This window comes from Streptomyces sp. NPDC000880 (assembly GCF_053599675.1).
Map to the genome: position 1 here is coordinate 1 of NZ_JBSFMS010000028.1, position 43,125 is coordinate 43,125.

38 protein-coding genes are annotated in these 43,125 nt (G+C 70.3%); 21 read left to right on the forward strand and 17 right to left on the reverse strand.

All coding sequences use genetic code 11. The annotated features are described in order from the left end of the window. From ACWDO5_RS12300 to ACWDO5_RS12320, 5 genes are all read right to left on the reverse strand, one after another. Positions 1-1,058: ATP-binding protein (locus ACWDO5_RS12300; protein WP_450530239.1), on the reverse strand; the 1,058-nt coding region annotated here is incomplete at its 3' end. Between the two features lie 10 nt (positions 1,059-1,068). After that, positions 1,069-2,676 carry an acyl-CoA carboxylase subunit beta gene (locus tag ACWDO5_RS12305; RefSeq protein ID WP_450530240.1) on the reverse strand — a complete coding sequence of 536 codons (1,608 nt, stop codon included), beginning with the start codon at positions 2,674-2,676 and terminating at the stop codon, positions 1,069-1,071. Continuing rightward, positions 2,673-4,394: an acyclic terpene utilization AtuA family protein gene (locus ACWDO5_RS12310; protein WP_450530241.1), complete on the reverse strand. Its 1,722-nt coding sequence runs from the start codon at positions 4,392-4,394 to the stop codon at positions 2,673-2,675. The genes ACWDO5_RS12305 and ACWDO5_RS12310 overlap by 4 nt, the downstream gene beginning before the upstream one ends. After that, on the reverse strand, positions 4,391-5,221 hold the full coding sequence (locus ACWDO5_RS12315) for a TIGR03084 family metal-binding protein (RefSeq protein ID WP_450530242.1): 831 nt from the start codon (positions 5,219-5,221) through the stop codon (positions 4,391-4,393). The genes ACWDO5_RS12310 and ACWDO5_RS12315 overlap by 4 nt, the downstream gene beginning before the upstream one ends. 94 nt (positions 5,222-5,315) lie before the next feature. Then, positions 5,316-6,245: an EamA family transporter gene (locus ACWDO5_RS12320; protein WP_450530243.1), complete on the reverse strand. Its 930-nt coding sequence runs from the start codon at positions 6,243-6,245 to the stop codon at positions 5,316-5,318. 116 nt (positions 6,246-6,361) lie between these two features. Here ACWDO5_RS12320 and ACWDO5_RS12325 point away from each other — a divergent pair, with 116 nt between their 5' ends. Continuing rightward, on the forward strand, positions 6,362-7,219 hold the full coding sequence (locus ACWDO5_RS12325; RefSeq protein WP_450530244.1) for a LysR family transcriptional regulator: 858 nt from the start codon (positions 6,362-6,364) through the stop codon (positions 7,217-7,219). 107 nt (positions 7,220-7,326) lie between these two features. Here ACWDO5_RS12325 and ACWDO5_RS12330 read toward each other — a convergent pair whose 3' ends face one another. After that, the gene (locus ACWDO5_RS12330; RefSeq protein WP_450530245.1) at positions 7,327-8,613 is read right to left on the reverse strand and encodes a sensor histidine kinase; all 1,287 of its coding nucleotides are present in this window, start codon (positions 8,611-8,613) and stop codon (positions 7,327-7,329) included. A 160-nt stretch (positions 8,614-8,773) separates the two neighbouring features. On the opposite strand from ACWDO5_RS12330, the gene ACWDO5_RS12335 reads away from it, so the two are divergent. The 6 genes from ACWDO5_RS12335 to ACWDO5_RS12360 all read left to right on the forward strand — a co-directional run bounded on the left by ACWDO5_RS12335 (position 8,774) and on the right by ACWDO5_RS12360 (position 14,837). Beyond that, a complete protein-coding gene (locus ACWDO5_RS12335) occupies positions 8,774-9,382 on the forward strand; it encodes a hypothetical protein (protein ID WP_450530246.1) in 609 nt (202 codons plus the stop codon). Continuing rightward, on the forward strand, positions 9,382-10,080 hold the full coding sequence (locus ACWDO5_RS12340; RefSeq protein ID WP_450530247.1) for an ABC transporter ATP-binding protein: 699 nt from the start codon (positions 9,382-9,384) through the stop codon (positions 10,078-10,080). The genes ACWDO5_RS12335 and ACWDO5_RS12340 overlap by 1 nt, the downstream gene beginning before the upstream one ends. Next, positions 10,077-10,787 (forward strand): ABC transporter ATP-binding protein, encoded by a 711-nt coding sequence (locus tag ACWDO5_RS12345; RefSeq protein ID WP_450530248.1) that lies wholly within the window; start codon positions 10,077-10,079, stop codon positions 10,785-10,787. Before ACWDO5_RS12340 ends, ACWDO5_RS12345 begins: the two co-directional genes overlap by 4 nt. Then, the gene (locus ACWDO5_RS12350; RefSeq protein WP_450530249.1) at positions 10,784-13,441 is read left to right on the forward strand and encodes an FtsX-like permease family protein; all 2,658 of its coding nucleotides are present in this window, start codon (positions 10,784-10,786) and stop codon (positions 13,439-13,441) included. The genes ACWDO5_RS12345 and ACWDO5_RS12350 overlap by 4 nt, the downstream gene beginning before the upstream one ends. Positions 13,442-13,563: 122 nt before the next feature. After that, a complete protein-coding gene (locus ACWDO5_RS12355) occupies positions 13,564-14,301 on the forward strand; it encodes a response regulator transcription factor (RefSeq protein ID WP_450530250.1) in 738 nt (245 codons plus the stop codon). Positions 14,302-14,417: 116 nt separating this feature from the next. Further along, positions 14,418-14,837, forward strand: a complete 420-nt coding sequence (locus tag ACWDO5_RS12360) for a pyridoxamine 5'-phosphate oxidase family protein (RefSeq protein ID WP_450530251.1) — start codon at positions 14,418-14,420, stop codon at positions 14,835-14,837. On the opposite strand, the gene ACWDO5_RS12365 is transcribed toward ACWDO5_RS12360, so the two are convergent. Then, complete coding sequence (locus tag ACWDO5_RS12365; RefSeq protein ID WP_450530252.1) at positions 14,824-17,676, reverse strand: FAD-binding and (Fe-S)-binding domain-containing protein; 2,853 nt, start codon at positions 17,674-17,676, stop codon at positions 14,824-14,826. The genes ACWDO5_RS12360 and ACWDO5_RS12365 overlap by 14 nt on opposite strands. Positions 17,677-17,893: 217 nt before the next feature. Here ACWDO5_RS12365 and ACWDO5_RS12370 point away from each other — a divergent pair, with 217 nt between their 5' ends. Both ACWDO5_RS12370 and serC read left to right on the forward strand, forming a co-directional pair. Beyond that, positions 17,894-18,517 carry a GTP-binding protein gene (locus ACWDO5_RS12370; protein ID WP_450530253.1) on the forward strand — a complete coding sequence of 208 codons (624 nt, stop codon included), beginning with the start codon at positions 17,894-17,896 and terminating at the stop codon, positions 18,515-18,517. A gap of 81 nt (positions 18,518-18,598) precedes the next feature. After that, on the forward strand, positions 18,599-19,717 hold the full coding sequence (serC, locus tag ACWDO5_RS12375) for a phosphoserine transaminase (protein ID WP_450530254.1): 1,119 nt from the start codon (positions 18,599-18,601) through the stop codon (positions 19,715-19,717). Between the two features lie 334 nt (positions 19,718-20,051). Here serC and ACWDO5_RS12380 read toward each other — a convergent pair whose 3' ends face one another. After that, positions 20,052-21,014 carry a WD40 repeat domain-containing protein gene (locus ACWDO5_RS12380; protein ID WP_450530255.1) on the reverse strand — a complete coding sequence of 321 codons (963 nt, stop codon included), beginning with the start codon at positions 21,012-21,014 and terminating at the stop codon, positions 20,052-20,054. Between the two features lie 160 nt (positions 21,015-21,174). Here ACWDO5_RS12380 and ACWDO5_RS12385 point away from each other — a divergent pair, with 160 nt between their 5' ends. After that, the gene (locus tag ACWDO5_RS12385; RefSeq protein WP_450530256.1) at positions 21,175-21,894 is read left to right on the forward strand and encodes a GDSL-type esterase/lipase family protein; all 720 of its coding nucleotides are present in this window, start codon (positions 21,175-21,177) and stop codon (positions 21,892-21,894) included. Positions 21,895-22,170: 276 nt separating this feature from the next. Here the strand turns inward: ACWDO5_RS12385 and ACWDO5_RS12390 are convergent, their stop codons facing one another. Next, a complete protein-coding gene (locus ACWDO5_RS12390) occupies positions 22,171-22,638 on the reverse strand; it encodes a hypothetical protein (protein WP_450530257.1) in 468 nt (155 codons plus the stop codon). A gap of 525 nt (positions 22,639-23,163) precedes the next feature. Between ACWDO5_RS12390 and ACWDO5_RS12395 the strand changes: the two genes are divergently transcribed. Both ACWDO5_RS12395 and ACWDO5_RS12400 read left to right on the forward strand, forming a co-directional pair. Then, the gene (locus tag ACWDO5_RS12395; protein ID WP_450530258.1) at positions 23,164-24,447 is read left to right on the forward strand and encodes an ice-binding family protein; all 1,284 of its coding nucleotides are present in this window, start codon (positions 23,164-23,166) and stop codon (positions 24,445-24,447) included. A 161-nt stretch (positions 24,448-24,608) separates the two neighbouring features. Next, positions 24,609-25,598, forward strand: a complete 990-nt coding sequence (locus tag ACWDO5_RS12400) for an aldo/keto reductase (protein WP_450530259.1) — start codon at positions 24,609-24,611, stop codon at positions 25,596-25,598. Between the two features lie 175 nt (positions 25,599-25,773). On the opposite strand, the gene thpR is transcribed toward ACWDO5_RS12400, so the two are convergent. From thpR to ACWDO5_RS12415, 3 genes are all read right to left on the reverse strand, one after another. Next, a complete protein-coding gene (gene thpR / locus ACWDO5_RS12405) occupies positions 25,774-26,343 on the reverse strand; it encodes an RNA 2',3'-cyclic phosphodiesterase (RefSeq protein ID WP_450530260.1) in 570 nt (189 codons plus the stop codon). A gap of 209 nt (positions 26,344-26,552) precedes the next feature. Continuing rightward, the gene (locus ACWDO5_RS12410) at positions 26,553-27,869 is read right to left on the reverse strand and encodes an MFS transporter (RefSeq protein WP_450530261.1); all 1,317 of its coding nucleotides are present in this window, start codon (positions 27,867-27,869) and stop codon (positions 26,553-26,555) included. 28 nt (positions 27,870-27,897) lie between these two features. Next, positions 27,898-28,341, reverse strand: a complete 444-nt coding sequence (locus ACWDO5_RS12415; RefSeq protein ID WP_450530262.1) for a MarR family winged helix-turn-helix transcriptional regulator — start codon at positions 28,339-28,341, stop codon at positions 27,898-27,900. Between the two features lie 141 nt (positions 28,342-28,482). Here ACWDO5_RS12415 and ACWDO5_RS12420 point away from each other — a divergent pair, with 141 nt between their 5' ends. Then, positions 28,483-28,665 (forward strand): ribbon-helix-helix protein, CopG family, encoded by a 183-nt coding sequence (locus tag ACWDO5_RS12420; protein ID WP_450530263.1) that lies wholly within the window; start codon positions 28,483-28,485, stop codon positions 28,663-28,665. Between the two features lie 7 nt (positions 28,666-28,672). Here the strand turns inward: ACWDO5_RS12420 and ACWDO5_RS12425 are convergent, their stop codons facing one another. After that, positions 28,673-30,127, reverse strand: coding sequence for an NCS2 family permease (locus tag ACWDO5_RS12425; RefSeq protein ID WP_450530264.1), 1,455 nt, complete (start codon positions 30,125-30,127; stop codon positions 28,673-28,675). A 173-nt stretch (positions 30,128-30,300) separates the two neighbouring features. Between ACWDO5_RS12425 and ACWDO5_RS12430 the strand changes: the two genes are divergently transcribed. The 3 genes from ACWDO5_RS12430 (at position 30,301) to ACWDO5_RS12440 (ending at position 35,591) form a co-directional block, all read left to right on the forward strand. Further along, positions 30,301-30,594, forward strand: coding sequence for a DUF2530 domain-containing protein (locus ACWDO5_RS12430; protein WP_450530265.1), 294 nt, complete (start codon positions 30,301-30,303; stop codon positions 30,592-30,594). A gap of 106 nt (positions 30,595-30,700) precedes the next feature. Further along, positions 30,701-33,160: a cation-translocating P-type ATPase gene (locus ACWDO5_RS12435; protein WP_450530266.1), complete on the forward strand. Its 2,460-nt coding sequence runs from the start codon at positions 30,701-30,703 to the stop codon at positions 33,158-33,160. A 253-nt stretch (positions 33,161-33,413) separates the two neighbouring features. After that, entirely contained in the window at positions 33,414-35,591 is a 2,178-nt protein-coding gene (locus ACWDO5_RS12440) for a SpoIIE family protein phosphatase (RefSeq protein WP_450530267.1), read from the forward strand. A gap of 125 nt (positions 35,592-35,716) precedes the next feature. Here the strand turns inward: ACWDO5_RS12440 and ACWDO5_RS12445 are convergent, their stop codons facing one another. Both ACWDO5_RS12445 and ACWDO5_RS12450 read right to left on the reverse strand, forming a co-directional pair. After that, positions 35,717-36,673, reverse strand: coding sequence for an aldo/keto reductase (locus ACWDO5_RS12445; protein WP_450530289.1), 957 nt, complete (start codon positions 36,671-36,673; stop codon positions 35,717-35,719). Between the two features lie 117 nt (positions 36,674-36,790). Next, positions 36,791-37,480 carry an isochorismatase family protein gene (locus tag ACWDO5_RS12450; protein WP_450530268.1) on the reverse strand — a complete coding sequence of 230 codons (690 nt, stop codon included), beginning with the start codon at positions 37,478-37,480 and terminating at the stop codon, positions 36,791-36,793. 145 nt (positions 37,481-37,625) lie between these two features. Between ACWDO5_RS12450 and ACWDO5_RS12455 the strand changes: the two genes are divergently transcribed. Then, positions 37,626-38,489: a LysR family transcriptional regulator gene (locus ACWDO5_RS12455; RefSeq protein ID WP_450530269.1), complete on the forward strand. Its 864-nt coding sequence runs from the start codon at positions 37,626-37,628 to the stop codon at positions 38,487-38,489. Positions 38,490-38,517: 28 nt separating this feature from the next. Here the strand turns inward: ACWDO5_RS12455 and ACWDO5_RS12460 are convergent, their stop codons facing one another. Then, positions 38,518-39,060 carry an ATP-binding protein gene (locus ACWDO5_RS12460; protein WP_450530270.1) on the reverse strand — a complete coding sequence of 181 codons (543 nt, stop codon included), beginning with the start codon at positions 39,058-39,060 and terminating at the stop codon, positions 38,518-38,520. A 178-nt stretch (positions 39,061-39,238) separates the two neighbouring features. Here ACWDO5_RS12460 and ACWDO5_RS12465 point away from each other — a divergent pair, with 178 nt between their 5' ends. The 4 genes from ACWDO5_RS12465 (at position 39,239) to ACWDO5_RS12480 (ending at position 42,245) form a co-directional block, all read left to right on the forward strand. After that, complete coding sequence (locus ACWDO5_RS12465; RefSeq protein WP_450530290.1) at positions 39,239-40,153, forward strand: helix-turn-helix domain-containing protein; 915 nt, start codon at positions 39,239-39,241, stop codon at positions 40,151-40,153. Next, positions 40,116-40,244, forward strand: coding sequence for a DUF397 domain-containing protein (locus tag ACWDO5_RS12470; RefSeq protein ID WP_450530291.1), 129 nt, complete (start codon positions 40,116-40,118; stop codon positions 40,242-40,244). The genes ACWDO5_RS12465 and ACWDO5_RS12470 overlap by 38 nt, the downstream gene beginning before the upstream one ends. Before the next feature lie 274 nt (positions 40,245-40,518). Then, positions 40,519-41,511, forward strand: coding sequence for a hypothetical protein (locus ACWDO5_RS12475; RefSeq protein WP_450530271.1), 993 nt, complete (start codon positions 40,519-40,521; stop codon positions 41,509-41,511). Between the two features lie 77 nt (positions 41,512-41,588). Continuing rightward, a complete protein-coding gene (locus tag ACWDO5_RS12480) occupies positions 41,589-42,245 on the forward strand; it encodes a DUF433 domain-containing protein (RefSeq protein WP_450530272.1) in 657 nt (218 codons plus the stop codon). 151 nt (positions 42,246-42,396) lie between these two features. On the opposite strand, the gene ACWDO5_RS12485 is transcribed toward ACWDO5_RS12480, so the two are convergent. Further along, positions 42,397-42,933 (reverse strand): DUF7919 family protein, encoded by a 537-nt coding sequence (locus ACWDO5_RS12485; protein ID WP_450530273.1) that lies wholly within the window; start codon positions 42,931-42,933, stop codon positions 42,397-42,399. Between the last annotated feature and the right edge of the window lie 192 nt (positions 42,934-43,125).

The window sequence follows — 43,125 nt, forward strand, 5'->3', positions numbered from 1 at the left end:
CCAGGCCAACTCGGCCGCCATGGGCAACGCCGCACTCCAGGACGCGTACGAACCGGGCTCCACCGCCAAGGTGATGTCCATCGCCGCCGTGCTCGCCTCGCCTCCACCGCGTGCCCCCGCTCCACCGGCGGGCCCGGTGGCAGCGCATCGCCCTCCGCCACTTGCAGTTGCAGCGCCACCAGGTCGATGCCGAACACCGCCTCCGTGACCGGGTGTTCCACCTGGAGGCGGGTGTTCATCTCCAGGAAGTGGGCCCCGCCCTGCGGGGAGATCAGGAACTCCACCGTTCCCGCGCCCCGGTAGCCCACCGCCCGCGCCGCCGTCACCGCCGACTCGTGCAGCGTCGCGACCAGCGCGTCGGGCAGGCCCGGGGCCGGGGACTCCTCGATCACCTTCTGGTGGCGGCGCTGGAGCGAGCAGTCGCGGGTGCCCAGCGCCCACACCGTGCCGTACGCGTCCGCCAGCACCTGCACTTCCACATGGCGGCCACGCTCGATGTACGGCTCCAGGAACACCTCACCGTCGCCGAAAGCCGACGCCGCCTCCGACCGGGCCGCCTCCAACTCACCGGCCAGTGACGCCAGTTCGCGGACGACCCGCATGCCACGGCCACCGCCCCCCGCCACCGCCTTCACCAGCAGCGGCAGGTCCGCGTCCGTCACCGCCGACGGGTCCAGCGGCGCGCCGCCCATCAGTTGCTTTGCCCGCGTCTTGGACGCCATCGCCTCGATCGCCTCCGGCGGCGGGCCGACCCACACCAGCCCCGCGTCCGTCACCGCCCGCGCGAACTCCGCGTTCTCGGACAGGAAGCCGTACCCCGGATGCACCGCGTCCGCGCCCGCCGCGAGCGCCGCCTTCACGATCAGGTCGCCGCGCAGATACGTGTCCGCCGGCGCCGCCCCCGGCAGCCGTACCGCCGCGTCCGCCTCCCGGACGTGCAGCGCCGACGCGTCCGCGTCGGAGTACACCGCGACCGTCGAGATGCCCAGCTCACGGCAGGTACGGAAGACCCGGCACGCGATCTCGCCCCGGTTCGCGACAACGACAGAAGTGATCATCGTCAAGCCCTCACATCCGGAAGACGCCGAAGCCGCCGCGCGCGCCCTCGACCGGTGCCGTGTGGATCGCGGACAGGCACAGCCCCAGCACCGTCCGCGTATCGCGCGGGTCGATGACCCCGTCGTCGTACAGCCGCCCCGAGAGGAACGTCGGCAGGGATTCGGACTCGATCTGCTGCTCGACCATGGCGCGCAGCCCCGCGTCCGCCTCCGCTGCCTTGTCGTCGTATGGCTGCCCCCTCGCCGCCGCCGACGCCCGGGCGACGATCGAGAGCACGCCCGCCAGCTGCTGCGGGCCCATCACCGCCGACTTCGCGCTCGGCCACGCGAAGAGGAACCTCGGGTCGTACGCCCGACCGCACATCCCGTAGTGCCCCGCCCCGTACGACGCCCCCATCAGCACCGACAGATGCGGGACCCGCGAGTTCGACACCGCGTTGATCATCATCGCGCCGTGCTTGATGATGCCGCCCTGCTCGTACTCCTTGCCGACCATGTAGCCGGTGGTGTTGTGCAGGAAGACGAGCGGCACATCCCGCTGATTGGCGAGCTGGATGAACTGCGCCGCCTTCTGGGACTCCTCGCTGAACAGCACACCCTGCGCGTTGGCCAGCACCCCCACCGGGTAGCCGTGCAGCCGTGCCCACCCGGTCACCAGGCTCGCCCCGTACAGCGGCTTGAACTCGTCGAAGTCCGAGCCGTCGACGATCCGCGCGACGACCTCGCGCGGGTCGAAGGGGGTGCGCAGGTCCTCGGGCACGATCCCGAGGAGTTCCTCCTCGTCGTACTTGGGCGGCTCGCCGGGCAATGGATCGGCGTGCGCCTTGCGCCAGTTGAGGCGCGCGACCACCCGCCGCGCCTGCCGCAGCGCGTCCGCCTCGTCGAGAGCGAAGTAGTCGGCGAGGCCCGACGTACGCGCGTGCATCTCCGCGCCGCCGAGCGACTCGTCGTCGCTCTCCTCGCCCGTCGCCATCTTCACCAGCGGCGGTCCGCCGAGGAAGACCTTCGACCGCTCCTTGATCATGATGGTGTGGTCGGACATCCCGGGTACGTACGCCCCGCCCGCCGTCGAGTTCCCGAAGACCACCGCGATCGTCGGAATCCCGGCCGCCGACAGCCGGGTGAGGTCCCTGAAGAGCGCCCCGCCGGGGATGAAGATCTCCTTCTGGGACGGCAGATCCGCGCCGCCGGACTCCACAAGTGAGATACAGGGCAGCCGGTTGGCGTACGCGATCTCATTGGCGCGCAGGGCCTTCTTCAGCGTCCAGGGGTTGGACGCCCCGCCCCGCACGGTCGGGTCGTTGGCCGTGATCAGGCACTCGACGCCCTCCACCACGCCGACGCCGGTGACCATCGACGCGCCGACCGGATAGTCGCTGCCCCACGCGGCGAGCGGGGACAGCTCCAGGAAGGGCGTGTCCGGGTCGAGGAGCAACTCGATGCGCTCGCGAGCGAGGAGCTTGCCGCGCCCCCGGTGCCGTGCGACGTACTTCTCGCCGCCGCCCGCCAGCGCCTTGGCGTGCTCGGCGTCCAGCTCGGCGAGCCTGCCGAGCATGGCCTCGCGGCGGGCGGCGAATTCGGGGCCGGCGGGGTCGACGGTCGAGGCGAACACGGTCACAGCACAACCTCCGGGATGTCGACGTAGCGCGAACGGAGCCACTCGCCGAGCGCCTTGGCCTGCGGGTCGAACCGGGCCTGCGCGGCGACGCCTTCGCCGAGGATGCCTTCGACGACGAAGTTCAGGGCGCGCAGATTCGGCAGGACGTGGCGTACGACTCCGAGCCCGGCAGTCTCCGGGAGCAGCGCGCGGAAGCGGTCCACGGTCAGCTCGTGGGCGAGCCAGCGCCACGCGTCGTCGGAACGCGCCCACACCCCGACGTTGGCGTCGGCGCCCTTGTCGCCGCTGCGGGCGCCGGCGACCAGACCGAGGGGCGCGGACCGACGAGGCCCGTCCGGCAGCGCATCCGGCAGCTCGGGCCCGCTGTCGACAGGCTCAACTTCCTTCGTACGTACGGGAGCCGGCACCGCGGCCCTCCCGCGGCCTTCGGCCGGGGGGACCCCCATCTCGCTTCGCTCGCCGTCCGGCAGTACGGCCGTATGCGGAACCTCGGCCGCGTCGACGTACGCGGCCTCGAAGACCCCGTACGGCGCGCCCTTCCCCGGCGGGGCCGTCACATGGAAGCCCGGGTAGCTGCCGAGCGCCAGCTCGATCGCCGCGCCGCTCACCGCACGCCCGACCCTGTCCGGGTCGCTGTCGCGCACGACGAGGCGCAGATACGCGCTCGCCCGCTCCTCGGTGTCGCCGTCGGGCCGCTCGGTGCGTGCCAGCTCCCACCGCACGTCGGCCGGACGGTGCTTGCCGAGGGTGTCCTCCAACTGGTCCCGCACCAGACGCGCCTTGGCCTCGATGTCGAGTCCGGTCAGCACGAAAACGACCTCGTTGCGCCAGCCGCCGATCCGGTTGAGGCCGACTTTCAGGGTGGGCGGGGGGGCTTCGCCGCGTACGCCGGAGATCCGCACCCGGTCGTGGCCCTCCTGCGCCAGCCGTACGGTGTCGAGGCGCGCGGTGACGTCGGGTCCCGCGTACCGCGCGCCCCCGGTCTCGTACAGCAGCTGTGCGGTGACCGTGCCGATGTCGACCAGGCCGCCGGTGCCGTCGTGCTTGGTGATGACGGATGTCCCGTCGGCGTGGATCTCGGCAAGGGGGAAGCCGGGTCGGCGTACGTCGTGCCCGTTGAAGAACGCGTAGTTGCCGCCGGTGGCCTGCGTGCCGCACTCCAGCACGTGTCCGGCGACGACCGCACCGGCGAGCGCGTCGTAGTCCTCGGGGCCCCACCCGAAGTGCGCGGCCGCGGGGCCGGTGACCAGGGCCGCGTCGGTCACCCGGCCGGTGACGACGACATCGGCGCCGGCGCGCAGGCACTCGGCGATGCCGGCGCCGCCGAGGTAGGCGTTGGCGGCGAGGGCGTCGGGGAAGCGGGCGGCGAGGTCGTCGCCCTCGACGTGGGCGACCTTGACGGGTACGCCGACGCGGTCCGCGAGCTCCCGCACGGCGTCGGCGAGGCCCGCCGGGTTGAGCCCGCCCGCGTTGGCGACGATCTTCACACCGCGCTCGTGGGCCAGCCCGAGGCCCTCCTCCAGCTGCCCCAGGAAGGTCTTGGCGTAGCCGAGGCGTGGGTCCTTCTGCCGGTCCCGGCCGAGGATGAGCATGGTCAGCTCGGCGAGATAGTCCCCGGTCAGCACGGAGAGGGGACCGCCGGTGAGCATCTCGCGCACGGCGTCGAAGCGGTCGCCGTAGAAGCCGGAGGCGTTCCCGATACGCAGCGGCTCGGTCACGGGCGGGCCCCCTTCGGCGCGCGGCCGGGACCCGCGGGACCGGCGAAGGCCTGCGCGATGTCCAGCCACCGGTCGGCGTCGGCGCCCTCGGCCCGTACGGCGAGGTCGGCGCGGTGCGCCCGCTGGGTCACCAGCAGGCAGAAGTCGAGGGCGGGCCCGGTGACCCTCCCCCGGCCTTCGGCAGGGGGGACCCCAGCGGCGTCCTCGGGTCCGTACGTCCAGAGCTCCCCACCGGGTCCGGTCAGCTCGACCCGGAACGGCTCGGCAGGCGGCGTCAGCCCGCGCACCCTGAAGGCGAAGTCGCGCGCCCGGATCCCGATGTACGCGACGTGCCGCAAACGCGCGGTCGGTTCGCGTACGGCTCCGAGCGCGTCCGCGATGTCCTGGCCGTGCGCCCAGGTCTCCATCAGCCGTGCGGTCGCCATCGATGTGGCGCTCATCGGCGGCCCGTACCAGGGCAGCTTGACGCCGGAGGGCTGGGCCCGCAGCGCTTGGTGCAGCTCCTCGCGCCGCTCCCGCCACCTGGACAGCAGCTCGGCGTGCGACAGGGACGCGACGATCGCCGCCGCGCCCTCGTCGACGAAGCCGGCGGCGTCCGCCCCGGTGGCGGCGGCCTCCTCCAGGTCGGCGACGAAGGACCGGGGGTCGGTGACCGCGAGCAGGGCGGCGGTGTCCGTCCAGGCGAGGTGGGCGATCTGGTGGGCGATGGTCCAGCCGGGCGCGGGCGTCGCGCGCGCCCACCGCTCGTCGTCCAACTCCCCGACCAGCCGGTCGAGTTCATCGCTTTCGCTGCGCAAGTCGTCGAGCACGACGGCCGGGTCGGACACGGTGCGCTCCCTTAAGGACACGACGTTGTGTGTCCCGGAGCATGACAGCGCCCAGCAAAACAAGCAAGCATGCTTGCTTTGGATTTTACGCCTTTCAGGGAGCCTTTCTGGCCACCTGGGTCCGTACCGCACCCATGCTCGCCGCGATGACCAGCGCGATCGCCAACGCATCGAGCACAGAAAGGGCTTGATGCAGTACGAGGAACCCAGCCGTCGCCGCGATAGCCGGCTCCAGGCTCATCAGCACCGCGAAGGTGGGGGCGGGCAGCCGGCGCAGCGCGAGCAGCTCCAGGGTGTACGGCAGGACGGACGACATCAGCGCGACGGCGAGGCCGAGCCCCAGCGTGGACGGCACGATCAGCTTCGACCCGGCCTCGGCGATCCCGAACGGCAGGCTCAGCACGGCCCCGACCGCCATGGCCAGCGCGAGCCCGTCGGCCTGCGGGAACCGCCGCCCGGTGCGGGCGCTGAAGACGATGTACGTGGCCCACATCGCGCCCGCGGAGAGCGCGAAGAGCGCACCCACGGGGTCGAGCCGGTCGAAGCCGCCGCCGCTGAGCAGGACCACGCCGGCGAGGGCGAGGCCCGCCCAGACGAGGTTGACCAGCCGCCGCGAGACGACCACCGAGAGCACGAGCGGCCCGAGGACCTCCAAGGTGACCGCCGCGCCGAGCGGAATGCGGTCGACGGCCTGATAGAAGAGGACGTTCATGGCGGCCATGGCAGCGCCGAAGGCGACGACGGTGCGCCAGTCGGCGCGCGAGTGCCCGCGGAGCCCCGGCCGGCAGACGACGAGCAGGACGAGCGCGGCGAGGACGAGCCGGAGGGTGACGACGCCGAGGGCTCCGGCGCGCGGCATGAGCAGCACGGCGACGGCCGCGCCGAACTGGACGGAAAGCGCACCGGCGACGACGAGCGCGACGGGCCCGAGGCTGCCGCGGGAGCCCGGCGCAGGGGCGGCACCCTCCAGGGCGACGGCGGCTTCCGGCTCGTTGGCGACGACGGTGTCGCGACGCTCGTCCACCGGAAACCTCCCTTTAGGCCTCTCGGCCGATACGCCTTTCGGCCGACGCCCTCCACGCTACGGGTCTTCGGGCGCCGCGTGAAATGCGGACTGGGCTGCCGTTATGCTCCAGGCGCATGAGCATCGAGCTACGCCACCTCCGCTGCTTCCTCGCCATCGCGGAGGAGTCCAGCGTGACCAGGGCGGCGGCCCGGCTGCACCTCACCCAGCCCGCGGTCTCCCGGTCGCTGGCCGCGCTGGAAAAGCACCTCGGCACCCGGCTGGTGGACCGCTCCACCCATCATCTCGCCCTCACCGAGGAGGGCCTGGTCTTCCGCGACAAGGCGGCGGCAGCGGTCGCCGCCTTCGACGAGGCCCTGGACACGGGCCGGCTGCGCCGCCGGCCGCTGCGGCTCGGCCACGCCTGGTCCGCCCTCGGCCCGTACACCACCCCACTGCTGCGCCGCTGGCAGCGCGAGCACCCGGACACCCCGCTGGAACTCCTGCGCATCGACGACCGCACCGCCGGCCTCGCCCGCGGCGAGGTCGACGTGGCGGTCCTGCGCGGCCCGGTGGACACCCCCGGCCTGGTCACCGAGCTCCTCTTCACGGAGCCCCGGGTGGCGGCGGTGACGTCGGACGGACCCCTGGCAGCGCGCACTTCATTGGCACTCGCGGACCTGACGGCGGGACCGGTGGTCCTGAACACGGTCTCCGGCCTGACGACGCTGGACCTCTGGCCACCGGAGTCCCGTCCCACGAGGGTGCTCACGGTGGCGAACACGGACGACTGGCTGACAGCGATCGCGGCGGGCCGGGGTGCGGGCGCCTCCGTTGCCTCCACGGCCCAGATGCACCCGCACCCGGGCGTCGCGTACCGCCCGCTGTCGGACGCGCCACCGGTTGCGGTCCTGCTGGCCTGGCGCCAGACGGCAATGCATCCGGCGATCCCTCAACTGGCTGCGCTGGCACGGGAGGTGGCGGCGGCGAACTGACCTCGTATCGCCACCCGTGACCACTGCACCCCTCGCGCCGTCAGCCACCCAGCTGCTGACGTACGTTCGCGGCCCGGTCGAGGGTTGCTGCTGCTGCCGCACAGGGGTTACCCCGTGTGCGGCAGCAGCAGGGTGAACCTCGTCGGTTCCGCCTGGGTCAGGCTGAGCCGGCCCCCGATGGCTTCGGCCAGGTCTGCGGCGAGGGACAGTCCGATCCCCTCCCCGGGCCCGGTGGTGGTGCCTCGCTCGAAGAGGCTCTTCGGGGCGAGGGTGAGGGTTCCTTCGTCGGCGATGTCGAGAGCGAGGGCTCCTCCGATGTCGCGCAGGGTCATCCTGACGCTTCCGCGGCCGTGCTGGTGGGCGTTGTCGAGGAGGATGTCGAGGATCTGCTCAGTGGTGCGGCCGGGGACGAGCAGGGTTGCGGTTGCGGGGTCGAGGGTGACTTCGATACGGCGGCCGTCCTGGGCGAGGGAGCCGTGCCAGCGGTGTTCAGCACGCTCTACGAGTTCACCGACGGGCTGGAAGGTGGCGCCGGCGAACGTGACGGGTTCGGCTATGGCCAGCTGGAGGACCTCATCGATGGTGCGCTGGAGATGGTGGGACCGCTCCAGTGCCTCTTCGACGGTGACACGAAGGTCTGTGCCGGGTCTGGTCAAGGCTGTTTCCAGGCCGAGTTGCAGGCCGGTGAGGGGGGTGCGGAGCTGGTGGGAGGCGTTGGCGGTGAAGTGCCTCTCGTGCTGCAGCAGATGTGCCAGGCGCTGGACCATCGCGTTGTGGGCGCGGGCCACCTGGTCGATCTCGGCGATGCCGCAGGTGGCGGCGCTTGCGGTCAGGTCGCCGTCCGCGATGGCTCGGGAGGTGCGGGAGAGTGCCTCCAGGGGGGCGGTCAGGGCGCGGGCCTGGCGGCGGGCGACGAGGATGGCGGCACCGAGCGCGACCAGGGCCACGCCCAGCAGGACACCCCAGGCCAGCAGGACGCGGTTCCACACGCTCTGGGTGCTGGCCGAGGCACGGACCACGCCGATGACGCGTTCGTCGTTGGAAACGGGAACCGCGACGACCAGTTCGCTGCCCGTCTGCTGCTGCACCACGATGCCGTCGGTGGCGCGGCGGGTGGCGGTGTCGGCCGTGCCCGGGCCGGTTCCGTCACGCAGGCGCAGCGCCTCGTCGTAGACGCCCAGTTGCCCCTCAGGTTGCCCGCGGGGTAGTTCGACCGGGTCGCCGGCAACGAATTGCGGGCTCACGCGTACGGCGGCGGCCATGGCGTCACGCACCAGTTCGCCGCGTTCGTCGTCGAAGAACGACGCCCGGATCACCACGGCGAGCGGCACGGCGAGCAGGACAAGGGCCACCAGGACGGCCACCAGGGCCACGCGGGCCACACGCTGTCTCATTTGCCCATGATGACCGCGCAGGGCACCCGAACGGTGCGGACCGCAGCACCTGGTGCACGGTTTTGCCGTCGTCTAACCGTCAGCGGGCCGGTTGTTAACCGGCTGCTGCCTAGCGTCGCAGGCATGGGGGCCAGCCTCACTCGTGAAGGGCACAACGATCATGCGACGCACTCTTGTTCCTTCGATTGCCGCCCTCGCGCTGACCGGAGGGTTGGTGACGGGATGCAGCAACGGCAGCAGTTCCGCACCGGGCACCGGCAGCACGAGCGCTTCCAGCGCCAAACCGGCGCCGACGGAAGCCAATCCTGCCGGCGACATCCCCGACAACCAGGCGTATGTCGCCTACCAGCCGACCGGGGGCGGCTTCACGATCAAGGTCCCCGAAGGGTGGGCCCGCACCACCACCGGCAATTCGATCACCTTCACGGACAAGCTGAACCGGATCGAGATCGCCTCCGTCAACGCCTCGACAGCCCCCGCCCCCCAGTCGGTGACCTCGAACGTGGTGCCCGTTCTGCAACGGCAGGTGCCCAAGTTCTCGATGGGGAAGGTCTCCACCGTTTCCCGCCAGGCCGGGCCGGCTGTCCTGCTCACCTATCAGGGCGACGGCGCCCCGGACCCGGTGACAGGCAAGGTTGTCCACGACGCCTTCGAGCGGTACTCCTTCCACCAGAACGGCCGCGAGGTCGACCTGACGCTGTCCGGCCCGGTCGGCGCCGACAACGTTGACCCCTGGCGCATCGTCACCGACTCGCTCCGGTGGCAGTGATGACCACCACCGACACGCCGCCCCAGCAGCACACGGACACCGACGCGCTCCAGGCGCGGGACCTGTACCGGTTCTTCAGGGCGGGCGAGGAGGAGACCCTGGCGCTGCGCGGGGTCGCACTTCAGGTGCGGCGCGGGGAGACCGTCGCCGTCATCGGCCCGTCCGGGTCGGGCAAGTCCACCCTGCTGGCCTGCCTGGCCGGGCTGGACGAACCCGACGGCGGCGTCGTACACGTCGGCGGGGAGCGGATCAGTCACCGGCCCGAAGCCGAGCGGGCCCGCGTCCGCGCCCGCCGGATCGGTGTCCTGCTGCAGTCCGGCAACCTCATCGCTCACCTGGATGTCAGCGCCAACATCCGCCTGGCCCGCACCGCCGCCGGCCACAAGAGCAAGCAGTCCATCGCCGAGCTGCTGGACCAGGTCGGGCTCGCGCACCGGGCCCGCGCCCTGCCCCAGGAACTGTCCGGCGGCGAACTGGCCCGCGCGGGACTGGCCGTCGCCCTGGCCAACGACCCGGACATCCTCCTCGCGGATGAGCCGACCGGTGAACTGGACGGCGCCACCGAGCAGCGGATCCTCTCGCTGCTGCGCACCCGCGCGGAAGCGGGCCGCGGGGTGCTGGTCGTCACTCACAGCCCCGAAGCCGTCAAAATCGCCGACCGCGTCATCACCTTGCGCGACGGAAGGATCCCGTCATGAGTGCCCAGGAAGTGCTCGTCCACTGCCAGGACGCGGCCCGCACCTACGGCCAGGGACCGGCCGCCGTCGTAGCGGTGCACGGCGCGACCTGCCAGGTCCGCGCCGGTGACCGGATCGCGGTCACCGGGCCCTCCGGTTCCGGCAAGTCCACCCTGCTGCACCTGATGGCCTCACTCGAGCAGCCCACCACCGGCCAGGTGACCTGGCCCGGCCTCACCCAAGGGCCCGTGGCGGGCCAGGTGGGGGTCGTCTTCCAGGGGCCCAGCCTGATCCCGGCCCTGGACGTGGCGGAGAACGCCGGGCTGCCGCTGGTCCTGGCCGGTATACCCGAAGACCGGGCAAAGCGCCGGGCACTGGACTCCCTCGCCCTGGTCGGAGCCGCCGACCTGGCGAACAAATTGCCCGAGGAGCTGTCCGGCGGCCAGGCCCAGCGTGTGGCCATCGCCCGCGTCCTTGCCCTGGCACCTCGCCTTGTCCTGGCCGACGAACCCACCGGGCAGCTGGACAGGGCCACCGGCCAGCACATCATCGACGTGCTCCTGACCGCCGCCGACGAGATCCGCGCCGCGCTGGTGGTGACCACCCACGACCCCCTCGTCGCGTGGCGCCTTGACGAGCACTGGGAGATGCACGAGGGCCGCCTGCTCCCCACGACGGATCCACACCATCGGTCCACGGCAGCGACAAGCCAGGGAGACACACGATGATCACCACATGGGTCGGCGGCATGCTCCGCCGGCGCACAGGGCGGCTGATCGCCACCGCGCTCGGCATCGCCCTCGCGGTGGCCCTGGTGGCGTCCCTCGGCTCGTTCCTGACCGCGTCGAAGTCCACGATGACCACCCGCGCGGTGCGGTCGGTGGCGGTGGACTGGCAGGTCGAGGTCCAGCCGGGCACCGAACCGGCCACGGTCCTTGCGGCCGCCCGGGCCGCGAACGGCGTTCAGAGCGCCCAGAGCGTCGGATTGGCCCACAGCACCGGCTTCCAGGCCACCAGCGCGGGCACCACACAGACCACCGGCCCGGGTGTCGTCCTGGGCGTGTCCGACACCTACCGGGCAACGTTCCCCGGCGAGATCCGCCAACTCACCGGCGCCACCTCCGGCGCTCTGATCGCCCAGCAGACCGCGGCGAACCTGCACGTCGCCCCCGGTGACACGGTCACGGTCAACCTGCCCGGCGCTAAGCCGGCGAAGGTGAAGGTGGCCGGAGTGGTCGACCTGCCGCAGGCCGACTCGCTGTTCCAGAAGGTCGGCGCCCCGCCCCAGTCCCAGCCCGCCGCCCCGCCCGACAACGTCCTGCTGCTCCCCTCACCCGTGTTCAACACGCTGACCGCGCCGGTCAGGGCCGTCGACCCGGCCGCCGTCACCACCCAGATCCACATCGCCCGCAACGCACCCCTGCCCGCCGACCCTGCCGCCGCCTACACCTCCGTCACCGCGGCCGCCCACAACCTGGAGGCAAGCACCTCCGGCGGCGGGGTGGTCGGCGACAACCTCGGCGCCGCCCTCGACGCAGCACGCCAGGACTCGCTGTACGCCCAGATCCTGTTCCTGTTCCTCGGCGTGCCCGGCGCGGTCCTCGCCGCCCTGCTGACCGCCGCGGTGGCCGGCGCCGGAGCCAGCCGCAGGCGCCGCGAGCAGGCGCTGCTGCGCACCCGGGGGCTGCGGCCCCGCCAGGTCGCCGGCATGGCCGCCGCGGAGGCGGGCGTGGTCGGCGTGGCCGGCGGTCTGCTCGGGTTGGGCATCGCCGCACTGGCGGGCCGGGCCTCGTTCGGCACCGCCTCGTTCGGCGCAAGTGGGGCCTCGGCGGGCGGCTGGTTCGCTCTCGCCCTGGCCCTGGGGCTGGCTGTCGCGGCCGGCGCCGTCCTGGTGCCCGCGCTGCGCGATCTGCGGACGGGCACGGTTGCCCAGGCCCGCCGGGTCGTGGGCCGCGTCCGATCCCCGTGGTGGATGCGGTTCGGCGTGGACTTCATCCTGCTGGTCGCTTCGCTGCTGGTCTTCAGAGCGTCCAGCGGCAACCAGTACGCCCTGGTGCTGGCTCCGGAGGGGGTGCCGAGCATCTCGGTGTCGTACTGGGCATTCTTGGGACCGGCCCTGCTCTGGTTCGGCTCCGCCCTGCTGCTGTGGCGGCTGGCCACCCTGGTCCTGGCCCACGGACGGCGGCCCCTGGCCCGCCTGGCGCGGCCGCTCACCGGGACGCTCGCCGGCACGACAGCGGCAAGCATGTCCCGCCAGCGCCGCCCCCTGGCCCGCTCCATCGTGCTCCTCGCGCTCGCCGTCTCCTTCGCCGCATCGACCGCAACGTTCAACGCCACCTACAAGCAGCAGGCCGAGGTCGACGCGCAGCTCACCAACGGCGCCGATGTCACGGTCACCGAGTCACCCGGCGTCAGCGTCGGCCCGGACGCGGGCCGCTCCCTGAAGGTGGCTGGTGTGCGGCACGTCGAACCCGTCCAGCACCGCTTCGCCTACGTCGGAGCCGACCTGCAGGACCTGTACGGAGTCCAGCCCTCCACCATCACCTCCGCCACCTCCCTGCAGGACGCCTACTTCGCCGGCGGCACCGCCAAGGCCCTCATGGCCAAGCTCGCCGCCCGCCCCGACTCCCTTCTGGTCAGCGAGGAGACCGTCAAGGACTTCCAGCTCTCCCCCGGAGACACCCTCAATCTGCGGCTGCAGGACAGCCGCACGAAGGCCCTGCACACCGTCCCCTTCCACTACGCGGGCATCGTCAAGGAGTTCCCCACCGCACCCAAGGACAGCTTCTTCATCGCCAACGCCGGTTACGTCGCCAAGACCACCGGCAGCAACGCGATCGGCGCGTTCCTGATCAACACCGGCGGCACCCACCAGAAGACCGTCGCCACCCAGCTGCGCCACCGGCTGGCCACCACCGCGACCGTCACCGACGTCACCCGGTCCCGCTCCACGGTCGGCTCCAGCCTCACCTCGGTGGACCTGGCCGGACTCACCCGCATCGAACTGGGCTTCGCGGTCCTGCTGGCCGCCGCGGCAGGTGGCATCGTCCTGGCCCTGGGCCTGGCCGAGCGGCGCCGCACCTTCGCCATCACCACTGTCCTGGGCGCCACCCGGCGCCAGCTGCGGGGACTGGTCCTGAGCGAGGCGGCGGTCATGACGGCCGGCGGCCTGGCCGGCGGCGCCCTCATCGGCTGGGCCCTGTCCGAGATGCTGGTCAAGGTCCTGACCGGCGTCTTCGACCCACCGCCATCCACCATCGCCGTGCCGTGGCCCTACCTCGATCTCACTGTCGCGGCCGCCGTCGTGGCGATCGCCGCCGCGGCCGTGAACGCCGCCCGCCGTTCCTCCCGCCCGGCCGTCGAGGAACTCCGCGAACTGTGACGGCCAACAGATCGGCCGGGGCGGGCACCCTCATACCCCCAGGGGTGCCCGCCCCGGTCTCTTTCCTCCACGAGCCAGGGCGCCGCCTGCCCTCCGGCCCTCCGACGCCTACGCTTCGAAGCATGCGCGCGCCCGAACCCCAGGAGGGGACCCATGTCCTCGTCATCGAAGACGACGACACCATCGGACGACACCTCGACGCCGGGCTGCGCAGCCACGGCTACCACGCGACCTGGTGCCGCACGGCAATGAGCGGGCTGGCCGAAGCCCGCACCACGCCCCAGGACGTTGTGCTGCTCGACCTCGGCCTGCCCGACGGCGACGGCATCGACATCGCCCGCGAGCTGCGCGCCGCATTCCCCGATCTGCTCATCGTCATCCTCACCGCGCGCAGCGACGAGATCGACGTCATCGCCGGCCTGGACGCGGGGGCCGACGACTACCTGGTCAAGCCCTTCACTCTGAGTGTGCTGCTGGCCCGGCTACGCGCGCACCTGCGCCGCCGGCCGACCGCCCCGCCCCAGGAGGAGGGGCCGATCCGCGTCGGTGACCTGACCGTGGACACCGCCGCACGGCGCTGCCTGCTCGCAGCCGACGAGATCGCACTGCGGCCCAAAGAATTCGAACTGCTCGCCGTCCTCGCCGAGCACGCCGGAGCCGCCGTCTCCCGCGAGACCCTGATGGCACAGGTCTGGGACGAGAACTGGTTCGGCCCGACGAAAACACTCGACGTCACGCTGGCCTCACTACGCCGCCGCCTGGGCGAGGCCGCCGCCGCCTGCCGTACTTCGGCCATGCCGCGGATCACGACGCTGCGCGGCCACGGCTACCGACTGGACCCCGCCAGGCCCGGCCCCTGAGACTCAGGTCGGAACCGGGCCTCGGTCCTCCGGGTTCGCCGGCCCCGGATACGGCCCCTTGGGAACGACGAAGCCGACAGCGGGCCGCCCGGGAACGCCCGTGGTAGAGAGGGCTCATGAAGCGCGACGAGCTGATGTGGTTCCTTCGCAGGTACAAGCTCGCCGTCCAGGCGTCCGTGGCGCCGGACGGAGCAGCCCAGGCCGCGGTCGTCGGATACGCGGTCAGCGACGATCTCGAGATCGTGTTCGACACTGTCGAGACGACGCGCAAGTGCCTCAACCTGCACGCCGACCCCCGCATCGCCCTCGTGATCGGCTGGGACGACGCGATCACCGCGCAGATCGAGGGCGTCGCGGACTTCCCCACCGGCTCTGAGCTCGAGCGCATTCAGGCGTGCTACTTCACCGCCTACCCGGACGGCCGGGACCGGCTCGCCTGGCCCGGCATCACGCACGTGCGGGTCCGGCCGACCTGGGTGCGCTACAGCGACTTCACCCAGGACCCGCCGCTGATCGAAGAGCTCACGATCGGGTGACTCCCAGGCCCTCCGCCAGCACCTGGGCCAGATGCCTCGCCCCCCTCCCCTCCAGCTGCTCCAGCTGCGTACGGCACGAGAACCCGTCCGCCAGCAGCTCCACCCCTTCCCCCGCGGCCCGCACCGCCGGCAGCAGCTGGTCCTCCGCACACGCCACCGACACTCCGTAGTGGCCCTTCTCGAAGCCGAAGTTCCCCGCCAGGCCGCAGCAGCCCCCGCTCAACTCCCCCACCAGCCCGGCCCGTTCACGCAGACGGCGCTCCGCCGCGTCCCCCAGCACCGCATGCTGGTGGCAGTGCGTCTGGCCGGCCACCGCCCGGTCCAGGCGCGGCGGGGCCCAGTTGGGCGCGCACTCCTCAAGCGCCTGGGCGAAGGTCCGGACCGATGCCGCCAGGCGCGCCGACCTGGGGTCCTCGGCCAGCAGTTCCGGCAGGTCCGTCTTGAGCGCCGCCGCGCAGCTCGGCTCCAGGACGACCACCGGGACGCCCAGTTCCAGCAGCGGCTCCACCGTGTCCAGGGTGTGGCGCATGACCGTGCGGGCGCGGTCGAGCTGGCCCGTCGAGACGTACGTCAGGCCGCAGCAGACCCGGCCCGGCGGCAGCACGATCCCGATGCCCGCCGCCTCCATGACCTTCACCGCCGCCCGGCCGACGGACGGGGACAGGTGGTCGGTGAAGGTGTCCGGCCACAGCACCGCCGTGCGGTTCTTCGCCAAGATCTCCGCCCTCTCACCCATGTGCTCCCGCAGCCAGCGCCGGAAGGTCTGGGGTGCGAGCGTGGGAAGGGAACGCTCGGGCGCGATGCCGGCCAGCCGTTTGGCGAGCGCCGCCAGAGGGCGGATCCGGGCCGCCGCGTTGGCCGTCCGGGCAAAGGGAGCAGCCGCCCGCAGCCACAGGGGCAGCCGGCCCATCGCGTAGTGCGAGGCGGGCCGCACCCGGCCCGCGTAGTGGTGGTGCAGGAACTCCGCCTTGTACGTGGCCATGTCGACGCCCACCGGGCAGTCGCTGCGGCACCCCTTGCAGGACAGGCACAGGTCGAGCGCGTCGCGCACCTCCGCCGAGCGCCAGCCGTCGCGTACGACCTCCCCCGCCAGCATCTCGTGCAGCAGCCGGGCCCGCCCGCGCGTCGAGTGCTGCTCCTCGCCCGTCGCCCGGAAGGACGGGCACATCACACCGCCGCCCGAACCCGCGTCAGTCGTACGGCATTTGGCTACGCCGACACACCTGCGCACCGCCCCCGCGAAGTCCCCGCCGTCGTGCGGATAGCCGAACGCCACCTCCACCGGCTTCTTCGGCAGGACGGAGAAGCGGAGATTGGAGTCGAGCCGGTCGGGGCGGGCGAGGATCCCCGGGTTCATGCCGCCCGCCGGGTCCCACACGTCCTTGAACCGGCCGAAGAGGGCGACCAGTTCGTCGCCGTACATCTTCGGCAGCAGCTCCGCGCGCGCCTGCCCGTCGCCGTGCTCGCCCGACAGCGAGCCGCCGTGCGCGACGACGAGTTCCGCGACCTCGACGGAGAACGTCCGGAAGCGGGCCACGCCCTCCTCGCTCATCAGGTCGAAGTCGATACGGACGTGGATGCAGCCGTCCCCGAAGTGTCCGTACGGCGTCCCGCTCAGACCGTGCTCGGCGAGCAGCGCCCGGAAGTCCCGCAGGTACGCCCCCAGCCGGGCCGGCGGCACCGCGCAGTCCTCCCACCCCGGCCAGGCCTCGCCGCCTTCGGCGCTCCGCGTCGCCGTCCCCGACGCGTCCTCCCGTACCCGCCACAGCGCCCGCATGCCCGCCGGGTCGTCCACCACCGTGCCGTCCAGCGCGTCCGCCGCCCGGACGATGGCGGCCGCGGCGGCCCGCGCCTGTGCCGCCGTGGCACCGCCCGTCTCCACAAACAGCCAGGCCCCGCCGCGCGGCAGCCCCCGCGCGTCCGGCACCAGGTCGTCGGCCATGCCCTCGACGGTCAGGGGCCTGTGCGCCAGCAGCCCGGGCGCCGCGTCGGCCGCCGCGCTCTCGTCCGGGTAACCAAGGACGGCGAGCGCCCGCGCACGGGGCGCGTCGACCAGGCGTACGGCCGCCTGGGTCACCACCCCCAGCGTGCCCTCACTGCCGCAGAACGCCCGCGCCAGATCGACGCCCTTCTCGGGCAGCAGGGCGTCCAGCGCGTATCCGGAGATACGGCGCGGCAGCCCGTCAGGAAACCCCGTCCGCAGCAGCGCCAGATTCCGGTCGACGAGCTCCCTGAGGCCGGTCGGCGCGCCGCCCTCCCAGCCCTGGCCGAGGCGGAATTGGTCCCCGCCGTACGTCACGACCGACAGGCCGCGGACGTTGTCGGCGGTCGTCCCCCACGCCACCGAGTGTGCGCCGCAGGAGTTGTTGCCGATCATCCCGCCGAGCGTGCAGCGACTGTGTGTCGACGGATCGGGCCCGAACGTCAGCCCGTCCGGCCGCACGGCATCGCGCAGCGTGTCCAGTACGAGGCCAGGCTGCACCACCGCCGTACGGGCGTCCTTGTCCACCTCCACCACCGCGTTCATATGACGGGTGAAGTCCAGCACCACACCGATGCCGGTGGCCTGCCCGGCGATCGACGTACCCCCGCCGCGCGGCACCACCGGCACACCGTGCCGCCTGCACACCTCCAGGGCGGCGGCCACGTCCTCCGCGTCGCGCGGCGTCACGACGCCGACCGGGACGCGTCGGTAGTTGGACGCGTCCATGGTCATCAGGGCCCGGGCGGCCGCGGTGAAGTCCACCTCGCCGCGCAACGCCTTCGCGAGCTCCCGCGCCAGCTCGCCCGCCTCGCGCCGGCCGACCCCGCCTCGCCCCGTCTGTCGCTGTTCACCCATGTGTCCCAGGATGCCCCTGTCACTCACATCACACCGGCAGGAAACGTGCCGCTTGCACCCATTGCGCCGCAGCATCCGCACGAAAGCCCACAAGAACTTCCCAATGTGATCGCCAACTCTCCTATAGTGACGAGGACTTGATCAGGAACAAACGGCTCCAGTTACGCCCTCGCCACCCCGGAAGGCAACACTCGATGACCGGCACCGCCCAGAACCGATGACCCGCGTCACGCGGACGGTTCCCCCGGCGCAGCCCCACCCCGCGCTCGCCGGGACGACCGTCAACGCCCTGAAGATCGTCGTCGTGGGCGGCTTCGGAGTGGGCAAGACGACGATGGTCCGCTCCGTCAGCGAGATACGCACGCTGCACACGGAGGAAGCAGTGAGCCGTGCGGGCAGCACGCTCGACGGCACCAGCCGCGTACGCGCCAAGGGCTCCACCACCGTCGCCTTCGACTTCGGCCGGATCACGATCGACGAGCGCAGCGTCCTGTACCTCTTCGGCGCCCCCGGCCAGGAACGTTTCTGGTTCCTGTGGGACCGCCTCTTCGAAGGCACGCACGGCGCGGTAGTCCTCGTCGACACCCGCTCGCTGCCCGACGCCTGGTACGCACTCGACCGCCTGGAACACCACGGCATGCCCTTCATCGTCGCCGTCAACGACTTCGGCGGCCCCCTGCACAGCGAGGAGCAGATCCGCGAGGCACTGGCGCTGGGGCCGGAGGTGCCGCTGGTGGAGTTCGACGCCCGCGACCACTCCTCCAGCAAGTTCGTACTGATCGCGCTGGTAGAGCATCTGCACGCGCTGTCATTGGCCTGGCAAGACCGCAAGGAGGACTGACGCGCAGGTCAGCACCCGGGGGCCGTCTCATCGGCCGGACCGCGTATCCGTCACGCCCCTCGACCGGATACGCTCCGGAATGTGGCTGAGATCCAGATTCCCGCTGACATCAAGCCCGCCGACGGCCGTTTCGGCGCGGGCCCCTCCAAGGTGCGTACGGAGGCGCTGGACGCCCTGGCCGCGACCGGCACATCCCTCCTCGGCACGTCCCACCGCCAGGCCCCGGTCAAGAACCTGGTCGGCGCGGTGCGCGACGGCGTACGCGACCTCTTCCAGCTCCCCGAGGGCTACGAGGTAATCCTGGGCAACGGCGGCTCCACCGCCTTCTGGGACATCGCGACACACGGCCTGATCGACAACAAGTCCCAGCACCTGTCCTTCGGCGAGTTCTCGTCCAAGTTCGCGAAGGCGTCGAAGCTCGCGCCGTGGCTGGCCGAGCCGACGGTCATCGCCTCCGACCCGGGCACGCACCCGGACCCCGAGGCGGAGGCGGGTGTCGACGTCTACGCCTTCACCCACAACGAGACCTCCACGGGCGTCGCGGCCCCCATCAAGCGGGTGCAGGGCGCGGACGAGGGCGCGCTGGTCCTGGTCGACGCGACGTCGGGCGCGGGCGGGCTGCCGGTCGGCATCGCCGAGACGGACGTCTACTACTTCGCCCCGCAGAAGTCCTTCGCCTCGGACGGCGGCCTGTGGATCGGCGTCTTCTCGCCGGCCGCCCTGGAGCGCGCCGCGCGTATCCACGGCTCGGGCCGCCACGTACCGGAGTTCTTCTCGCTGCCGACGGCGATCGACAACTCCCTCAAGAACCAGACGTACAACACCCCGGCGCTGGCCACGCTCTTCCTCCTGAACGAGCAGCTGACCTGGCTGAACAGCCAGGGCGGCCTGGACTGGTCAGTCCGTCGCACGGCGACGTCGGCGCGGAACCTGTACGGATGGGCCGAGGCGTCCAAATACGCGACGCCGTTCGTGCTGGACCCGGCGAAGCGCTCGCAGGTCATCGGCACGATCGACTTCGCGGACGAGATCGACGCGGCGGCGGTGGCGAAGGCGCTGCGCGCGAACGGCATCGTCGACACGGAGCCGTACCGCAAGCTGGGGCGGAACCAGCTGCGGGTGGCGATGTTCCCGGCGATCGACCCGGCGGACGTGCAGGCGCTGACGGCGTGCATCGACTACGTGATCGAGAAGCTCTGAGGGTTACGCCTACGAGTGAGGGGCCCGGCGGCATGACGCTGCTGGGCCCCTCGCCGCGTACGGGGGCGTGCTGGACAACAAGCCTGAGCTGCTGGCCACGGTCAGGAACATCCAGGAGGACTTCGTCCGAGCCTGCTGCGTAATAGCCCGGTGCTCCACGCACACGCGCGAGTGACCGGTCGCGCACCGATCCTGAAGGCTGGAAAGCCGGACGCCTGAAGCGCCGTCCCCTCACCGGCTCAGCCGCTGGAAGGGCACCCCCGTCAGCATCGCCGTCGAGGGCGACCACGCCCACGGCCGGTGTAGCCGACCGCCACGACCGCGCCAGGTCGCCTCAGTCGCGGCGCAGCATCCGCTTCACCCCGAAGACGAGCGCGGTGGCGCCGACCAGGACGATGAGCCCATAGGTAAAGCTGCTCTTGTCGCCGCTGTCGTCGGCGGCCGAACTCCCGCCCTCGGACGGCGACTTGCTTCCCCCGTCCGAGACGGACTCCTTGCCCAGCGGGACCTCCTTCACCTCGCTCTGCTCGCCCTCCGTCCCGAACATCAGCGCCGTGCCGTCAGCGGTGTACGTCACGGACTCGGCCTGCCCCTGAATCGGCGCCGACACCCGGTGGTCGGCCCCGAGTCTGCCGTCCTTCCACTCGTACCCGCGCGCGCTGAAGTACGAGCGCAGCACCAGCTCCTTCCCGTCCGGCGAGAAAGCCCCGTCCGTCACCCACGGCACCTCCCCCATCCGCCGGAAGACATTGGTCCCGGTGGGGCTGAGCGTCGCGGGCCCTTCGTACAGCCCGCCGCCCTCCTCGTTCTTCGACGCGATGTAGACGCGGCCGGTCTTGGGATGGACCATCAGCGCCTCGGCGTTCCGCGCGCCGTCGGCGTACTTCACGGTGTACTGCGTGGCGCGGACGGTCATGTCCTTGAGCGCCTTCGGCTCCGTGAAGCGGTAGATCCAGACGTGGTCCCAGCTGCCATCGAGGTTGTCGCCGATGTCTCCGACGTAGACGTTCCCGTCCGTGCCGACCGAGATCGCCTCCATGTCCCGGGGCTTCCCGACCCCGCTCAGGGTGATCGTCGCGACGGTCTCGCCGGTCTTGGAGTCGACGGCGAAGACGCGCGGCTCGTCCTGGTCGTTGTGCGTCCAGTAGATCCCGGGGTGCACGCGGCTGGCTGCAAGTCCGCTGGACTCCTTTACCCGCGGGTCCTGGATCGTGAACCCGGAGTCGTCGGCGAAGGCGGGGCCGGCGGCGAGAAGCACGACGGCGGCGGCAACGGTGACGTACGGAAGCGAACGCATGCCCCCAGCCTGCCACGACGCGATTTGCCGGCACCGCCGACAGCCCGGCCGCCCCTTTCGCCCGAGCCGCCCCTTTCGCCCGAGCCGCCCCTTTCGCCCGAGCCGCCCGTGTCCAGCCTCACATCGCAGGTGCGCGGCCTGATCGGCCATGATTGCGCCCATGCGTTTCATGTTCGTCGGCGATTCCATGACCATCGGACGCGCCGGCGACTACACCTGGCGCTACCGCATGTGGCAGCACCTGGCCACGTCCTTCGACGCCCCGTACGAGATCGTCGGCCCACGCACCGAGTTGTACGACACCGTCGCCAACGCCCCCGTCTGCACCGCGTACGCGGACCCCGCCTTCCCCGCCGACGCCCGCAGGCACCTCGCCGGCTGGGGCGAGGGCTGGTTGCACATGGCCCCGATCGTCCGGGAGACGGTCGCCGCGGAGCAGGCCGACATACTGCTGGTCTCGCTCGGCCTGATAGACCTCGGCTTCTACACGGACAGCACCCAAACCGCCCTGAACGCCCGCCATTTCATCGCTGAGGCCCGCGCGGCCAACCCGCGCGTCCGGATGGTCCTGCTCCCGGTCATCCCGAACATCCGCGCCCGCACGGACGCGCCCTTCGCGGCAGAGTGCGACCGCTTCAACGAACTGCTCGCGAAGTCGGTCGCGGACTTGGACGAGCCGTCCTCACCTCTGCTGCTGGCGTCACGCCCGGAGTCGTACGCCATCGACACGGACACGTACGACGGGACGCACCCGGGCCCGTCCGGGGAGCACAAACTGGCGGCGGCGTTCGCGGGGGCGATGCACCAGGCGTGGGGGCTGGGCGGGCGGACGGACGGTGTTGGCGCACCGCCGGGGACCACCCCGTTTCACGGAGCGTAATTACGCGACACCGTAAGCACACATCGCCATCTCGTGCAACAACTCCGGCTCTACGAACGGAACTTCGATTGAGGGGCGGGACCGCCAGCCCAGCGGCCACGTCAGGCCGTCGAGCGCGGACACTCCGACGAACGCAGCACTGCGCCCGTCCCGCCCTCACCCTCTCCCCGCCCGCCTGGGCCACCTTCATCGAGGCCGTCGGGTAAGCCAGTCAGGGCCGGGCCACGCGCGTTCGCGTGACGCCGCCCCTTGGGTTCAACGGCTCCCGCCCGGCCGTCAGAACACGAACGGCCCGGGAGACTGCGCGGACGTCGCCGCGCAGTTTGCGGTGATGCCGAAGACCACGACCTCCAGCGACTTCGCCTCCAGGCTGTCGCCCGCGGCGACCGTTCCGTCGAGCGGCCCGGTGGAGACCGCGCCCCCGGCCGGAATCGCCGGGTTGGCGTTGCCGGTGAACGTCGCCGTGTCGGAACCGTTCTTGCTCAGGGTGAGGGTCGACTTGACCGAGTTCACCGAGATGGCAATGGGGGACGTAATGGCCGATGTGGAGACGCTGATGGTCGCGGCCGTCCCGTCCTGGGTGGCCGTGAGCGTCGCCTCGCCGGAGCCGAACGATCCGCAGTCGAAGGAGATGGTGGCCGTCTCCGGCGTCACCGCGTTCGCGATGGGCGACATGGCGAGCGAACCTGCGGCCATCAGGCCTGTGCCCAGTAATGCGCCGATTCCGAGTTTGCCGTGCCTCATGGGTCCCGCCTTCATGTGGGGGTTTACGGGCTGACGTCGCCGACTGCCAATGCGCGGACTCGCGGAATCCTTGGGGTGGGGTGTGGGGTTGCCCGGCGCTCGATTCCCGCGCCGGCCTTTGTGGGCCTGATGGGTAGTCAGTGACAACTGCATTGAGGCACGGGCTCCTCGAGACAGCAAGTCCGATCCTGGTGATTGTTGGCATGCACCGGCCAGATCCGGCCGCGATTTGACAGACCCAGGCGGGTGGAGGTCTCCAACGCGCACCGGCGAAACCACCCGTTTGCCTCCCAAGAAGCGCTGCTACCGGGTGATCTCATATGAGTGCTGAGCCGGACCGGGTGGCGAGCCTGGTCCATGTCCTTGCCCAAGGACGGCCGCATCCTCACCTGCCTTCGTGGATTTCCGCGGCCGTTCGCCCCCCATGTCGCCCTCGAACCGTTCGGCGGACGCACCCGCGAAGCACAACGCTGCGTCCGTACGCCCGGGTTCGCGACGACACCGAGTAAGCGGAAGGCAAAGTGCATGGCAAACAATGGTGCCCCTACCACCGATCACCGCAGACCGCTACTTCAACGACTGACGACGACGATCGCGTTCGTTCTCGGGCTGGTCCTGCTCAGTTCGGCCGCGCTCCTGGCGATGGCGACCAGCGCACGCGCAGCTACCGCACCGGACCTGGGAGCCGCCGAGAGCTTTGCGGTGCTGGCCGGCACGGAGGTCACCAACGGCGGTCCCACCTACATTTACGGGGATGTGGGCGTCAGCCCGGGAAGCGCGGTCATTGGCTTCCCGCCCGGAATCGTGAACGGCTCGATTTACACGGAAGCCGCCGCGGCCCAGCCGAAGCTCGACCTGGAGGACGCGTACGACAACGCCGCGGGGCAAACCCCGTTCGTTCTCGTGGCAGCAGACATCGGTGGCGAGACCCTGACCCCGGGCACCTACAGAGCCGAGAGTGCGCTCCAAGTCACCGGGACGCTTACGCTCGACGCCCAAGGTGATCCCAACGCGGTCTTCATCTTCCAGGTCCCAGAATCGCTGAACATGCCTGTCAACAGCACCATCGCGCTCATCAACGGCGCTCAGCCGTGCAACGTCTTCTGGCAGGTCGGCGTCACGGCGACCCTGATGACAAACACATCCTTCCAGGGCACGATCATGGCGCTGACCTCGATCACGGTGGGCACCAACGCCAGGGTCGAGGGCCGGCTACTCGCACGGAACGCCGAGGTGACGCTCCTGAGCGACGTGATCCTCCGACCTACCTGCGTCCTCGGGGCGCCCGGCCCCGAAGGGCCCCAAGGCCCCGCTGGCCCCGCAGGCCCCGCAGGCCCCGCAGGCCCTGAAGGCCCTGAAGGCCCTGAAGGCCCCGCTGGCGCCGAAGGCCCCGAAGGTCCCGAAGGTCCCGAAGGCCCAGCCGGCCCCAGCGGCGCGCCTGGAGAACCCGGGGAGCCCGGGGAGCCGGGAGAACCCGGGGAGCCGGGAGAACCTGGAGGACCCGACGAACCCGGAGGGCCGGGAGGACCCGACGAACCCGGGCGACCCGACGAACCCGGAGGCGGGCACGGAAACGGCCATCCGCACGACGGTCCTTCCGAACCAGGCAAACCGCATGAAAGCGGATCTCACAAGCCGACACGTCCCCACGACTCGAAGCGTCCCGACCATCTGGCGGACACCGGCTCAGAGGACCTGTACGCCTCAGTGGCGGGTGCGGGGGCAGCGCTGCTCATCGTGGTCGGCCTGGTCATGCTCCGTATCAGGAAACGCGGGGCCGGCGCCCGATCAGACAGTTGCGACGGGTAGCAAGGCAGTTCAAGCAACCGATCGGTAGCGCACATCGCTACTGTCCGCCCCCGTCCACGGACAAGTTTGCCCGTGGACGGGGGCGCTGTCGTGCGAATTCCTCCGCGACTGACCTCGTCCGCCTTGCCTCGAGCGCGCTCGAAGGCGTTGGCTTGGTAGCCATGGAGTACACGCAGCTCGGACGCACCGGACTCAAGGTCAGTCGACTCGTCCTCGGGACGATGAACTTCGGGCCTCTCACCGAAGAGGCCGACAGCCACACCATCATGGACGCCGCGCTCGGCGCGGGGATCAACTTCTTCGACACCGCCAATGTCTACGGCTGGGGCGAGGACAAGGGCCGCACCGAGGAGATCATCGGTAGCTGGTTCGCCAAGGGCGGCGAACGGCGCGACAAGGTCGTGCTCGCCACCAAGGTGTACGGGAACATGGCCGCCGACGGCGACGCCTGGCCCAACCACGACAAGTTGTCCGCCCTGAACATCCGCCGCGCCGTCGACGCCAGCCTCAAGCGGCTGGGGACCGACTACATCGACCTCTACCAGTTCCACCACATCGACCGGGACACGCCCGTCGAGGAGATCTGGCAGGCGATCGACGTCCTCATCCAGCAGGGCAAGATCCTTTACGCGGGCTCCAGCAACTTCCCCGGCTGGAAGATCGCGCAGACCAATGAGACCGCCCGCCGCCTCGGCTCGTTCGGCCTGGTCAGCGAGCAGTGCCTGTACAACCTCGCGGAGCGCCGCGCCGAGATGGAGGTCATCCCGGCCGCGCAGGAGTACGGCCTCGGCGTGATCCCGTGGTCGCCGCTGCAGGGCGGGCTGCTCGGCGGAGTCATCAAGAAGGAGACCGCAGGCGGACGGCGTGCCTCCGGGCGAGCCGCGGAAGCCCTCGCCGACGCCGATACCCGTGCGCAGATCCAGGCGTACGAGGACCTGCTCGACAAGCACGGCCTGGAGCCGGGCGAGGCCGCGCTGGCCTGGCTGCTCACCCGGCCGGGGGTCACCGGACCCATCGTCGGGCCGCGTACGGCGGACCAGCTCGCCTCCGCGCTGCGCGCCGTGGAGCTGAAGCTGAGCGACGAGGTGCTGTCCGCGCTGGACGAGATCTTCCCGGGCCCGGGGCCGTCGCCGGAGGCCTTCGCCTGGTAGGACGCCTACAGGCGCCGGAGGCCTTCGCCTGCTGGGGCGCCGACAGGCCCGAGACGCGGCCGTGGGGCGGTCAGGATTACTGACCGACCACGGCCGCCACGGCGATGATCGCGAACATCAGCACAAGCACGCCGGCCATGATCTGGTTTCTGGTTTTGGGGTTCACGCACCGAGGTTAACTCGCCCGTTCGAGTGGCCAGGACCCGACCGTCTCGTACCGCGGCTGCTCGCCCCGTACCCCGCTCACCGGAAGATTGCTGCGTACGAGCGCGAGCTCGGCCACCTCCCAGGGCGTGCCCTCGAAGGTGTCGAGCTCCTCGACGTACGGGCGCAGATCCGCGTCGTCGCGGCTGCGGGCGATCGTGAGATGCGGGTGGTAGCGGCGGTGCTCCTCCATGCTGATGCCGGACCGCCGGGCCGCCGCGTCCGCGCGTTCCGCGAGCAGGCGCATCTCATCGAGGTCGCCGGCCACGCCCGCCCACAGCGCCCGCCGGCCGAACCGTCCGCCGCGGTGGAGGCGCAGCGGGAAGCGCGCGGTCCTGTGGGCGGCCCGCCCGAGCCTCTCGTGCAGCTCGGGGAGCAGGCCGTCGTCGACCTCGCCCATGAAGGCGAGCGTGAAGTGCCAGCCGTCCCGGCCGGTCCAGCGCAGGCCGTCCGCGCCGGGCAGGGTCCTCAACCGGTCGACGGCGAGGCCGAGTTCACCTGCGGCCGGGGCCGGTGGCAGTACGGCAGCGAAGAGTCTCATTGTCCGAGTCTGGCCCAAACGGGGGCGTTACGGGACGGGTGAGCCCATGCCCTACGGCCCGTATGACCCGAACCGTACGAACCGCGCGGCCCGCGTCGTACGGACCGCGGGACCCGGAGCCCTACAGACCCGCGGGGCCCCGACCCCGTACAGACCCGCGCGGCCCGCACCGTACAGACCAGCGCACCTCGCCCCACGGGGTGACCCGCTCACGCCGCCGTCGCCAGCTCCTCCCTCGGGACGAACTCCACATGCCTGCGTCCCCGCCGCAGATCTATTTTCAGGCGCAGCCCGCCCACACGGGCGAGCATCACGCCGACTCCGATCGCCGCGACCAGCGCCACCGTGCCGCCCGCCGCGAAGCCGATCCGCGGTCCGTACGTGTCGGTGATCCAGCCGACGAGGGGCGCGCCCAGTGGCGTACCACCCACGAAGACCATCATGAACAGGCTCATCACGCGGCCCCGCATGGCCGGTTCCGTCGCCATCTGAATGCTGGAGTTGGCCGTGACGTTGACCGTCAGGCCGAACATCCCGATCGGCACCAACAGCACCGCGAAGATCCAGAACTGCGGCGCGAACGCGGTCACGACCTCCAGAGCTCCGAACAGCACCGCCGCGCCCACCAGCACCCGCAGTCGCGAGGTGCGGCGCCGGGCTGCGAGCAGGGCGCCCGCCAGGGAGCCGGCCGCCATCAGGGTGTTGAGCAGGCCATACGTACTCGCGCCGGAGTGGTAGACGTCGTCCACGAAGGCTGAGAGCCAGATCGGGAAGTTGAAGCCGAAGGTGCCGATGAAGCCGACGAGGACGATCGGCCAGATCAGCTCGGGCCGGCCCGCGACGTACCTCAGCCCTTCCCGCAACTGCCCCTTGGAGCGCGACACGCGCTCGACCTTGTGCAGCTCGCTGTTGCGCATCAGCAGCAGGCCCGCGATGGGCGCGAGGAAGGAGAGACCATTCAGCAGGAAGGCATAACCGCTGCCTACGGCCGTGATCAGCACACCGGCGACGGCCGGGCCGACCAGCCGCGCCGACTGGAAGTTGGCGGAGTTGAGGCTGACCGCGTTGGCCAGCTGCTCAGGACCGACCATCTCGGCGACGAACGACTGGCGCGCCGGGTTGTCGACGACGGTGACGAGGCCGAGCAGAAAAGCCGTGAGGTAGACGTGCCACACCTGGACATGGCCGCTGAGCGTGAGCACGGCGAGCACCAGGCCGGTGAGGCCCATCGCGACCTGGGTGGCCAGCAGCAGCGGCCGCTTGGGCATGCGGTCCGCGAGCACGCCGCCGTACAGGCCGAACAGAAGCATGGGCAGGAACTGCAGCGCGATGGTGATGCCGACGGCGGACGCGGATCCGGTCAGCGTCAGTACCAGCCAGTCCTGGGCGATGCGCTGCATCCAGGTGCCGGTGTTCGAGACCACTTGCCCGGTGGCGAAGAGCCGGTAGTTGCGGATCTTCAGCGAGCTGAACATTGTCGTAGGGGCGGGTAGGGGTGCGGAGTCTGCTCCGGGTCCCGTACTCAAAAGGGGTCGCCTCCTCAAAGGTGCTTGGTTACAGGTGTGCGAGCTTCTCCAGTACGGGGGCGGCAGCGCACAGCTTCGCCCATTCGTCCTCGTCCAGACCCTCTGCGAGCGAGGCCAGCCAGGCGTTCCGCTTGCGGCGGCTCTCCTCGAGCATGGCTTCCGCCCGCTCGGTCGGGCTGACCACCTTCTGTCGGCGGTCATCGGGGTGCGGCTCGAGCCGGACCAGTCCCTTGGCCTCGAGCAACGCCACTATCCGTGTCATGGACGGCGGCTGGACATGCTCCTTGCGGGCCAGCTCGCCAGGTGTGGCGGAGCCGCAAAGGGCGAGGGTGCCGAGCACCGACATCTCGGTGGGGCTCAGCGATTCGTCGACGCGCTGATGCTTGAGGCGTCGGCCCAGCCGCATCACGGCCGAGCGGAGAGCGTTCACGGCGGCGACGTCGGCGTCGCTACCAGGGGACAGGTCAGGCATGTTCGTTAGCATAACTCATTACCCTGTCTAAAGACCAGTTGTTATCCGCAGGCTCGCCAGAGACAGCCGCGTCACCCATATGAGTGAGACAGATCCAGAAAGTGACGCACCGGCCACGGCGGTACGGCAACCCTGGCCGACATGGGAACAACAGTGCTCAGTCTCCGGATAGACGGTGAGCTGCTCGACCGTCTCAGGCGCCATGCAGCCAGACGCGGAATGAGCGTCCAGGACTATGTGGTCCGGACGCTCATCCGTGATGACTTCGACGAACGCTTCAAGGCGGCGGTCGACGAGACAGAGAAGTTCTACGGGTGTACGTGAAGCGCCCTTACGTAAGGCCCAGGGCCGGCATCGCGTAGTAGAAGACGAACACCGCGGACACCACGTACATGGCGACGGGCACCTCGCGGCCCCTCCCGGCCGCTGGCCGCAGCACGCTGAAGGCGATGAAGCCGATGCCGATGCCGTTGGTGATGGAGTACGTGAACGGCATCATGACCATCGCCAGGAACGCCGGGACGGCGACGGTGTAGTCGCTCCAGTCGATGTCCCGGACCGACCCCGCCAGGATCAGGAAGCCCACCGCCACCAGCGCGGGCGTCGCCGCCTGGGACGGGACCATCGTGGCGAGCGGCGTGAGAAACAGCGCCACCGAGAACAGCGCACCCGTGACGACGGACGCGAGGCCGGTACGGGCTCCCTCGCCGACGCCGGCCGTGGACTCCACGAAGCAAGTCGCCGCGGATGACGAGGTCGCGCCGCCCGAGGCGACCGCGATGCCATCAACGAACAGCACTTTGTTGATGCCGGGGAAGTTGCCGTCCTTGTCCATCAGCCTGGCCTCGTCGCCGACGCCGAGGATCGTGCCCATCGCGTCGAAGAAGCAGGACAGCAGCACAGTGAAAACGAACAGCACGCCCGTCAGATAGCCGACCTTCTCGAAGCCGCCGAACAGGCTGACCTCGCCCACCAGACCGAAGTCGGGTGACGCGACCGGATTGCCGGGCCACTTCGGCGTGGTCAGGCCCCAGGAGGGGACGGTGGCCACTGCGTTGATGACCATCGCGACGATCGTCATCACGACGATCGAGATGAGAATCGCGCCCGGCACCTTACGGATGATCAGCGCGAGCGTGAGCAGCGCACCGAGTGCGAAGACGAGGACCGGCCAGCCGTCGAGGTGGCCGCCCGTGCCCAGCTGGAGCGGGACCGTGGTCCTCGCGACGTCCGGGATACGTGAGACGAAGCCCGAGTCCACCAGGCCGATCAGCATGATGAAGAGGCCGATGCCGATCGCGATGCCCTTGCGCAGGCTGCGCGGCACGGCGTTCATCACGCGCTCGCGCAGACCGGTGGCGACCAGCAGCATCACGACGAAGCCGGCGAGTACGACCATGCCCATCGCGTCCGGCCAGGACATCCGGGGCGCGAGCTGGAGGGCGACGACGGTGTTCACGCCGAGTCCGGCCGCGAGAGCGATCGGGACATTGCCGATGACGCCCATGAGCAGCGTGGAGAAGGCCGCGGTGAGCACTGTGGCGGTGACCAGCTGGCCGGCGTCGAGCTGGTGCCCGTAGATGTCCTTCGCGCTGCCGAGGACGATCGGGTTCAGCACGATGATGTAGGCCATCGCGAAGAAGGTGGCAAATCCGCCCCGTACCTCGCGCGCGATCGTGGAGCCGCGCTCCGAGATCTTGAAGAAGCGGTCCAGGCTGTTCTGCGGCTGCTGACCGGGAGTCGGCGGCTGCGGGGCGCCGACCGGGGCTGTGGCCATGGGGGACATGCGGAACCTCAGTAATGCGGGGGGTTGACTTTGGTTGTCTGCACGATTAATTCAGGCCAACGGCAAACCGTTTCAGTATGAATAGCCAAAGCGGAGATCGCTATCTCCGCGCGTAGACCCCTGGGACGACCGGCCCCCGAACGGCTGGTCGGGGGCCGCCCTACACTGTGCGCATGGCGAAGTGGACCCCCAAGCACGAGGCACCCGAACCCCTGGAGGGGCCGGTCGTCGCCACCGTCGTCAGCGGCACGATCCTCTGGTTCGTCCTCTTCCTCGTGCAGATCCCCTTCTACAGCTGGTTCGACGACCGCGACCTCATGTGGTGGGTGTGGACATGCCTGGCCGGCGCCGGTCTCGGGTTGATCGGCATCTGGTACGTACGCGGGCGTGAGGCCGCGATCAAGGGCGGTCAGGCCGTCGGGGCAGCGGATGACGGTGCGGCCGCCGCAACCGACGAAGGCAAGTGACCCGTACGGCCCCTGTAATGCCAGAGGACCATTCGCGTCCTACTGGGGTCTGATCTTCGGCGCACTCGGCGGGTGAACCGGTCCGTGCGGCCGTACCGTCGAAACCATGACGCAGCGGGCGAGGATCGACACGGACGGCTCCGAGCCGGGCCAACCCGCCATAGACGCGGGAGCCGAACTCGACCCTGTGCACCCGATGAAGCCACCCCCGTCAGCGATCGTGCCGCGCCCTTCCGGGCTGACGACCGCGGAGGTCGCCGAGCGGGTCGCGCGGGGCGAGGTCAACGACGTACCCGTCCGCTCCTCACGCTCCACCGCCGACATCATCCGCGGCAATGTGTTCACCCGCTTCAACGCCATCATCGGCGTGCTGTGGGTGATCATGTTCTTCGTCGCGCCGATCCAGGACAGCCTCTTCGGCTTTGTGATCATCGCCAACACCGGCATCGGCATCATCCAGGAGCTGCGGGCCAAGAAGACGCTGGACGGGCTCGCGGTCATCGGCGAGGCCAAACCGACGGTGCGACGCGACGGCGTGGCCGCGGAAGTCTCCACCTCCGAGATCGTCCTCGGCGATCTCGTCGAACTCGGACCCGGCGACAAGGTCGTCGTGGACGGCGAGGTGGCGGAGGCGGACAGCCTGGAGATCGACGAGTCGCTGCTGACGGGTGAAGCCGACCCGGTCGTCAAGCAGCCGGGCGAGAAGGTGATGTCGGGGAGCTTCGTGGTCGCGGGCGGCGGGGCGTTCATGGCGACGAGGGTGGGGCGCGAGGCGTACGCGGCGCAGCTCGCGGAGGAGGCGTCCCGGTTCACGCTCGTCCACTCCGAGCTGCGCAGCGGTATCTCGACGATCCTCAAGTACGTGACCTGGATGATGATCCCGACCGCGATCGGGCTCGTCATCAGCCAGCTGGTCGTCAAGAACAACAACTTCAAGGAATCGGTGGCCAGGACAGTCGGCGGCATCGTGCCGATGATCCCCGAAGGGCTTGTCCTGCTGACGTCGGTCGCCTTCGCGATCGGCGTCATCCGGCTCGGCCGCAAGCAGTGCCTGGTGCAGGAACTGCCCGCGATCGAGGGGCTCGCGCGGATCGACGTCGTATGCCTCGACAAGACGGGCACGCTGACCGAAGGCGGCATGGACGTCACCGAGCTGCGGCCGCTGGGCGGCTCGGACGAGACGTACATACGCAAGGTCCTGGGCGCGCTCGGCGAGTCCGACCCCCGGCCCAACGCGTCCCTCCAGGCGATCATCAACGCGTATCCGGACAGCGAGGACTGGCGCTGCACCGAGTCGCTGCCCTTCTCGTCGGCGCGCAAGTACAGCGGCGCCAGCTTCAGCGAGGGCAACGGCGAGAACTCCACATGGCTGCTGGGCGCGCCCGATGTGCTGCTGCCGGCGGGCGATCCGGCCCTGGCCGAGACCGAGCAGCTCAACGAACAGGGCCTGCGGGTGCTGCTGCTCGCCCGGGCGGCGGGCGAGCTGGACGCGCCGGCCGTCGCGGCCGGGGCCAAGCCGACGGCGCTGGTCGTGCTCGAGCAGCGGCTGCGGCCGGACGCCTCCGACACGCTGCGGTACTTCGCCGACCAGGACGTCGCGCCGAAGGTCATCTCCGGCGACAACGCGGTGTCGGTGAGCGCGGTGGCCACAAAGCTCGGTCTGCCGGGCGCGCAGAACACCGTGGACGCGCGCGGGCTCCCCACAGAGCGGGAAGCGATGGCCGCAGCCCTGGACTCCAACTCGGTCTTCGGCCGGGTCACCCCGCAACAGAAGCGCGACATGGTGGGCGCGCTGCAGTCCCACGGCCACACCGTCGCGATGACGGGCGACGGCGTCAACGACGTCCTGGCCCTGAAAGACGCGGACATCGGCGTATCGATGGGCTCGGGCTCGGAGGCGACGCGCGCCGTGGCCCAGATCGTGCTGCTCAACAACAGCTTCGCGACGCTGCCTTCGGTGGTGGCGGAGGGGCGCCGGGTCATCGGCAACATCACCCGGGTCGCCACGCTCTTCCTGACCAAGACGGTGTACTCCGTGCTGCTGGCGATCCTGGTGGTGTGCAGCCAGGTCGAATACCCCTTCCTGCCACGGCACTTGACGCTGCTGTCGACGCTGACCATCGGCGTACCGGCGTTCTTCCTGGCGCTGGCCCCGAACAAGGAGCGCGCCAAGCCGCACTTCGTACGCAGGGTGATGCGGTACTCGATCCCGGCGGGCGTGATCGCGGCGGTGGCCACCTTCGCCACGTATCTGCTGGCCCGCTCGCACTACAGCGGCCCGGGCGCGCTGGACGCGGAAACGAGCGCGGCGACGCTGACACTGTTCCTGGTCTCGATGTGGGTCCTGGCGATCGTCGCCCGCCCGTACACGTGGTGGCGGGTGTGCCTGGTGGCGGCGATGGGGGCCTGCTTCCTGATCGTGCTGATCGTGCCGTGGCTGCAGGACTTCTTCGCGCTGAAGCTGGTGGGGACGACGATGCCGTGGGGGGCCGTGGGGATTGCGGCGGTGGGGGCGGTGTTGCTGGAGGTGGCGTGGCGGGTGGTGGACCGGCGGTTCGCTGCGTAGGCGGGTTGTGCTTACTGCACAGCGCCGCCGGAATCGCACGGCCGCAGAGCGCCTACGACTCCGCCTCCGCTTCTACCTGCGGTGATCGCTGTCACCAATCCATGGGCGGAACCTCTAGGCCAGTTAGCAAGGCTTTGATACTTTTGTCGACAATGTCGAATTCATACTGACCACAGGGCGGACTATGAGGGCACGAGCGGCGTCTCGATCCAGGACACCGGACGCAAGGCCGGGGCTGACGCTCCGTACAGTCATGGCCAACGGTGTGGTCGCATTGCTGCTCGGGCTCACTTTTGGTGCGCTGCTCTGGGCGATAGACGATGTGCGGTCGTCGACGGAAGCGCGCAAACACATCCGCTCGTCGCTCGTCCAGGCGGGCGCCCTGGAGAAAACACTCCTGGACATCGAGACCGGCCAGCGCGGTTATGTCATCACCCGGCAGGCACAGTTCCTGCAACCGTGGACAGCGGGACTCGCCGCCTTCCCCGGACAGGCCCGGGAGCTCGTAAGGCTCTCCGATGCACCAGGGCAGCGCAGTACCGCGCAGAGGATCTCCCGGGACGGCGAGTCGTTCATCGACGACTACTCCGCCCCGCTGGTCGACGCGGTGCGCCGAGGGGATCCGTCCGCGTCGAGCATGGCTACGACGAACGACGGGCGGCAGCGTGTGAACGCGCTGAGGAACCAGTTCGACGAATACGACCGGGTGTCCCGCGTCACACTCATGGCGCGCGAGGACGCGGCCGCGCACAATATCCGGCGTGCGGTTGCCGGAGCCGTGGCCGGGCTCGCGGGGTCGGTTCTCCTCATGGCCGCCTTCACCTGGTATCAGGCGTGGGCGATCGTGCGGCACGTGCGCAAGGCGGCCGCCGTGGCCGCCCGGCTGGCGAGCGGCGATCTGTCTGCGCGCATGCCAGAAACGGGCATGGGTGAGATCGGCGTCCTGGAAGCCGCCTTCAACACCATGGGGAGTTCGCTGGAGGAGAGCCACGGACGCACCGAGGTGGCCCGCGCACGGCTCAAGCTGCTGTACGACGTCAGCGTGGCCGTGGGAACCACCCTGGACGTGGAACAAACCGTGCGAGAACTGTCCCGGGTGGCCGTGGCCCGGTTCGCCGACTACGTCACCGTCGACCTCGCGGGTGCGGTCCTGCTCGGCGAGGAACCCTCGCCGGACGACCGCATGGGGCTGCGCCGTCTGGCCGTCGGCGGCATCAGCGACGACGCCCCGCTGTATCCGCCCGGCACGGTGTTCACTCCGGACCCGGCCCCACCCTCCGCCCATAGCCCGACCAGCGGGCGAGGGATGGCCAAACCCGACCTGCCCGCCGACCACGCCTGGCGTGCCCAGGATCCGGACCAGGCCGAGAAGCTGCTCGAATTCGGCATGCACTCGCTCATCACGGTCCCGCTGGTGGCACGGGACGTGCAGATAGGCGTGGTCGAGTTCTGGCGCTCGGAGTGGGCCGTGCCGTTCGAGGCCGACGAGCTGTTGTACGCGGAGGAACTGGTCGCCAGGGGCGCCGTCGCCATCGACAACGCGCGCTGCTACACCCACGAACGCTCCACGGCCCTTGCCCTGCAACGGAGCCTCCTGCCGCAGCAGCTGCCCAGGCAGGAAGCCCTGGACGTGGCCTCGCGCTACCTGCCGGCGGGTTCCTCCGCGGGCGTGGGGGGCGACTGGTTCGACGTGATCCCGCTGTCCGGCAGCCGGGTCGCGCTGGTCGTCGGGGATGTCGTCGGCCACGGCATCCACGCCGCAGCCACCATGGGCCGACTGCGGACCGCGGTCCGCACTCTCGCCGCTGTCGACCTGCCGCCCGACGAGCTGCTCACCCACCTCGACGACCTCGTCATCCACCTCACCAGTGAGGAACAGACCGGAGTCGCCGACGGCGACCAGGCGGCCGCCGGTGAACTCGGTGGGGCCTGCCTCTACGGTGGGACCTGCCTGTACGCGGTATACGACCCGATCTCGCGGCGCTGCGTCATGGCCTCCGCCGGCCATCCGATGCCCTTCATCGTCGCGCCCGACCGCTCCGTCGAACTGGTCCGGGGGGCCACCGGGCCGCCGCTCGGAGTCGGCGGTCTGCCATTCGAGTCCGTCGAGCTGGAAATGGCTGCGGACAGCGTGCTTGCCCTCTACACCGACGGTCTGATCGAGTCCCGCGATCATGACATCGCTGCGGGCCTCGATCTGCTGGGCCGGGCCCTCTCCCTGCCCGCGGCGACGCTGGAGGCCAGCTGCGACACCGTGATCAACACACTGCTCGCTGACCCCGAGCGCCCCGCCGACGATGTCGCCCTGGTCCTGGCCCGCTTCCCAGCACTCTCCACCGACCAGGTCGCCACCTGGGACATCCCCGCCGCCGCCCAGGTGGTGAAAGCCAGGGAGCCGGCCACCGGTCGGCTCGGAGCGCGGGGGCTCTAGTCAGGCGCAGTTCATCATTGAGCTGGTGGTCAGCGAGCTGATCCGCCGGAGTCGTGCTCACTGCCGACCAGTGCGGCCCGGCGCCGCGTGGCGGTCACCGTCACGCAGCGCCGGGCCGACCGGGTTCAGACCTTGCCGGTGATCCGGTCGATCTCCGCCACCTCCTCGGCGGTCAGCGCCCACGAACCCGCGGCGGCGTTCGCCTTGACCTGCTCGACGCTGGTGGCCCCGGCGATCACGGAGCCGACGGCCGGTCGGGCGATCAGCCCGGCAAAGGCGACGTCGAGCAGAGAGCGTCCGCGCTGCTCGGCGAACGAGGTCAGGGCCTCGATCACGTCCCAGGGGGCGTCCTCCACCTTCTGGAACCGCTGGAAACGCGGGTCGTTCAGGCGACTGCCGGCCGGTGCCTCCGCGCCGCGGCTGTACTTGCCGGTCAGCAGGCCGTTCTCCAGCGGGAAGTACGGCAGAACGCCCAGGCCGTAGTGCTCGGCTGCGGGGATCAGCTCGTCCTCGGCCTTGCGGGTCAGCAGGCTGTAGTGGTTCTGCGCCGAGACGTACGGGGTGAGGCCTTGCTCGCGCGCGGTGTGCACCGACTCGGCGACCTGCCACCCGGTCAGGTTGCAGCAGCCGATGTAGCGGACCTTGCCCTCTCGGACCAGGTCGTCCAAGGTGGCGAGGATCTCCTCGACCGGGGTGCCCGCGTCACGCCAGTGCAACTGGTACAGGTCGATCCACTCGGTACCGAGCCGGCGCAGCGACGCCTCCACGGCCGTGCGGATGTAGCGGCGGGAGTTGCGCCGCCCCCAGTCCGGGCCGAGCGCCCCAGCCATGTCGCCGCCGAACTTCGTGGCGACGACCGCCTCCTCGCGGCGTCCGCGCAGGGCCTTGCCGAGCAGTTCCTCGGAAGCACCCTTGGGGCTTCCATAAGTGTCCGCAGTGTCGAAGAAGTTGATGCCCGCGTCCAGCGCCGCGCCCACAACCTCCCCCGTGGTGGCCTCATCGATGCGGAATCCGAAGTTGTTGCAGCCCAGGCCCACCGCCGAGACGACGAGACCGGAGTTGCCGAGCTGGTTATATTGCATTTCCGTCACGGCCCGATGCTAACTCCGGCACCTGTGCTGTCGGCGGGCCCGGTCGGGACCACGCGATCTGATCCCGCTTCCGGGTACCCAGGCCCGGAAGCGGTAAGACAAGAGGTTCTAGACCAGCTGTGAGCGCGCGCCAGCCCACTTGACCTCCGCACCGGCGCCTTCGCCGCCCGTGCTCTCGGCCTGGGCGCGAAGTGCGGACTCGATGACAGCCCTGTACGACGGGATCACCGCGGCGAAGAGTCCGCCCCACTCGAGAGCGTCCTCGCGGGCCCAGGTCCGCTGCCACTCGGAGATCACGGCCGCGACATCCACGACGATGACGCCGGCCCGGGACAGCCGCTCGATGGACACGCGCTGGGCGACATCGGAGTAGGTCCCCGACGCGTCGATGACCGCGTACACGGTGTATCCCTCAGCGAGCGCAGCCAGCGCCGGCTCCACCACGCAGATGCTGGTCATGATGCCGCCGATCACCAGCGTCCGCCGACCGGTGGCCGCCACGGCGTTGCGGAAGCCATCGACGTCCCAGGCGTTGATCTGGCCCTGCCGCTGCACATACACGGAATGCGGCGCGTTCTCGAAGATCTCCGGCACCAGCGGGCCGTTCGGGCCCTCGGGTACGGAGGCGGTCGCGATGACCGGCACCCCGGCCAGCGAGGCGGCCTTGCTGATGGCCGCGACGTTGGTGCGCAGTTCGTTGACGGACAGGTCCTTGACGACCTGCAGCAGGCCGCTCTGGTGGTCGACCATGAGCAGCGCGCTGTCAGCGGCGTCGATCAGACCGTTGTTCTTGGACATGAGGCTCTCCCTTTTCGTGCCGGGCAACGGAGTCGCTGCCCTGGCATGGAGGTAGAGCGCCGGAAACCGTCCGCCACTTCCCCCGCCGGAGCGATCGATTACGAACGGTGTCATCATCCTCAGAGATGAATGGAGGAGGTCAGTCATGGATCTGAGGCAGCTCGAGTTCGCCGTCGCCGTCGCCGACCACGGCGGCTTCACCGCGGCGGCTCGTCAGCTGCACGTCGTGCAGTCGGCGGTGTCCAGCACGGTGCGGGCCCTCGAACGCGAACTCGGCGCGGTGCTCTTCGAGCGGAATACCCGGTACGTCCGTCTCACCGCTGCCGGTCAGGCGTTCCTGCCGGCAGCACGCGAGGCGCTGGAAGCGGCCCGGCAGGTAAGAACCGCGGTGGCCGAAGCATCGGGGACGCTGCACGGGACCGTGACCGTCGGCATGATGCAGGGAGTCTCGCCGGGGCTGCACCGCGCGCTCGCCCAGATGGCAGAAAGGCATCCCCAGGTCACCGTCAGACTCCGCCAGGCATCTCCCGACGCCCTCCAGGAGTGTGTACGCGACGGGAACCTCGACTTGGCCGTGGTGACGCCCAGCGAACACCAGGCGAGTTGTCTCGTGGCGCGGCAGTTGTGGGAAGAGCCCATGGTGCTCGTCATCAACCCTGCCGACGCGCTCGCCGGCCACAGCCCCGTAACCCTGGACGCCACCGAAGGACGCGCATTCGTAGACTTCTCCGAAGACTGGGCCGTGCGCCACGAGGTCGACCTTGCCTATCGCGCCGCGAAGGCCAAGCGCAACAGCCGGTTCGAGGTCAACGATCTGATCGCCGCCGTCGACCTGGTGGAACAGAACCTGGGCATCAGCATCATGCCGGCCTCGTTCGCGGCCCGTTTTCCGCAGCTCCTCACCCGCTCCATCGCACGCGACGCGCCGAAGTGGAGAGTCATGGTCGTGCACCGCCAGGACGGCGACGGAAGCCCGGCGGTCAAGGCCCTGCTGGACCTGATTCGCTGAGAACCTGTGGTCTTAAGAAGGCGTTGTCCTACCGATCCAACGTGTGTGTCTGATCCGGCTTCTCAGACCCCGAAGCCATCGCCACCTCCGCCCATACGGTCTTGCCTACGGGGACACGGGGCGTCGCACCCCAGCGGCTGGCCAAGACGTCCACGAGGAGCAGACCGCGGCCTGACTCGTCGTCGGGAGAAGGCATCGACGCACTGGTCGGGGGCCGCTCCGAGGCGGCGTCCGAAACCTCGATACGGATCAGACACCGCCGCGCATCGAAGCTCAGGCAGAGGTGGAAGTCGCGCCCGGGGACCCGCCCGTGGCGCACGGCGTTGGTGGCGAGCTCCGCCACCAGCAGGGCGACGGTGCAGGAGATGTCCGATGCGGGCGGATGCCCCCACTCCTCCAGGCGCCGCACCGCCAGCCGCCGGGCGAGCCGCGCTCCCCGGGCTGACGAGTTGAACTGCGCGGCGAACCTGCGGTCTTCGGCCCCGGCGTGGGCTTCCTCTCCAAGCACCCTTACGGCCGACTCCGTCTCGCGCTCCGGGCCGTCGCCCGACGTGGCCATGGTCTTCAGCACGTGCCGTCCATCCCAGTCCGTCGATCCGTCGCACGACCCACAGCGTGTGCGGGTCGTGACGTTCCGTACTCAAGGATCGTCATGCGCGCCTACGCTCGGAAGGTGACGACGCCTTACGTCGCAAGCGGTAAGGAACGGAAGTGAGGCCATGGCCAAAGGAATTCAGCCCGAGGAGTCGATGGCCGCGCTCTTCGGCTCACGCGTCCGCAGACTTCGTACGGCCGCCGGGCTGACCCAGGCCGAACTGGGCGCCAGGACGCATGTGGTGAGTACCCGGATCACCCAGATCGAGCGCTCGTCGGGGGCGAAACCGACGCTGGAGTTGGCTCGGGCGCTCGACGCGGTCCTTGGGGCGGACAACCTACTGGTCGACCTGTGGCCCTACGTCTACCGAGAGGCGTTCCCCGACTGGTCGCGGGCGTTCATGGCGCACTCGGCGCGAGCCGTGTCCATCGGGCAGTACGCGGCGCACGTCGTGCCTGGCCTTTTGCAGACGGAGGCCTACGCGCGGGCCGTTCTGAGCGTCGGCCGCTCACTCACCGGCGAGGAGCAGCTGGAGGAGCGCGTTGCCGCCCGGCTCGCGCGGCAGGAGCGGCTGGGTTCGCCCGACCGCCCGGAGCTGTGGGTGGTCCTGGACGAGGCGGTGCTAAGGCGGCCAGTAGGTGGCAAGGCTGTCATGCAGGGCCAGTTGGCCCGGCTGCTGGATGGGGCTGCCAAGCCTCACATCACCGTGCAGGTGCTCCCCTTCGACCAGGGCGAGCACGACGCGTTGGGCGGCTCCCTGACCGTTCTGACGCAGCCGGATGGCTCCGAGGTCGCCTACACGGAGGGCGCGCACTACGGCCAACTCGTCGAGGATCCAGCCGAGGTCAGGCGCTTCACGGTGACCTACGATCGGCTGCGGGCGGCAGCGCTGCCCCCGCTCATGTCACTCGACATGATCCGATCCGTGATGGAGGGCAACTACCGTGCAGCGACTGTCCCGTCCCGATCTGAACGCCGCCGTCTGGCGCAAGAGCAGCTACAGCAATCAGGAGGGGGGCGACTGCGTGGAGGTGGCGGACGGATTCCCCGGCGTCGTGCCCGTCCGTGACAGCAAGGCCCCGAACCGTCCCGCTCTGGTCTTCCCGGATCACTGCTGGGCGTCGTTCATAGGCGAGTTGAAGGCCGCCGACCGGGGCTGAGTCCTCTGGGTACCGGCTCGCGCAGGGGCCTCCCGGAACCGCCGGAACCTCGTGCGCGGGGGACCGGAGGGCCACGAACTCCCCCAAAGAACCTGGGGTAAAGAACCACCTGCCCTCCCTCCCCTCCCCCGCGTCACCCGTACGGGTGACCGGCTTGCGGGTGTGGGAGGCGGGCGGTTACGTTCGCCGCAACAACCGCAGACATATGACGGCCCCCGGCCGGGACTGCAATCCCGATCGAGGGCCTCACCGATCAGGAAGTAGTGCCTTCCCGATGGCTGACCCGCAGTCTAACGCGCCCCTGCGCGCCCCCGCCGGAGCACCGACCTCCGGCGTGATCCACGTTCGCACCCGTCTCACCGCCGACTTCACCGTGATCACCAACGCCCTTGCGCAGCGGCGCGGAAGCGCGGTCACGGTCGGCGTCGCGGCGTACATCCTCTCGCTGCCGGACGGCGCACCCGTGCGAATCGACGCCCTGTGCGCGCACTTCACCGAGGGCGAGATCCTCATCTCCCGGGCGCTCAGGGAGTTGGAGGCCGACGGCTATCTGGAGCGGCGGTGCGAGCGCGGACCCGGCGGCGTGCTGCGTACGAGGACGTACTTCTACGACCTGCCGGGACAGGGCGATCCCACGCCGACGCCGCCTGCGCCGCCACGGCCCCGCAGGTCCGCGCCGGAACAGGCACCCGCGCCGGCACCTCGGCCGGAAGCCGCCTCGGAAGCGAACCCGGAGGCGACCACGCCCGAGCCCGCGCCAGCTCTGATCCCTCCTCCTGCACGAGAAGCCGCGTGCGCACCGCCCGTCCTGCCGGCATCCGCCCCCGAAGCCGCGCCTCCTCCCCCGCACCAGGAGCCCGACCTGCGGGCCGTCATCATCCTGGCCTCGCTGCGCATCCGCGACCGCCGACTGATCCTGTCCCGACGGGAGGTCGCCCAACTCGCCCCGGCAGTCACCCAGTGGCTCGCGCAGGGCGTCGGGCAGGAGGAGATCACCGACCTGCTCACCACCGGACTCCCGGACCGCATCCAGGCACGACCAGCTCGCATCCTGGCTTTCCGTCTCCGTGACCTGCCCGTCGCCGCACCTGCCCAGGCCGCCACGTCCCCGACCCCTCCCGTCCTGCCCTGGCAGACCTGCGACGGCGGCTGCGAACGCGCCTTCCGCGCCGCGGAACCCGGCCGCTGCGGCGACTGCCCGCCCGACGACGTGACCACGACAGGCCCTGCCGTCACCCACGACGACCACCTGCAAGCGGCATGCTGAGCCGGTGTGCCGCCGCTCCCCCCGTGGGAGCCTGGTTGTGCGACGATGCGGGACCTGGCAGCAACGGGAGGTGGATCATGGTCGACAGGTTTACGGACGGGCTCCTCACACCTACGGAAACGTCCTCCTACCTTGAGATTCCGTCGTCGACTCTCACCTCCTGGCTGAAGGGCAGGGCGGCCGGAGCCCCTCTCGTACACCAAGTTGCGCCCGTGCGCAAAGGCCAGCCGTCGGTGCCGTTCATCGCCGTGGCCGAAGCCCATGTCCTGCGTTCACTGCGCTCTCTCGGCCTGCGGATGAGCGAGATTCGGGAAGCGGCGGCCGCGGTGCGGGACGCCTTCGACACCCCGTACGGCCTCGTATCGAAGCGGATCGCCACGGACGGCGTGGACATCTTCGTCGAGCACGGTTTCGGAGATCTGCGTAGAGCCCGGGACGGACAGGCCCCCATCCACGAGGTGGTGTCCGAGTACCTCCGCTACCTGACCTGGGACGCGGACGACGATTTCCCTTCCAGTCTGCGGCTGAGGCAGTACCCGGAGTCCGTACCGGTCGTGATCGACCCGAGGTTCGGCCGTGGTCTGCCCGTCATCGCGGCCAACCGTGTCCCGGTCAAGGCCGTCACCGACCTCTGGGAAGCCGGCGAGACCGTCGAGGACATCGCCTACGAGTTCGACATGACCCCTGAGCAGGTTGACTCGCTGTGCCACGCAGTGGTGCGCCTTGCCGCCTGAGTTCTTCCTCGACCGCAACCTCGGGCGGCGCGTCGCGGAGGAGTTGAGGGCACGCGGCTGGGCGGTTCATTGCATCGTCGACGGCCATGACGGCGGGCTGCCGCACTGACGGCACCGCCGTTCAGTCAGACAGGGCAAAGGGACATGGGGATCACTCGACCCTGGCGTCGTACAAGGCGGCGTCGTCGGGAATCCAGGGGAATCTGATCCACGGGTACTTGGTGGAGCAGTGCCCATGCAGGTCGAAGGCGAGTACGGCATCGATGAACGGTTGGGGTGGCAGGTAGCCGTGGTCGGCTACGTAGTGCCCGATCAGGTGCGGGGCGGCGAAGGTAGACCCGGACGTGCTGGGGACGCGGATCTCACCGGTCCCGGCGGCGGCGCAGCGGTGCCCCGGCCGTGGGGTGAACCACTGGCGCGAGTCGTCCAGCAGCTGCGGGCAGAGGTCGCAGTCGTGAAGGCCCAGCATCCCGTTGACCTCTTGGGCGTCCAGGACGGCCAGCAGTTTGTCGATGAAGCCCGTCGGCGCCGGTCCTGCCGTCCAGGGGTATTCCGTAGCCAGCCAGCCGACGTTGATCCGCTCGTAAGCGGGCTGGAAGCTGACAAAGCGCATGCCGTGCGTGGTGCGGTCCGTGAATATGTCGCCATCGTCGGCGTAGCTGTAGCGGCTGAGATCTTCGTAGAACACGCGGACATCCCATCACCACCGTCGCACCACATCACCTCCGTCGCAGCGCCGGCAATGCCGCACGGCACACTGAGCGCGGCGCCCTGGGTGTGCCCGGACCACGCCCGCCCGGCAGTTGCGAGTGAGCCCCGCCCCCGGTGCTGGAGACCGGGCCAGCCGCACCCGGTGCCTCCCGGCGGGGAGGGGCCGTGC

Coding starts and splice junctions, on each gene's coding strand:
- ACWDO5_RS12325 (WP_450530244.1), top strand. CDS start 6,362: ATGAGCATCGAGCTACGCCACCTCCGCTGCTTCCTCGCCATCGCGGAG.
- ACWDO5_RS12330 (WP_450530245.1), bottom strand. CDS start 8,613: ATGAGACAGCGTGTGGCCCGCGTGGCCCTGGTGGCCGTCCTGGTGGCC.
- ACWDO5_RS12335 (WP_450530246.1), top strand. CDS start 8,774: ATGCGACGCACTCTTGTTCCTTCGATTGCCGCCCTCGCGCTGACCGGA.
- ACWDO5_RS12340 (WP_450530247.1), top strand. CDS start 9,382: ATGACCACCACCGACACGCCGCCCCAGCAGCACACGGACACCGACGCG.
- ACWDO5_RS12345 (WP_450530248.1), top strand. CDS start 10,077: ATGAGTGCCCAGGAAGTGCTCGTCCACTGCCAGGACGCGGCCCGCACC.
- ACWDO5_RS12350 (WP_450530249.1), top strand. CDS start 10,784: ATGATCACCACATGGGTCGGCGGCATGCTCCGCCGGCGCACAGGGCGG.
- ACWDO5_RS12355 (WP_450530250.1), top strand. CDS start 13,564: ATGCGCGCGCCCGAACCCCAGGAGGGGACCCATGTCCTCGTCATCGAA.
- ACWDO5_RS12360 (WP_450530251.1), top strand. CDS start 14,418: ATGAAGCGCGACGAGCTGATGTGGTTCCTTCGCAGGTACAAGCTCGCC.
- ACWDO5_RS12365 (WP_450530252.1), bottom strand. CDS start 17,676: ATGGGTGAACAGCGACAGACGGGGCGAGGCGGGGTCGGCCGGCGCGAG.
- ACWDO5_RS12370 (WP_450530253.1), top strand. CDS start 17,894: ATGACCCGCGTCACGCGGACGGTTCCCCCGGCGCAGCCCCACCCCGCG.
- ACWDO5_RS12380 (WP_450530255.1), bottom strand. CDS start 21,014: ATGCGTTCGCTTCCGTACGTCACCGTTGCCGCCGCCGTCGTGCTTCTC.
- ACWDO5_RS12385 (WP_450530256.1), top strand. CDS start 21,175: ATGCGTTTCATGTTCGTCGGCGATTCCATGACCATCGGACGCGCCGGC.
- ACWDO5_RS12390 (WP_450530257.1), bottom strand. CDS start 22,638: ATGAGGCACGGCAAACTCGGAATCGGCGCATTACTGGGCACAGGCCTG.
- ACWDO5_RS12395 (WP_450530258.1), top strand. CDS start 23,164: ATGGCAAACAATGGTGCCCCTACCACCGATCACCGCAGACCGCTACTT.
- ACWDO5_RS12400 (WP_450530259.1), top strand. CDS start 24,609: ATGGAGTACACGCAGCTCGGACGCACCGGACTCAAGGTCAGTCGACTC.
- thpR (WP_450530260.1), bottom strand. CDS start 26,343: ATGAGACTCTTCGCTGCCGTACTGCCACCGGCCCCGGCCGCAGGTGAA.
- ACWDO5_RS12415 (WP_450530262.1), bottom strand. CDS start 28,341: ATGCCTGACCTGTCCCCTGGTAGCGACGCCGACGTCGCCGCCGTGAAC.
- ACWDO5_RS12420 (WP_450530263.1), top strand. CDS start 28,483: ATGGGAACAACAGTGCTCAGTCTCCGGATAGACGGTGAGCTGCTCGAC.
- ACWDO5_RS12425 (WP_450530264.1), bottom strand. CDS start 30,127: ATGTCCCCCATGGCCACAGCCCCGGTCGGCGCCCCGCAGCCGCCGACT.
- ACWDO5_RS12430 (WP_450530265.1), top strand. CDS start 30,301: ATGGCGAAGTGGACCCCCAAGCACGAGGCACCCGAACCCCTGGAGGGG.
- ACWDO5_RS12435 (WP_450530266.1), top strand. CDS start 30,701: ATGACGCAGCGGGCGAGGATCGACACGGACGGCTCCGAGCCGGGCCAA.
- ACWDO5_RS12440 (WP_450530267.1), top strand. CDS start 33,414: ATGGCCAACGGTGTGGTCGCATTGCTGCTCGGGCTCACTTTTGGTGCG.
- ACWDO5_RS12445 (WP_450530289.1), bottom strand. CDS start 36,673: ATGCAATATAACCAGCTCGGCAACTCCGGTCTCGTCGTCTCGGCGGTG.
- ACWDO5_RS12450 (WP_450530268.1), bottom strand. CDS start 37,480: ATGTCCAAGAACAACGGTCTGATCGACGCCGCTGACAGCGCGCTGCTC.
- ACWDO5_RS12455 (WP_450530269.1), top strand. CDS start 37,626: ATGGATCTGAGGCAGCTCGAGTTCGCCGTCGCCGTCGCCGACCACGGC.
- ACWDO5_RS12465 (WP_450530290.1), top strand. CDS start 39,239: ATGGCCGCGCTCTTCGGCTCACGCGTCCGCAGACTTCGTACGGCCGCC.
- ACWDO5_RS12475 (WP_450530271.1), top strand. CDS start 40,519: ATGGCTGACCCGCAGTCTAACGCGCCCCTGCGCGCCCCCGCCGGAGCA.
- ACWDO5_RS12480 (WP_450530272.1), top strand. CDS start 41,589: ATGGTCGACAGGTTTACGGACGGGCTCCTCACACCTACGGAAACGTCC.